The sequence below is a fragment of the Aureisphaera sp. genome (assembly GCF_059726885.1).
Genome location: NZ_AP041051.1, coordinates 2,112,334 through 2,170,004, shown reverse-complemented (window position 1 = coordinate 2,170,004; position 57,671 = coordinate 2,112,334). Strand labels below are relative to the sequence as shown.

General features: G+C 42.7%; 50 protein-coding genes, 2 tRNA genes and 1 pseudogene (2 of these 53 only partly in view). 23 read left to right on the top strand and 30 right to left on the bottom strand.

All coding sequences use genetic code 11. The features are described 5' to 3' along the window. Both AC6JAD_RS09365 and AC6JAD_RS09360 read right to left on the bottom strand, forming a co-directional pair. Window positions 1-8, bottom strand: partial view of a tetratricopeptide repeat-containing sensor histidine kinase gene (locus AC6JAD_RS09365; protein ID WP_461305266.1) — the 5' end (the start) only. Its footprint begins 2,092 nt before the window's first position; only the first 8 of its 2,100 coding nucleotides appear in the window; its start codon is at window positions 6-8; the stop codon falls past the left edge of the window. An 83-nt stretch (window positions 9-91) separates the two neighbouring features. Continuing rightward, window positions 92-445 carry a hypothetical protein gene (locus AC6JAD_RS09360; RefSeq protein WP_461305267.1) on the bottom strand — a complete coding sequence of 118 codons (354 nt, stop codon included), beginning with the start codon at window positions 443-445 and terminating at the stop codon, window positions 92-94. On the opposite strand from AC6JAD_RS09360, the gene AC6JAD_RS09355 reads away from it, so the two are divergent. Then, the gene (locus AC6JAD_RS09355; protein ID WP_461305268.1) at window positions 444-764 is read left to right on the top strand and encodes a hypothetical protein; all 321 of its coding nucleotides are present in this window, start codon (window positions 444-446) and stop codon (window positions 762-764) included. The two genes, AC6JAD_RS09360 and AC6JAD_RS09355, sit on opposite strands and share 2 nt — an antisense overlap. Here AC6JAD_RS09355 and AC6JAD_RS09350 read toward each other — a convergent pair. Further along, window positions 761-1,498 carry a LytR/AlgR family response regulator transcription factor gene (locus AC6JAD_RS09350; RefSeq protein ID WP_461305269.1) on the bottom strand — a complete coding sequence of 246 codons (738 nt, stop codon included), beginning with the start codon at window positions 1,496-1,498 and terminating at the stop codon, window positions 761-763. The two genes, AC6JAD_RS09355 and AC6JAD_RS09350, sit on opposite strands and share 4 nt — an antisense overlap. Window positions 1,499-1,985: 487 nt before the next feature. On the opposite strand from AC6JAD_RS09350, the gene AC6JAD_RS09345 reads away from it, so the two are divergent. Further along, a complete protein-coding gene (locus tag AC6JAD_RS09345; protein WP_461305270.1) occupies window positions 1,986-2,114 on the top strand; it encodes a hypothetical protein in 129 nt (42 codons plus the stop codon). Between the two features lie 67 nt (window positions 2,115-2,181). Then, a complete protein-coding gene (locus tag AC6JAD_RS09340) occupies window positions 2,182-2,583 on the top strand; it encodes a hypothetical protein (protein WP_461305271.1) in 402 nt (133 codons plus the stop codon). A gap of 229 nt (window positions 2,584-2,812) precedes the next feature. On the opposite strand, the gene AC6JAD_RS09335 is transcribed toward AC6JAD_RS09340, so the two are convergent. The 3 genes from AC6JAD_RS09335 to mutS all read right to left on the bottom strand — a co-directional run bounded on the left by AC6JAD_RS09335 (window position 2,813) and on the right by mutS (window position 5,681). Beyond that, window positions 2,813-2,896, bottom strand: a tRNA-Leu gene (locus AC6JAD_RS09335). An 11-nt stretch (window positions 2,897-2,907) separates the two neighbouring features. Continuing rightward, a tRNA-Gly gene (locus tag AC6JAD_RS09330) sits at window positions 2,908-2,980 on the bottom strand. Window positions 2,981-3,065: 85 nt separating this feature from the next. After that, window positions 3,066-5,681: a DNA mismatch repair protein MutS gene (gene mutS / locus AC6JAD_RS09325; protein WP_461305272.1), complete on the bottom strand. Its 2,616-nt coding sequence runs from the start codon at window positions 5,679-5,681 to the stop codon at window positions 3,066-3,068. Between the two features lie 163 nt (window positions 5,682-5,844). Between mutS and AC6JAD_RS09320 the strand changes: the two genes are divergently transcribed. Continuing rightward, window positions 5,845-6,399 carry an RNA methyltransferase gene (locus AC6JAD_RS09320; protein ID WP_461305273.1) on the top strand — a complete coding sequence of 185 codons (555 nt, stop codon included), beginning with the start codon at window positions 5,845-5,847 and terminating at the stop codon, window positions 6,397-6,399. Here the strand turns inward: AC6JAD_RS09320 and folK are convergent. Then, entirely contained in the window at window positions 6,379-7,464 is a 1,086-nt protein-coding gene (folK, locus tag AC6JAD_RS09315) for a 2-amino-4-hydroxy-6-hydroxymethyldihydropteridine diphosphokinase (protein WP_461305274.1), read from the bottom strand. The genes AC6JAD_RS09320 and folK overlap by 21 nt on opposite strands. 123 nt (window positions 7,465-7,587) lie before the next feature. Between folK and AC6JAD_RS09310 the strand changes: the two genes are divergently transcribed. Genes AC6JAD_RS09310 through AC6JAD_RS09300 form a run of 3 tightly spaced genes read left to right on the top strand, consistent with a single transcriptional unit; the run spans window position 7,588 to window position 11,647 of the window. Continuing rightward, window positions 7,588-8,310, top strand: coding sequence for a queuosine precursor transporter (locus tag AC6JAD_RS09310; protein ID WP_461305275.1), 723 nt, complete (start codon window positions 7,588-7,590; stop codon window positions 8,308-8,310). Between the two features lie 11 nt (window positions 8,311-8,321). Next, on the top strand, window positions 8,322-10,976 hold the full coding sequence (locus AC6JAD_RS09305; RefSeq protein ID WP_461305276.1) for an AsmA family protein: 2,655 nt from the start codon (window positions 8,322-8,324) through the stop codon (window positions 10,974-10,976). 38 nt (window positions 10,977-11,014) lie between these two features. After that, the gene (locus tag AC6JAD_RS09300; RefSeq protein WP_461305277.1) at window positions 11,015-11,647 is read left to right on the top strand and encodes a LysE family transporter; all 633 of its coding nucleotides are present in this window, start codon (window positions 11,015-11,017) and stop codon (window positions 11,645-11,647) included. Here AC6JAD_RS09300 and AC6JAD_RS09295 read toward each other — a convergent pair. Together AC6JAD_RS09295 and AC6JAD_RS09290 are read right to left on the bottom strand one after the other, a co-directional pair. Continuing rightward, window positions 11,637-12,548 carry an AraC family transcriptional regulator gene (locus tag AC6JAD_RS09295; protein WP_461305278.1) on the bottom strand — a complete coding sequence of 304 codons (912 nt, stop codon included), beginning with the start codon at window positions 12,546-12,548 and terminating at the stop codon, window positions 11,637-11,639. The genes AC6JAD_RS09300 and AC6JAD_RS09295 overlap by 11 nt on opposite strands. Continuing rightward, window positions 12,549-13,343 carry a DUF2797 domain-containing protein gene (locus AC6JAD_RS09290; RefSeq protein ID WP_461305279.1) on the bottom strand — a complete coding sequence of 265 codons (795 nt, stop codon included), beginning with the start codon at window positions 13,341-13,343 and terminating at the stop codon, window positions 12,549-12,551. It abuts the gene before it with no gap. A 45-nt stretch (window positions 13,344-13,388) separates the two neighbouring features. Between AC6JAD_RS09290 and AC6JAD_RS09285 the strand changes: the two genes are divergently transcribed. Further along, a complete protein-coding gene (locus AC6JAD_RS09285) occupies window positions 13,389-14,903 on the top strand; it encodes a GH3 auxin-responsive promoter family protein (RefSeq protein WP_461305280.1) in 1,515 nt (504 codons plus the stop codon). A 199-nt stretch (window positions 14,904-15,102) separates the two neighbouring features. Beyond that, window positions 15,103-15,297, top strand: a complete 195-nt coding sequence (locus AC6JAD_RS09280; protein WP_461305281.1) for a hypothetical protein — start codon at window positions 15,103-15,105, stop codon at window positions 15,295-15,297. Between the two features lie 95 nt (window positions 15,298-15,392). On the opposite strand, the gene clpX is transcribed toward AC6JAD_RS09280, so the two are convergent. From clpX to AC6JAD_RS09220, 12 genes are all read right to left on the bottom strand, one after another. Next, window positions 15,393-16,625: an ATP-dependent Clp protease ATP-binding subunit ClpX gene (gene clpX, locus AC6JAD_RS09275; protein ID WP_461305282.1), complete on the bottom strand. Its 1,233-nt coding sequence runs from the start codon at window positions 16,623-16,625 to the stop codon at window positions 15,393-15,395. Between the two features lie 19 nt (window positions 16,626-16,644). Then, the gene (clpP, locus tag AC6JAD_RS09270; protein ID WP_461305283.1) at window positions 16,645-17,319 is read right to left on the bottom strand and encodes an ATP-dependent Clp endopeptidase proteolytic subunit ClpP; all 675 of its coding nucleotides are present in this window, start codon (window positions 17,317-17,319) and stop codon (window positions 16,645-16,647) included. 83 nt (window positions 17,320-17,402) lie between these two features. Beyond that, the gene (gene tig, locus AC6JAD_RS09265) at window positions 17,403-18,722 is read right to left on the bottom strand and encodes a trigger factor (protein WP_461305284.1); all 1,320 of its coding nucleotides are present in this window, start codon (window positions 18,720-18,722) and stop codon (window positions 17,403-17,405) included. 96 nt (window positions 18,723-18,818) lie between these two features. Continuing rightward, window positions 18,819-19,163: a phage holin family protein gene (locus AC6JAD_RS09260; RefSeq protein WP_461305285.1), complete on the bottom strand. Its 345-nt coding sequence runs from the start codon at window positions 19,161-19,163 to the stop codon at window positions 18,819-18,821. Window positions 19,164-19,192: 29 nt separating this feature from the next. Beyond that, a complete protein-coding gene (locus AC6JAD_RS09255; RefSeq protein ID WP_497865331.1) occupies window positions 19,193-20,563 on the bottom strand; it encodes a T9SS type A sorting domain-containing protein in 1,371 nt (456 codons plus the stop codon). Window positions 20,564-20,575: 12 nt separating this feature from the next. Continuing rightward, window positions 20,576-21,955 carry a T9SS type A sorting domain-containing protein gene (locus AC6JAD_RS09250; RefSeq protein ID WP_497865330.1) on the bottom strand — a complete coding sequence of 460 codons (1,380 nt, stop codon included), beginning with the start codon at window positions 21,953-21,955 and terminating at the stop codon, window positions 20,576-20,578. Between the two features lie 6 nt (window positions 21,956-21,961). Next, window positions 21,962-23,332, bottom strand: a complete 1,371-nt coding sequence (locus AC6JAD_RS09245) for a T9SS type A sorting domain-containing protein (RefSeq protein WP_497865328.1) — start codon at window positions 23,330-23,332, stop codon at window positions 21,962-21,964. Between the two features lie 30 nt (window positions 23,333-23,362). Beyond that, a complete protein-coding gene (locus tag AC6JAD_RS09240) occupies window positions 23,363-24,925 on the bottom strand; it encodes a zinc metalloprotease (protein ID WP_461305451.1) in 1,563 nt (520 codons plus the stop codon). A gap of 114 nt (window positions 24,926-25,039) precedes the next feature. Continuing rightward, window positions 25,040-26,629 carry an SGNH/GDSL hydrolase family protein gene (locus AC6JAD_RS09235; protein WP_461305450.1) on the bottom strand — a complete coding sequence of 530 codons (1,590 nt, stop codon included), beginning with the start codon at window positions 26,627-26,629 and terminating at the stop codon, window positions 25,040-25,042. A gap of 15 nt (window positions 26,630-26,644) precedes the next feature. Then, the gene (locus tag AC6JAD_RS09230) at window positions 26,645-27,895 is read right to left on the bottom strand and encodes an OmpP1/FadL family transporter (RefSeq protein WP_461305449.1); all 1,251 of its coding nucleotides are present in this window, start codon (window positions 27,893-27,895) and stop codon (window positions 26,645-26,647) included. 112 nt (window positions 27,896-28,007) lie between these two features. Continuing rightward, the gene (locus AC6JAD_RS09225) at window positions 28,008-28,781 is read right to left on the bottom strand and encodes an alpha/beta fold hydrolase (RefSeq protein ID WP_461305448.1); all 774 of its coding nucleotides are present in this window, start codon (window positions 28,779-28,781) and stop codon (window positions 28,008-28,010) included. After that, window positions 28,782-29,495, bottom strand: a complete 714-nt coding sequence (locus AC6JAD_RS09220; RefSeq protein WP_461305447.1) for a pyridoxine 5'-phosphate synthase — start codon at window positions 29,493-29,495, stop codon at window positions 28,782-28,784. It lies immediately after the preceding gene. Window positions 29,496-29,579: 84 nt separating this feature from the next. Between AC6JAD_RS09220 and AC6JAD_RS09215 the strand changes: the two genes are divergently transcribed. The 8 genes from AC6JAD_RS09215 to murI all read left to right on the top strand — a co-directional run bounded on the left by AC6JAD_RS09215 (window position 29,580) and on the right by murI (window position 37,542). Continuing rightward, entirely contained in the window at window positions 29,580-30,233 is a 654-nt protein-coding gene (locus AC6JAD_RS09215; RefSeq protein WP_461305446.1) for a CBS domain-containing protein, read from the top strand. Window positions 30,234-30,235: 2 nt separating this feature from the next. After that, window positions 30,236-31,120, top strand: coding sequence for an NAD kinase (locus AC6JAD_RS09210; RefSeq protein ID WP_461305445.1), 885 nt, complete (start codon window positions 30,236-30,238; stop codon window positions 31,118-31,120). Between the two features lie 99 nt (window positions 31,121-31,219). Then, on the top strand, window positions 31,220-31,909 hold the full coding sequence (gene porG, locus AC6JAD_RS09205) for a type IX secretion system protein PorG (RefSeq protein ID WP_461305444.1): 690 nt from the start codon (window positions 31,220-31,222) through the stop codon (window positions 31,907-31,909). A gap of 2 nt (window positions 31,910-31,911) precedes the next feature. After that, window positions 31,912-32,655, top strand: a complete 744-nt coding sequence (uppS, locus tag AC6JAD_RS09200) for an undecaprenyl pyrophosphate synthase (RefSeq protein WP_461305443.1) — start codon at window positions 31,912-31,914, stop codon at window positions 32,653-32,655. After that, the gene (gene bamA / locus AC6JAD_RS09195; protein ID WP_461305442.1) at window positions 32,624-35,242 is read left to right on the top strand and encodes an outer membrane protein assembly factor BamA; all 2,619 of its coding nucleotides are present in this window, start codon (window positions 32,624-32,626) and stop codon (window positions 35,240-35,242) included. Before uppS ends, bamA begins: the two co-directional genes overlap by 32 nt. 38 nt (window positions 35,243-35,280) lie before the next feature. Continuing rightward, entirely contained in the window at window positions 35,281-36,120 is an 840-nt protein-coding gene (locus AC6JAD_RS09190; protein WP_461305441.1) for an OmpH family outer membrane protein, read from the top strand. 49 nt (window positions 36,121-36,169) lie between these two features. Then, the gene (locus AC6JAD_RS09185) at window positions 36,170-36,679 is read left to right on the top strand and encodes an OmpH/Skp family outer membrane protein (RefSeq protein ID WP_461305440.1); all 510 of its coding nucleotides are present in this window, start codon (window positions 36,170-36,172) and stop codon (window positions 36,677-36,679) included. A 71-nt stretch (window positions 36,680-36,750) separates the two neighbouring features. Further along, window positions 36,751-37,542, top strand: a complete 792-nt coding sequence (gene murI / locus AC6JAD_RS09180; RefSeq protein ID WP_461305439.1) for a glutamate racemase — start codon at window positions 36,751-36,753, stop codon at window positions 37,540-37,542. On the opposite strand, the gene AC6JAD_RS09175 is transcribed toward murI, so the two are convergent. Genes AC6JAD_RS09175 through AC6JAD_RS09165 form a run of 3 tightly spaced genes read right to left on the bottom strand, consistent with a single transcriptional unit; the run spans window position 37,539 to window position 41,015 of the window. Then, window positions 37,539-38,051: a gamma carbonic anhydrase family protein gene (locus tag AC6JAD_RS09175; protein ID WP_461305438.1), complete on the bottom strand. Its 513-nt coding sequence runs from the start codon at window positions 38,049-38,051 to the stop codon at window positions 37,539-37,541. The two genes, murI and AC6JAD_RS09175, sit on opposite strands and share 4 nt — an antisense overlap. 3 nt (window positions 38,052-38,054) lie before the next feature. Beyond that, window positions 38,055-38,786 carry a LytR/AlgR family response regulator transcription factor gene (locus AC6JAD_RS09170; RefSeq protein ID WP_461305437.1) on the bottom strand — a complete coding sequence of 244 codons (732 nt, stop codon included), beginning with the start codon at window positions 38,784-38,786 and terminating at the stop codon, window positions 38,055-38,057. Continuing rightward, entirely contained in the window at window positions 38,787-41,015 is a 2,229-nt protein-coding gene (locus AC6JAD_RS09165) for a tetratricopeptide repeat-containing sensor histidine kinase (RefSeq protein ID WP_461305436.1), read from the bottom strand. A 205-nt stretch (window positions 41,016-41,220) separates the two neighbouring features. Here AC6JAD_RS09165 and AC6JAD_RS09160 point away from each other — a divergent pair, with 205 nt between their 5' ends. Then, window positions 41,221-42,372: a vWA domain-containing protein gene (locus tag AC6JAD_RS09160; protein WP_461305435.1), complete on the top strand. Its 1,152-nt coding sequence runs from the start codon at window positions 41,221-41,223 to the stop codon at window positions 42,370-42,372. A 45-nt stretch (window positions 42,373-42,417) separates the two neighbouring features. Here AC6JAD_RS09160 and AC6JAD_RS09155 read toward each other — a convergent pair whose 3' ends face one another. The 3 genes and pseudogenes from AC6JAD_RS09155 to AC6JAD_RS09145 all read right to left on the bottom strand — a co-directional run. After that, window positions 42,418-43,443: a PorP/SprF family type IX secretion system membrane protein gene (locus tag AC6JAD_RS09155; RefSeq protein ID WP_461305434.1), complete on the bottom strand. Its 1,026-nt coding sequence runs from the start codon at window positions 43,441-43,443 to the stop codon at window positions 42,418-42,420. 10 nt (window positions 43,444-43,453) lie between these two features. Beyond that, the gene (locus AC6JAD_RS09150; RefSeq protein WP_497866296.1) at window positions 43,454-47,686 is read right to left on the bottom strand and encodes a T9SS type B sorting domain-containing protein; all 4,233 of its coding nucleotides are present in this window, start codon (window positions 47,684-47,686) and stop codon (window positions 43,454-43,456) included. Window positions 47,687-47,728: 42 nt separating this feature from the next. Then, window positions 47,729-49,147: pseudogene (locus tag AC6JAD_RS09145) on the bottom strand (choice-of-anchor L domain-containing protein); the annotation flags it as partial. Window positions 49,148-49,222: 75 nt separating this feature from the next. Between AC6JAD_RS09145 and AC6JAD_RS09140 the strand changes: the two are divergent. From AC6JAD_RS09140 to AC6JAD_RS09120, 5 genes are all read left to right on the top strand, one after another. Beyond that, window positions 49,223-50,143, top strand: coding sequence for a NifU family protein (locus tag AC6JAD_RS09140; RefSeq protein ID WP_461305389.1), 921 nt, complete (start codon window positions 49,223-49,225; stop codon window positions 50,141-50,143). 71 nt (window positions 50,144-50,214) lie between these two features. Next, window positions 50,215-50,415, top strand: a complete 201-nt coding sequence (locus tag AC6JAD_RS09135) for a dodecin family protein (protein ID WP_461305390.1) — start codon at window positions 50,215-50,217, stop codon at window positions 50,413-50,415. 75 nt (window positions 50,416-50,490) lie between these two features. After that, a complete protein-coding gene (locus tag AC6JAD_RS09130) occupies window positions 50,491-52,599 on the top strand; it encodes a thioredoxin domain-containing protein (RefSeq protein ID WP_461305391.1) in 2,109 nt (702 codons plus the stop codon). 224 nt (window positions 52,600-52,823) lie between these two features. Further along, window positions 52,824-53,522, top strand: a complete 699-nt coding sequence (locus tag AC6JAD_RS09125) for a hypothetical protein (protein WP_461305392.1) — start codon at window positions 52,824-52,826, stop codon at window positions 53,520-53,522. 86 nt (window positions 53,523-53,608) lie between these two features. Continuing rightward, complete coding sequence (locus tag AC6JAD_RS09120) at window positions 53,609-54,307, top strand: hypothetical protein (RefSeq protein ID WP_461305393.1); 699 nt, start codon at window positions 53,609-53,611, stop codon at window positions 54,305-54,307. Window positions 54,308-54,310: 3 nt separating this feature from the next. On the opposite strand, the gene tsaB is transcribed toward AC6JAD_RS09120, so the two are convergent. The 3 genes in view from tsaB to AC6JAD_RS09105 are tightly spaced (at most 2 nt apart) and all read right to left on the bottom strand, a layout consistent with a single transcriptional unit that may run on beyond the window. Beyond that, window positions 54,311-54,973 (bottom strand): tRNA (adenosine(37)-N6)-threonylcarbamoyltransferase complex dimerization subunit type 1 TsaB, encoded by a 663-nt coding sequence (gene tsaB / locus AC6JAD_RS09115; protein WP_461305394.1) that lies wholly within the window; start codon window positions 54,971-54,973, stop codon window positions 54,311-54,313. Next, window positions 54,973-56,256, bottom strand: coding sequence for an efflux RND transporter periplasmic adaptor subunit (locus tag AC6JAD_RS09110; protein ID WP_461305395.1), 1,284 nt, complete (start codon window positions 56,254-56,256; stop codon window positions 54,973-54,975). Before AC6JAD_RS09110 ends, tsaB begins: the two co-directional genes overlap by 1 nt. Window positions 56,257-56,258: 2 nt before the next feature. Then, window positions 56,259-57,671, bottom strand: partial view of a TolC family protein gene (locus tag AC6JAD_RS09105; protein ID WP_461305396.1) — the 3' portion only. 45 nt of this gene lie beyond the right edge of the window; only the last 1,413 of its 1,458 coding nucleotides appear in the window; the start codon falls outside the window, past its right edge; its stop codon occupies window positions 56,259-56,261.

Genomic DNA, 57,671 nt, shown 5'->3' with positions numbered 1-57,671 from the left:
TTCACCATAAAGCTATTCATATTTAAGTTGTAAACAAAAACCCCCACACGGAAATTCCATGCAGGGGTTCTTTATAGGCCTAAATTTACAATTAGCCTTGTCCGGGCATATCGTCTTCACCATCGGTGAAATTACCTCCTTGACCAGGCATATCGTCCTCACCATCGGTAAAGTCGCCATCTTGACCGGGCATATCATCTTCACCGTCTGTTTCGTCCTCTTGATCCGAAGTTTGGTCATCCAGTATTAAATTACCGTCTTGACCGGGCATATCATCTTCACCATCTGTTGGGGTTGGGATGGGATCAGGGTTGGGGTTTTCGGGATTTTCTTGGTAGGTTACGTTTTGTGGGGTATCATCAGCGAGGTTTAGTTCTTCTGCTTCACAAGCTACCAATAAAAGAGTTGCGGCAATTATTGTAGATAGGAATTTGAAATTTTTCATGAGTTGTTATTTTTGGATTGAAAATAGTTTTCTACACCCCTTTAAGGGTGATTTAAGTTTGTCAATAGATTATTGGGATTCAGTTCAATATCCTCATGCGGCGCGTGCAGACTTATCCCTAGAAAGTCCTAATAATGCGCAAGGACATTGTTATTCAAAAAAGCTTTTTTTGATTTTAATTGGGCCTAATTTCGGTGCTAAAGTAACAGGGATAGGGGAACTTTTCGTACATAATTTGCACGATATTGTGAATGTCATTCAGACAAGGGCAATTGTACAACGTACAATAGTAAATGGATATATGAAGAAAATGGGCTAAACGATCATAAGACTCCTATTAGATAAAGAGTCTCGAATAATTTCAACGTTTCCTCGATACGATTTCGAAAATGGTACCCAGTCGGAAGTGTTTTTCACAGTACACTTTGACTTGCCAAAATGTATCCTGGAGATATGATCTATATTCACAATATAACTGTTGTGAATCCTCATGAAATTAGATGGAAGGGCATCCTGAAAACACTTAAGCGTTTTAAAAGCCCGCACTACCTTACCACCTGCAAGTACAATATCTGTAGTATTGTTGTCAGCCTTTAGATAAAGCACATCCTCAGCCTGTATAAACTTATAGTCCCCATAGGATTTGAAACACAGGGTACTTACTAAATGATCTGATGCTTTCTTTTGAAAACGCAACAAACACCTTCTTAGCGTTCTTAGATCCAATGGCTTCAAAATGTAGTCCAACACATTGTTCCGTATCCCGTCGATTGCATATTCCGAAGATTTGGCAAGTGCCACAAATTCGGGTATGGTTTCCAAGAAGTTTTTGGACTCATTCATTAAATTGAACAACATCTTACCAGATCTTTTGCCTTGCAATTCAATATTCAGGAAAACGATACTAGGTCTTCGTTCTAAAATTAAATCAAGCCCTGTTTCCTCATCGCTAGTAACACCAACACAGGCAAAGTTGTGCTGTTGTTCCATAGACAGTTGGATGGCTTCGATAGCTTGGGGATCATTGTCGATGATGATGTAGGGATATTCCATATCGGCAGGTTTTCAACCATTGGGCTAAATCCCAATAATTGGTTAGATGTGTTTAATAGTGAGCAAAATACGATTTCTTTGAAGGTTTTTCTTACGGTTTTACCGTATTTGAAATACGGAATGAAAACCCTTTTTAAAGAGAAGAAAGAATGTACCTTCACGCAGAATTTAAAAGAACGACCCATTGCATGTGAAATCCATCCAGTTTGCGGCATTGCTACCTTAAGACTATGAATAGACAAATCCATAAGGCTATTTAGACCGGTAACTGAAGGAATAGCCTGTAAAACATGCTTTTGTGCTGGGGATGTCTCTTTTAATTTCATTATAATTTTCTGTAGGAAATTGGGTTGTTTATCGAATTTAATTTACATTTGGACGAAAATAACCTACAAAATTAACGCTAAAATATAATAATCTAACTATTAGAAATTTACAAAGTTCACTATAGCTTTGCGGGGTGTTTAACAATTAAATCTTCATCCCCATGAAAAAATTATTATTTATTTTAGCTATTGCAGGATTAGTACTAACAGTTAGCTGTACCCCTGAATCCATTACAAGTGACGAACAACAAATCGACAAAGCCGAATACGACCTCGGAGCGGACGGATAGAAAAAAAGCCTTTACATCAGGGGTGTTGATATCAATTATATTGGTTGCAACACCCTTTTTGTTTTATTTGTATAAGTTCGCCCCATCGGATTCAAAGGAATGGGACACTATTTTTGGAACGATTCAATCTGGCAAATATCGTAGTGTTGCCATTTTTTTTCATGCCCTTTTTACCAAGGTGATTTTTGTGCTATTAACCGCCATGTGGTTTCTTACGTCTAGGAATTGGTGGAAATATGCCATACTGGTTCCCTTAACCATGTTCTTATTTCAACTATCTGCCGCTGTTAATCACAATATCGATTATATAGATGAATTTGACTTTTGGTATTCCTTACCAATAGTGTTGCCGATTTTGTTCTTCCTAATTTATATTTCTGTGCGCATACAGAAGCGTTCGGCAAAGGTAGATCCTCTTAAAAAAGATGTTGACGATGAAATTACCAAGATTTTTAGTGATAAGTTGTAACTAGAAATTAGTCTTCCCAGTCCTTTTTTCGAAAAATTCGCCGGGCCGAAACCCCAAAGATCTTTACCCCATCGGGAAATAAGTATCCCCATAGAACGAATGCAGCAAAAACCAGAATCAACAAAAGGATTTTCATACATAGTAGGTATGGAAGAAGAATTGAATGTTACATTCAATACCCTATAAACCAAAAAAAGCCGAATCGTGCGATTCGGCTTTTACCAATTTGTACTGAAGACGGGACTTGAACCCGTACGGGCTAATGCCCATTGGATTTTAAGTCCAACGTGTCTACCAATTCCACCACTTCAGCAAAGGACTTAGAGCGAAAAACGGGATTCGAACCCGCGACCTCCACCTTGGCAAGGTGGCGCTCTACCAACTGAGCTATTTTCGCGTATGTTTTAAGAACATGCTTCATCTAAGAAGCGGGAGGCAAATTTAAAACTTTTGCTACAATTGCAAAGTATTTTTAGGCAAAATTATTTCTTGAATTTAACCGAAGCATTCCGCTGTAACATTCGCTTTATTTCGTTCAATTTCATTAAAGCTTCTACGGGTGTTAGGGTATCTATATCGGTATCCAGAATTTCATCGCGGATTTCTTCCAACAATGGATCATCTAAATTAAAGAAACTCAACTGCATTTCATCCTTGGCAATGCCTTTCATCTTATCGCTTAACTCTTCCGAAGAATGACTCTTCTCTAAGCGTTTCAACACTTTATTGGCCCGTTGCAATACGGTCTTGGGCATTCCAGCCATTTTTGCCACGTGGATTCCAAAGCTATGGTGCGAACCTCCGGGCACCAACTTGCGCAGGAACAAAACATTGTCCTTCATTTCCTTTACCGATACATTGTAGTTTTTAATTCTGTCGAAGGTTTCGGTCATTTCATTTAATTCATGGTAATGGGTAGCAAAAAGGGTCTTTGCCCGAGACGGATGCTCGTGAAGGTATTCACTTATAGCCCAAGCAATGGAAATACCATCATACGTGCTTGTTCCCCTTCCAATTTCGTCTAATAACACCAAGCTCCTTTCGGATACATTATTAAGAATACTAGCTGTTTCGTTCATTTCTACCATAAATGTAGACTCACCCATGGAGATATTATCGCTAGCTCCTACCCTTGTAAATATCTTATCTACACAACCCATTCGCACAGCACCAGCAGGCACGAAACTTCCCATTTGCGCTAGCAAAACGATCAATGCAGTCTGCCTTAGTATGGCACTTTTACCACTCATGTTGGGACCTGTGATCATAATAATCTGCTGATTATCCCGATCCAAAAACACATCGTTGGCAATGAAGGGAGCGTCTGGGGGCAATTGCTGTTCTATCACCGGATGCCTTCCTTCTTTTATATCCAAATCGAAACTATCATCTAATAGCGGACGTGTATATGCGCGTGTTTTTGCCTGTGAGGCGAAAGACGCCAAACAGTCAACTTGAGCAATTAGTGTTGCCGTTTGCTGTATTCTCCCAATGAATTGAAGCAAGTATTCCAATAAATCCTGGAACAACTGCTGTTCTAGAATCAATATTTTCTCTTCCGCGCCCAGTATTTTAGCCTCATACTCCTTAAGTTCCTCCGTAATATAACGTTCTGCACTTACCAAGGTCTGCTTCCGTATCCATTCTTCGGGGACTTTGTCCTTATGGGTATTTCGAACCTCGATATAATAACCGAATACATTATTGGAAGCAATTTTCAAGGAAGTAATGCCGGTCCGTTCGCTTTCGCGTTGCAACATGGCATCCAAATAGTCCTTTCCTCCAGTTGCGATGGCCCGAAGCTCATCTAACTCCTCCGAAACCCCATTGGCTATGGCGTTTCCTTTTCCAATGGCCACAGGAGCCTCTTCATTTAGGGTTTCCTTGATCTTGCTTCGTAATTCTTCACAATCGTCCAATCTCCTGCCTATCTCCTGTAACGAACCATTATCGCTTTGTTGAGCCAACGATTTTATAGGCACTACTGCCTCTAGGGAGTTCTTTAAATGAACGACCTCCCTTGGGTTTATTTTGCCCGTTGCGGTTTTAGAAACCAACCGCTCCAAATCCCCCATTCGTTTTATATACTGCTGGGCCTTTTCCAGTACTTCCGGATGATCTAGAAGAAAACTAACCACCTCATGACGCTGGATAATCCTTTCGGAATTCTTTAACGGAAGAGCCATCCATCGTTTCAACATGCGACCACCCATGGGAGAGATGGTCTTATCGATGACATCTAACAGGGTTACTGCCCCCGGCTGATTGGAATGATATAACTCTAAATTCCGAATGGTAAACCTGTCCATCCACACATAGTCATTTTCTGCAATAGGGGCAATTTTGGTAATATGCTGAATCTTATTGTGCTGTGTTTCTGAAAGATAGTGCAATGCTGCACCCGCAGAAATAATCCCCTCTTCCAAATGAGCTACCCCAAACCCTTTTAAGCCACTGGTGTCAAAATGCTTCTGTAGTGTTTCCAGTGTATAATCCGATTGAAAAACCCAATCTTCCAAGTAGAATTTATGGTAGCGATCACCAAAGGTTTCATCTACCCATTTGCGCTTTTGTTTGTTGAACAACACTTCACTTGGGCTGAAGTTTTGAAGTAATTTTTCAATGTACTCCAAAGAACCTTCTGCAGTAAGGAATTCTCCAGTGGAAATATCTAAAAACGAAACTCCATATAACCTCTTGCCCACATGAACGGCCGCCAAGAAATTATTGGATTTACTCTGTAAAATATCATCATTAATTGCTACTCCAGGCGTGACTAGTTCGGTCACCCCTCGTTTGACAATTTTTTTGGTCTGCTTAGGATCTTCCAATTGATCACAAATAGCTACCCGGCAACCGGCTATGACCAATTTGGGCAGATATGTGTTCAGTGAATGATGGGGGAATCCTGCCAGCTCTGTTTGATCTCCTCCATTATTCCGAGCAGTTAAAGTAATATTGAGGATTTTAGCGGCCTTTACGGCATCTTGACCAAAGGTTTCATAGAAATCGCCCACGCGAAATAACAACAGGGCATCAGGATATTTTGCCTTGATGGTATTGTATTGCTGCATTAAAGGTGTGGTCTTCTTGGCCATATTCAATATTGAGCGTATAAAAATAAATAATGCCTCCTTTTTTTCCTTTGCTTAACCCTTCAAGTTATTGAATATTATTAACAAAACAAGAAAGTATTTCCGGCAATAATCAGTTCCGTTTACACAAGAATCATAATTTCAATATAAGCGTTATTTTTGCCGTATGAAGCATCGGAAAATTAAGAATAGCGAACTGGAGCGAATTTCTGTGGAAGAATTTCAAAGTCAAGAGAAAACCCCACTGATACTCATCTTAGATAATATTCGCAGCCTTAACAATATTGGATCGGTATTTCGTACCGCAGATGCCTTTCTGGTTCAAAAAATATATCTCTGTGGCATCACAGCCCAACCCCCACATAAGGACATTCAAAAAACAGCCTTAGGGGCCACGGAAAGCGTACTGTGGGAGTATCGAAAATCTACCTTGGACCTAGTTCTGGAGCTCCAGCAACAAGGGGTTTTCGTAACTTCTATTGAGCAAGCCGAAGATGCCGTTTCCCTTGAACAATTTGAACTAAATAGCGATACTACCTATGCCATTATTTTTGGCAATGAGGTGAAGGGTGTGCAGCAGGAAGTGGTTTCAAAAAGCGATGCGGTTATCGAGATTCCCCAATATGGGACAAAACATTCGCTTAATATAAGCGTAAGTTGTGGTGTCGTGGTTTGGGATCTATTTAAAAAGATGCGCTTTTCAGGAAACGATCTGCCTTAAAATAGAGAGGTAATCCTTTCTGTTTTTTACAAAATCCAATTCCGAAATATCAATTACCCGTACCCTTTCCTGAGGTAGTCCTTTGATGAATTCAAAATAACCCTCATTGATTTCCTGAAGGTAGGTTGCCGGAATGTCCTTTTCGTAACTCCGCCCCCTTTTTTTAATGTTTTCCAATAGGCGATCGGTGTTCTGGTATAAATAGACATACAGATCGGGATTGGGTAATTCTTTGTGCATGAGATGAAACAACTTCTTATAAAGTGCATATTCCTCCTCCGCCAAGGTGACTTTGGCAAAAATCAACGACTTATACGCATCGTAATCGGCCACCACCGAATCCTTGAAAAGATCGAATTGCTTAATATCTTCCAGTAATTGCTGGTATCGATCGGCCAAAAATGACATTTCCAGCGGAAAAGCGTACCGACTTTGATCCTTATAAAATTTGGGTAAAAAGGCATTGTCCTTAAACCGTTCCAAAATGAGCTTGGCATTGAAATCTTCGGCAATCATACCCGCCAAACTGGTTTTTCCCGCTCCAATATTCCCCTCAATCGCCAAGTAATTGAACTGAGAGACGGGAAAGTCCTTTTTAGGATTGCGCAGCCATTTAGACTGCTTGGACAATACACTTTCATCTTTGGTGTTGGCCAGCAACTTAATCACCTTGGTTTTGGTGACGGGATGCTCCCATTGACCATTTACTTCCGCCAATGGCTGTAATACAAATTTCCTATCTTGTATATGTGGATGCGGCAAAGTAAGTTTTTTCGTTTCTTTCACTTCATCTTCAATAGAAATAATGTCTATATCTATTGGTCGCGATGCATATCCTTCCTCAGTTTTTCGTTCCCTTCCTATCTTTTTCTCAATATCCAGGATCGTATCAAGAAGTTTTTTAGGACGCATTGAAGTTCGCACCCAAACCACACAGTTCAAGAAATCACTACCATCGAACCCCAGAGCTGGGGTTTCATATACCGAAGAAATCTTTACAATATGGCCTACCTCTTCAAAAATACCATCAACAGCTGCCTGCAGATGTTCGAAGCGGTTTCCCATATTGCTCCCAAGGGATAAATATGTATTTTGTGTTGGCTTGATAAAGTGCTAGTTTTAACATTTGTGACGAAATTAACGCAATCCGGGGAACGCCACATTAACTTTGTAATAATACCAAAAATTTTGACAACAGGGACACTTAAAAATAGGTTATTAGCGCAACGCATTTATCTAATTCTAGCAGCATTGTTTATTTGCTCCTTGGTGGTCTCGAACCTAATTTTCCAAAAGTTCTTTTACTGGGACTTTTTTGGTTTGTACACATTCGAGATATCCGTTGGCATACTTCCTTACCCAATTACCTTTCTTATAACGGACATTATTAGTGAAGTCTACGGTAAAAAGAAAGCCAACCAAGTGGTAACTGCTGGAATATTTGCCTCGTTCTTTTCGCTTATCATTGTGTACGTAGCCAATGCGGTACCTGCAACCGACTGGAGCCCAATTGGCGACACCCTTTTTACCAAAGTATTCGGTGCCACTGTTATTGCGGTTTTTGCTTCCATGATGGCCTATCTTTTAGCACAATATATTGATATCCAAATATTTCATTTTTGGAAGCGTTTAACCAAAGGAAAGCATTTATGGCTTCGCAACAATTTCTCAACGTTCACCTCACAGTTTGTAGATACGTTTACGGTATTGTTTTTGCTCTGCAGCTTTGGTGAAATTGATTGGGCCCTTTTTGGAAGTTTGTTGCTAAGTGGTTTCCTTTTTAAAGTATTGGTTGCCGCTTTTGACACGCCGTTTTTGTACGCATCTGTATTCGCCCTGCGCACCAAATTGGGATTGAAAGATGCGGAAGAATTCCAATTCGAAGAAATTGAGACAACAACACATACCTAACGAAATAAAAAATGAAAAAAATTGTAAAAATCATCGGTATTGTCCTCGGACTACTACTGATATTCCTCTTAACCGCCCCATTTCTTTTTAAAGGTTCCATTGAAAAATTACTGAAAAAGAACCTGAACGAAAACCTAACCGCACAAGTGGAATGGAAATCCTTGGACCTTAGCTTGTTCAGCAATTTCCCAAACGCCGCGGTAGTTATTGAAGACTTTAGTGTGGTGAACGCAGCACCTTTTGAAGGCGACACCTTAGCAAGTGGGAAACGATTGGCACTGGACATGGGTCTTACACAACTATTTAAAAGTTCTGATAAACCCATTCAGGTTAATGGCCTGGAATTGGAAGAGGCCCTCATAAACATTCAGGTAGACTCTTTGGGCAATGCCAATTACGATATTGGAAAGAAATCGGATACTACCCCGTCCGAAGGTTCCGAAGAAAGCTCCAATAGTGGGTTTTCATTCAACTTGGAACATTATGAAATAAACAACTCACGTATTAACTACCACGATGCCAAAGCAGGGACTTTCTTGACACTGGAAGAATTCACCCATGAAGGCAACGGAGACCTTTCGGCAGCCACCTCCACTTTGGTCACCAACACCAATACCTTGGCAAGTTTCGCACAAGGGGACACCCAATACTTAAGTAACCACACCCTTGCCTTGGATGCCACTTTTCAGTTGGATCTTGAGAATCAGAAATACAGTTTCTTGGAAAATGAGGCCAGGATCAATGAATTACCACTCACCTTCGAAGGATATGTTCAGATACTGGAGGATGGCAGCGATATAGATCTCTCCTTTAAGACGCCCTCTTCAGATTTTAAAAACTTTTTGGCGGTGATTCCGAAAAAATATGTGCAGAATCTCGATGGGGTTTCGACTACTGGAAATTTTAGTGTAAATGGTATGGTGAAGGGTATTGCAAATGACCAATATATTCCCAAAATGGATATTTTGGTCTCCAGCGATAATGCTTCTTTTAAATATCCAGATTTACCCAAAGCGGTCCGTAATATTTCGATTAATGCACAATTGAAAAATGAAACAGGTTTGGTGCCGGACACCTATCTTACCATAGGTAACCTAACTTTTAAAATAGATGATGAACTCTTTAGAGCCAGTGGCAGCATAAAAAACCTTACCGAAAATGCCCTCGTACAGTTGGCACTGAAAGGCACCTTGAATTTGGCAAACATAGAACAGGTGCTTCCCATGGAATTGGAACAAGATCTTACTGGTGTCTTTAAGGCAGATGTAAACACCCGATTTGATATGCGCTCCTTAGAAACGGAACAATACCAAAATATTAACACCACCGGAACAGCTTCGCTCACAGATTTCACCTATCAAGATCCCTATTTCACACACGATATTGAGATTAACGAAGCTAATGTAAAAATGACCCCAGGGAATATTACATTGAATAAGCTCAGTGCAAAAAGTGGGGAAACAGATATTGCGGCTACAGGAAACATACAAAACCTAATCCCTTGGATCATGGCCAAGCAGGATTTAAAAGGAGATTTCAATGTACAATCGAACACATTTAATGTAAGCGATTTCATGGGAACAGATTCTGAGGAAAACGAAACAGCTCAAAATGAGTCTGCGGGAGACGATACTGCGGCAAAAGCAAATATTGAATCCATTAAAATTCCAGACTTCTTGGATGCCACTCTCAATTTCAACGCAAAAAAAGTGAAGTACGATAATTTGGAGCTTCAGAATACCAGTGGTTCGGTAACCATTAGTGATGAAACGGCATCCCTAAAAAATGTAAGCTCCAATGCATTTGGTGGTGATGTAGCCTTATCAGGAGATGTAAATACCAAAGGTGAGGTACCATCCTTCAGTATGAATTTAGACCTTCAGAAAATAGACATTGACGAGTCTTTCGGCAAACTTGCTCTCTTAAAATATATTGCCCCTATTGCCCAAGCCCTAGATGGCAATATGAACACGACCATAAATTTAAAAGGACAGTTAAACAACGACCTAACACCCAATCTAAAGACTATAGCGGGTAGTGCCTTAGCTCAGGTGATTACCGCACAGGTGGATGCCCAAAAAACACCTTTGCTTTCAAAATTGGGAGAACAGGTTTCCTTCCTTAACCTAGATAAGTTGAGTTTGCAAAATATAAGCACAGCCCTAGACTTCAGTGAAGGAAGGATTATTGTAAAGCCCTTCGATTTTCAAGTCGAGGATGTCCAAATTACCGCAGGGGGCAATCATGGTCTGGACAAAAGCATGAACTATGATTTGACCATGGAGGTCCCGGCTAAATACCTTGGCGGTGAAGTAAACAATCTTTTGGCCAAATTAGACCCTTCTGAAGCACAGAACACCAAAGTTTCCCTTCCCATTGGTATTGGTGGATCCTTTACAAACCCTTCGGTGTCTGTTGATACAAAAGGTGCCGTAAGTACCTTAACCCAACGCTTAATTGAAAAGCAAAAGGAGGAACTCACGAACAAAGGAACCGACATTCTAAAGGACATTTTAGGTGGTGGTACGAAAGATGACGAGGATGCAAGTGGAAGCTCCAACGAAAACACTACACAAGAACAGACCACAGAGGTAGTTAAAGATATTCTTGGGGGTATCTTCGGAAAAAAGAAAAAAAAGAAAGATTCTACCAAACAGGGCAATTGACTTTGTAAGTTTCCATCATACATTCCCACTAAGCTTGCATGATTATTGGGTATAGCATCATTGGATTGATTATGGCAGCTCTTGGTGGAGCAGCACCGGGCGCCTCCAATCTCGCGGTTATAAAAACCACTACAAAGGACTCCTTCGAAAAAGGAATGCAGATAGCAATTGGAGCTGGACTCGGTGAAATGATGTTGGCCTTCATGGCATTGTGCTATAGTTCCTTCTTGTCTAATTTCTTTCAAATGAACACTTGGATTCAAGTGAGCTTTATGGTATTGTTCCTTATCGCCGGGATGGTGTTTTTAATGAATGGCAAAATTGCTTGGCCAAAGAAGCCGAAAAAACCCATTCAGGTATCCAATTCTAAACTTGCCACAGGTTTTGCCTTAAGTGTACTTAACCCTCCCGTATTACTGTTTTGGATATTGGGCATTTCGATCACCCAAAAGCACCTTATCCCCTTGAGCGATATGAGTCCCATTAGTGTACTCACCTTATTCTTTTTAGGAGTTTTCCTGGGTAAGATTGCCATTCTATACCTCTATGCAAAACTGGGAAAGGAATGGGGACGAAAAGAGAAATCCGATCCCACAAAACTCAATAGAATGATTGGCATTGTGCTTATTGTTTTAGCCTCCGTTCAAGGAATTCGTTTTCTTATTCAATAGGAATACAAATGTCCACAATACATTTGTTTTCGGGATGCTCTCGATAATCATTGTAATACAACTCGAAAGGCGGCATGTTCTTTACCTTATATCCCTGTTCATTTACCCAAACAAACATAGACACCCAAGCTTGCTCAAATTCATGCAATTGCAATTGAAAAGATCCAACGGCACATTTTTCAGGTTGGTGATGCAAGTAATGAATTCCCTGCTCTTCTTTCATGGGCTCAGGAACAAGGATTCCTATGTTTACCCTTATTTTTTGAGGTGCAGTAACCTTAGCGCTATCTAGGTACATACTTGTCATTACCAGATCTGGAGTATTCATGAGCCCTTTGGGGCCAGCCCACTTCATGATTTTTTGATATCCTTCACTTTGCGTCATTAGACCCACATGGGCAATATACATGATGTGTTTTGGGGGCATTCCTTTAATTTCAATCGTAGCATTCATTTTCAAGAATTTTAAAATGGTTTCAATGTTACGAAAGTAGGGTTCGAATGCTGTGAGGGGTGTACCATTCTTGCTTTCAAGTATACGGATCTTGCTATATTTTGAAGGCGCCTCTTTTCTGAATTCTGAAGGGGAAAGCCCGAAATGCTTCTTGAATGCCCTTGCAAATGCACTGGGCTGCGAATATCCAAACCTTTCAGACACCTCAACAATTGGAGTATTGGGCTCGTTCAACAAACGTGCAGCACAATGCTCTAAGCGTCTTCTGGAAATATAGGCGTTTAGGGGCTCCCCTGTCACCGCTCGAAAAACCCGGTGAAAGTGAAAAGGGGTATAATAAGCCGCTTTGGCCACCTGATTAAGGTGTAACGGTTCCCCTATGTGATCTTCAATAAATAAGAAGGCTTTGGAGATGCGATGCCACTGTTCTTCTCCTATAGAATTCATTTAATTTACGCTTACCTGCACTTTATACCCTTCGTTGGCTCGGACATTGAAAACCGTATCGTCTTCAAAAATGAGGTATTGGCCTTTTATGCCTTTTAGCGTTCCTGTATAATCGGGTGTTTTATCGAGGTTTAAACTTTTGGGCTTTTCCGGATACCCTTTTACAGGGAACTCTAAATGGGTTTCCCCATTACGATCCAGAAAGTAGTCTGAAGTTTCCTCAGGAATAAACCCTTTAAGCTTGGATCGCCATTCGATTAGATCTACATCTTCAATTTCATTTTTAAGCATTTTGCGCCAATTCGTCTTGTCGCTTACATGTTCCTTCAGGGCAACCTCTGTAATACCTGCCAAGTACCTATTGGGCACTTCCACTATTTCGATGGCCTCATGTGCTCCCTGATCTATCCATCTTGTGGGAACCTGACTCTTACGTGTAACACCTACCTTTACATTGCTGCTGTTGGCCAAATACACAATGTGGGGTTGTAATTGCACCTTCTTTTCATATTCCAGATCACGGTCTTCCTGCCCTAAATGTGCCTTGCTCAATTCTGGGCGCATGATCCAATCTGCAGCCTGCGGAATTTCATAAAAACAATCATAACAGAAGCCTTGCCTAAAAATCTTTTTATCCAATCTACAGTTTAGACACTCAAACCCGGTAAGGCGTATGGTCACCTTTTTATTGAGCAATTGATTCATATTTAGAAAATCATTCTCAAACACTAGATAATACTGAATAGGACTCCCAATCTCAGTCCGCATTTTAGTAAGGACACCTTCGTAGCTCATTCTTTTAAAATTGTTATTTTTACCTTGTAAAGATAGGTCAAAAACATGCCAATTCCGCTAGTAAATTCTATTGCCTCTTGGTTTCTGAAAAAGCGCTTTCATCAGATCGAACTTTTCTTAAAGTACCCTATCGAGGTACAGGAGGAATTGCTACAATCCTTATTGCAACAGGCGAAGACTACAGAATACGGCAAGAAATATGATTTCTCTTCGATACATTCCTACAGGGAATTTTCGGAACGCGTTCCTGTGAGTCAATACGAGGATATTGAGGCCGATATTGAGCGTTCCCGTCGCGGGGAAACCAATATCTTCTGGCCCAAAGCCATAAAATGGTTCGCCAAATCCAGCGGAACGACCAATGCCAAAAGTAAATTTATCCCCGTTAGCGAGGAATCCTTGGAAAATTGTCACTATGCTGCAAGTAAAGACCTTTTGTGCATGTACCTTAATAATAACCCAGACGCACAACTTTTCGTTGGAAAAGGACTGAGGTTGGGAGGAAGTAAAGAACTCTACAAGGAAAACGGAACTGCTTTTGGTGACCTTTCGGCCATACTAATCGACAATATGCCCTTTTGGGCAGAATTTAGCAGTACTCCCAGTAGCGAGATTTCCTTAATGGCAGATTGGGAAACCAAAATGCAAGCGATAGTCGATGAAACCATTCGGGAAAATGTAACCAGTTTGGCGGGGGTGCCTTCTTGGATGCTGGTATTATTAAACAATGTATTAGAAACTACGGGCAAGGATCACATTTTTGAGATTTGGCCCAATCTGGAAGTATATTTCCATGGAGGTGTGAGTTTCGACCCCTATATAGATCAATACAATAAGCTGTTCCCAAGGGAAGATTTTCGGTACTATGAAATCTACAATGCTTCCGAGGGTTTCTTTGCCATTCAGGATAGAAATGCCAACAAGGAATTACTGCTTATGCTTGATTATGGAATATTCTACGAATTCATTCCTATGGATTCCTACGGAACACCCAAGGAAAAGATCATTCCTTTATCCGAGGTGGAAGTTGGGAAGAACTATGCCATCGTTATTACGACCAATGCGGGATTGTGGCGTTATAAGATTGGGGATACCGTTCGTTTTACCTCGGTACATCCATATCGCATTAAGGTGACTGGAAGAACCAAACATCACATCAACGCATTTGGAGAGGAACTCATTATTGAAAATGCAGAATCCGCTTTAAAGAAAACCATGCAACTTACCCATTCCGAGATCGTGGATTATACGGCAGCACCCATTTTTATGCATGGCAAGGAAAAAGGTGCCCATGAATGGATTATAGAGTTTAAAACACCGCCTAAGGATGTTTCTGAATTCACGAGTTTATTGGATCGTTCCCTACAGGAGGTAAATAGTGATTACGAAGCGAAACGCTTTAATAATACAACACTTAATGCTCCTACCATTCATTGTGCCCGTGAACGCCTTTTTTATGATTGGCTTAAAGAGAAAGACAAATTGGGAGGGCAGCACAAAGTCCCACGACTCTCCAACACCCGTGACTATTTAGAAGAGCTTCTCCACCTAAATAAATAACGGCTCTCCATATTGCAATCGATTAAACGCAAATAATTTCGATCAAAATCCAGCTTTAAATCGATGATAATAAACACTTTATCGAGTTGCTGTTTTTTTTATGCACTTTAACGAATTTTCCTACGACTTCAACTAAAAGATTTGGTAGTATTTTTCTTACTCAATACGTTTGACATATCAAATTACAATTGGGGCTGTAATGAAAACAATAAGAAGTATCGTAATAATCTGTGTATTGATGGTAGTAGCTTCGAGCTCACTTACCTCTTGTGCCACTCAGATGAAAGTAAATAACGAAGAATCTGTAGCGGGTTATACGTTAAAAAATAAGAAGGAGTTAATGCAACAAAAGATTACCAACAGGAAATCGAAAACAGTATTGACTACTCCTTAATCACAATAATTATTTAGGTTAAGTTTAAGTGAAAAAAGCCTCTAGATCTTAAGATCGAAGAGGCTTTTTTTTATGCTTTAAATTCTTGAAAGCTTTTAGGAAACCGCTTTCAATTTCTTTATCGTGGATTTATTCAGTTTCTCTTCAGCATATTCTTGAGTCACGTGTAATTTCTTATCGGCTGTACTTGGCAATTCGTACATGGCATCGGTAAGGACTGCTTCACACAAAGATCGCAATCCTCTTGCTCCCAATTTATACTCAATGGCCTGAGTAACGATAAAGTCTAATGCTTCTTCGGTAATCACGAAATCTATCTCGTCCATCTCAAACAGTTTTTTATACTGTTTAATTATGGCATTCTTCGGCTCCGTAAGGATGGCTCGTAGTGTGCCTTTATCCAAAGGATTCATATAGGTAAGTACGGGAAGCCTTCCGATGATCTCAGGGATAAGTCCAAAATCCTTTAGGTCTTTCGGAATGATGTATTTCAATAAATTATCACGCTCACGGGTATCATCACTTTTGGAAGCACTAAAACCAACCGCCTGCATATTGAGACGCTTAGAAATATGTCGTTCTATTCCGTCGAAAGCACCACCTGCTATGAAGAGGATATTTTCGGTATTCACTTCAATAAACTTCTGGTCGGGATGTTTTCTACCCCCTTTTGGCGGAACATTAACCACGGTTCCTTCCAGTAATTTCAACAAGGCTTGTTGTACGCCCTCTCCACTTACATCACGTGTAATTGAAGGATTGTCGCTCTTACGTGCAATTTTATCGATCTCGTCAATAAACACTATCCCGTTCTGTGCCTTTTCTACATTGTAATCGGCAGCCTGTAGCAGCCTTGTAAGGATACTTTCTACATCTTCCCCTACATAACCCGCTTCTGTTAGTACAGTGGCATCTACAATGGCCAATGGCACGTTAAGCATACGCGCTACGGTTTTAGCCATTAACGTCTTTCCTGTACCTGTTTGCCCAACGATAATGATATTACTTTTTTGAATTTCGATATCGTCATCACTTTTCGGCTGCAACAATCGCTTATAGTGATTATAAACGGCAACAGACATCACTTTTTTCGTGTATTCCTGCCCAATGATGTAGTCATCCAAAAACTCCTTAATGGCTTTTGGTTTTTTCAGCATCATTTCCTTGGTAAGCTCGGTATTGGTAGAGTGCAATGCTTCTTCTACCACTATACCATGGGCTTGCTCTATACAACGATCGCAAATATGGGCGTCTAGCCCAGCTATCAATAAATTGGTTTCGGCTTTTTTACGACCACAAAACGAACATTCTAAATCTTCTTTTGCCATAACCTTACTTTTAGGGAGTCTATCCTCTAGTCAGTATTTCGTCTATCATTCCATATTCCAAGGCCTTGTCTGCCTTCATCCAATAATCACGGTCACTATCTTCGTATACTTTATCGAAGGTCTGACCACTGTGCTTCGCAATAATTTGGTACAATTCATCCTTGAGCGTCAGGATTTCGCGGGCTGTAATCTCTATATCACTGGCCTGACCTTGCGCCCCGCCCAATGGCTGGTGGATCATTACCCTAGAATGTGGCAAGCCACTACGCTTTCCTTTCTGTCCAGCACACAATAAAACAGCGCCCATAGATGCTGCCATTCCAGTACAAATGGTGGCTACATCGGGTTTTATAAATTGCATGGTATCATAAATTCCCAATCCCGCATAGACGCTTCCTCCTGGTGAATTGATATATATCTGAATGTCTTTGGAAGCATCTACACTCTCCAAAAACAACAATTGTGCTTGTACGATATTGGCGACCTGATCATTGATCCCCGTTCCCAAGAAGATGATCCTGTCCATCATTAACCTCGAGAATACATCGAAGATCGCAATATTCATCTGGCGTTCTTCAATAATATTTGGTGTTAAACCTACAGGATACATACTGCTTACGATCTGCTCGTAATAGGTACTGCTTATTCCTTGGTCCTTTATTGCAAAGTCTTTAAACTCTTTTTCGTAGTTCATATAATTCGTATCGATTTTTCTAAAACAAAAAGCGTTGAATGCACCCCATTCAACGCCCTAAAGATAACTATTTTATCGCTCATTTAAGCGTAGGCTTCTTTTATGAATTTGTCGTAGGTAACTTCCTTAGTCTTCAATTTTGCATTTTCCTTAAAAAATTGAAGCATTTTATTTGTATTCAATTGTTCGGACAAACGGCTAACCTCTTCCTGATTACCCATAATGCGCGCTACCACTCCGTCTACTTCTTCTTCCGTCGGATTCATCTGTCCATATTGCGCCATTTGTACCTTGATCATATTAGAAGTATACTCCTTCAACTCTTCGAAAGTAACCTGCAGATTATTCTCCGAACGCAGCTTCCCTTCAATTAATTGGTAACGAAGTCCTTTTTCACTTCTTTCGAATTCTGCCTTGGCTTCTTCTTCGCTCAATTCCTTTTCCCCTGAAACCTTGATCCATCGTGTCAGAAAATCGGCAGGTAGATCGAACTTTGTGTTCTCAATCAACGAGTCTACCACATCATTCAATAATTTCTGATCGCTTTGCTGAACGAATTGACGCTCTGCATCTTCCTTGATCTTTTCCTTAAGTTCCTCTTCGGAAGAGACCACGCCTTCACCAAATAATTTGTCGAACAACTCTTGGTTAAGCTCGGCCAATTCGCGCGTGTTCACCTCTTCGATCTTTAAGGTTACTTCAATATCCAAACCATGGGCATCATCGTGGGAAACCCCAAGGTATCTCTGGTTGTCGTGATCATCCTTAAACAATCCCTTTGTCTTCAATACGACTTCATCTCCTACTTTAGCACCCACCAAGGCATTCAGTTGTTTCTTTCCTTTGATGGCATCTGTATCTAAGGTTGTCTTTTGCTCGATTTCTTTCTCGGAAGAGGTAAACGTCCCGGTGATTTCGTCGTCCTTGGCAACTTCGGTTTTAGCGATTAACTTTCCGTATTGCTTGCGGATGGTTTTCACCTGATTTTCTATCATCTCGTCATCGGCTACCACCTTGTACTGTGTTACCGCCTTTTTCTTTACGTCCACATCGAACTGTGGGGCCAACCCCAATTCGAATTCGAACGAGAAGTCTCCCGCATCCCAATTGATATCGGCTTCATTTTTGGGAAGTGGATTCCCCAAAACATCCAATTTTTCTTCGGTCAAATACTTGTGAAGGTTTTCCTGAAGCAATTTATTCACTTCTTCTACCAATACTGCCTTTCCGTATTGTTTACGAACCATTCCCATGGGCACGTGCCCTTTTCTGAAACCTGGAATGTTGGCACTTTTCCGGTAGTTATTAAGAACGTCATCTACCTTTTTAGCGTAGTCGTCTTTCGAAATTTCCACGGTAACCACCGCGTTTAAGTTATCGATGTCTGTTTTTGTAATATTCATACGTCTTGAAAAATTTTGACCTCTTCTTTTTAGAGGGTGCAAAAGTACAATTTTTCCAAGAAGTCAACAAGCTTTTAAAAACTGAAATTCAAGGGTTTATTTTTCCTTTTCCAGCATGGAGTGAAGAATGGATTGTAGAAAGGAGAGCAATAAACTAAAGATCAGAGCCCAAAGGATACCATCTACAGAGAACCCAGAGATGAAATAATCGGCGAGCAGCACCACGATGGCATTAATTACCAATAAAAACAAGCCCAGGGTAACGATGGTGATGGGAAGGGTAAGTACTACCAATATGGGACGCACGATGGCGCGCAGTATTCCCAATACTACAGCCACAATCAAGGCAGATACATAACTGGCAACGCCCACACCGGGAAGAATATAGGCGAGGATCATCACGGCAACAGCCGTAAGCAATATTTTGAGCAGGGTTTTCATATTATTGAAATTCCCCTCAATATAAGCATTTATTCCTTTATTATTTTAAAAACACCGGAACCCCCTGCCGTAAAAATCTCCACGAACAGGATTCCAGAGGGTAAGGCCGCCATATTTATTCTATACACGGCATCGGCTATCGCTAGTAGCAGACGCCCGGACACATCGTACACCATTATACGCTCTATAGCATTCCCCTTGGTATCGAAATGCAAAAGGTCCCCCACGGGGTTTGGATAGACCGAGAATTCGTTAAAGGCCAGGTCGTCAAGGCCCGCTATGGTACTGTTCCGGTACCATACCACCTTATCCTCCCGCAGCAATGCTCCCAGCACATCGTTATCACTATCCCCATCCAGGTCCGCCGCAAATACCGAACGTATGCCGCCAGCCTCCTTGCCCTCAATCTGCTGTGGTGGGCCAAAGGAACCATTGCCATCCAGGTTTTCGTACCACGAAATATTTCCCTCAAAATCCGAACTACCGGAAACCACGTCCATGTCATTGTCGTTATCCAGGTCCGCTGCGTATAAGGTGCGAACAAAACCGGCACTATTGCTAATAATTTGCTCTGGACCAAAGTTACCCTGTCCATCCAAGTTTTCGTGCCAAGCTACCAAGTCTTGAGCAGGCGTCACAAATAATGCATCCAAGTCATCGTCCCCATCCAGATCTGCCAAAAACACCTCTTCCACACCCGAATCATTATTTGCGATGATGATTTCGCCACTAAATGTTCCCTGTCCGTCCACATTCTCAAACCAAGAAAGTGTCTTCCCAATCCCATTAGCAGAGGTCAAAATATCCATATCGTCATCCCCGTCTATATCACCTACAAATGAATCCCTCCCGGATACGCCTGTGGTTATGATGATTTTGGGCCCAAAGGTGCCCATGCCATCAGTATTCTCAAACCATGCAATGGTGTCATCCTCATCCGAGGTGCAGACAATATCGGCATCCAGATCACCATCGATATCCACGGCCATGGCGGTTTGGACGCCCAAAACCGAATTGGAAACAATAATGGCACTTCCATAGGTTCCTAAACCATCCTGGTTTTCAAGCCATATAAGCTGGTCATTACTGAAAGATGCTATTAGCACATCCATATCAATATCTCCATCCAAATCGATTAGTACCGCTGAAAAAGAACTGCCCAACCCTGTGATAATACTATTTTGAGGCCCAAAACTTCCTGCCCCATCCAAATTTTCGTACCAAACCACTTCATCAAATAAGGGCACCAAAACATCTAAATCAGTATCCCCATCAATATCCCCAGTTCTCACCATTTTTGGAGACTGGGCAAAATCGGCAACGGGCCATGGTCCACTAAATTGCGCCCAAGCCGCGTAGGGTAAAAGCAAAAAAGCCCAAAGGAACACTCGTTTATTCATCTTTATGGGATCTTACTGTTTTAGTACCTTAAAAACACCGGAACCCCCTATCGTAAAAATCTCCACGAACAGGATTCCAGAGGGCAAGGCCGTCATATCTATTCGATCCACGTCATCGGCTATCGCTAGGAGCAGACGGCCGGACACATCGTACACCAATATACGCTCTATAGCATTCCCCTTGGTATCGAAATGCAAAAGGTCCCTCACGGGGTTTGGATAGACCGAGAATTCGTTAAGGGCCAGATCGTCGAGGCCCGCTATGGTACCGTTCCGGTACCACACCACCCTGTCGTCAACCAAAAGCCCGGCCAGGACGTCCATGTCCGAATCCCCATCTATATCTGCCGCATATACCGAACGGGAACCATCGGTTTCGGTTTCGATGGCCTGTGGGGGACCAAAAGTTCCCGCACCATCCAAGTTCTCGTACCAGGCCAGTACCCCGTCATCGAAGTCGCTGCCAATGGACAGGACATCCATATCGTCGTCGTTGTCCAGGTCTGCCGCATAAACCGATCTTGGAAAACCCGCGCTGGTGGAAATGACCTGTTGAGGACCAAAATTCCCCAAACCATCTATGTTTTCAAACCACGAAACCCAACCGTTCACAGGAGTAGCTATTAAAATATCCTTGTCACTATCTCCATCCAAATCAGCACAGTATATCTCCTCAACCCCTGCATTTCCTGTAGTAGTTATCGCATGTTCAACACTAAAGTCACCCATACCATCTATATTTTCAAACCAATAAACAGTAGCATCTGGATTATTAGATGAAAATATAATGTCCATGTCATCGTCTCCATCCAAATCAGTCACAAAAATAGAGCGCCCCAGCGTATTTCCTAGAACCTCCTGTTCTGGTCCAAAATTTCCCAGTCCGTCCAAGTTCTCAAACCAGGCAACTATACTCTCAGTATCCCCAGTGACTACAACATCTAAATCCAAATCCCCATCAATATCCGCCGGGAATGCATCTTGAGCACCAATTAATGTGTTAGTTATAATGTTAGAGTTTCCAAATGTGCCTAAACCATCTTGATTTTCCAACCAGATCACAAGACTATTATCAAAGGAGGTCCCCAGAATATCTAGATCGGTATCACCATCTAAATCAACTAAACGCGCGCTAAGTGTTTGGATCAATCCTGTTGCAACTGAAATAGGAGAACCAAAATCACCGTTTCCATCTAGATTTTCATACCACACAATTTCATCAAACAAGGGTACCAAAACATCCAAATCATCATCCCCATCGATATCACCAGTTCGTACCATTTTTGGCGACTGGGCGAAATCGGCAACGGGCCATGGTCCACTAAATTGCGCCCAAGCCGCGTAGGGTAAAAGCAAAAAGGTTGGAAGGAACCACCGCTTATTCATCTTCATGGAATCTTACTGTTTTAGTACCTTAAAAACACCGGAACCCCCTGCCGTAAAAATCTCCACGAACAGGATTCCAGAGGGCAAGGCCGCCATGTCCACTCTATCCACGGCATCGGCTACCGTAAGGAGCAGACGCCCGGACACATCGTACACCATTATGCGCTCTAGGGTATTCCCTTTGGTATCGAAATGCAAAAGGTCCCTCACGGGGTTTGGATAGACCGAGAATTCGTTAAGGGCCAGGTCGTCGAGGCCGGCTATGGTACTGTTTCGGTACCACACCACCTTATCCTCCCGCAGCAATGCTCCCAGCACATCGTTATCACTATCCCCATCCAGGTCCGCCGCATATACCGAGCGTATGCCGCCAGCCTCAATGCCCTCAATCTGTTGTGCTGGGCCAAAGGAACCATTGCCATCCAGGTTTTCGTACCACGAAATATTCTCTCCAAAATCCGAACTACCGGAAACCACGTCCATGTCATTGTCATTATCCAGATCTGCTGCGTATAAGGTGCGAACAAAACCGGCACTATTGCTAATAATTTGCTCTGGACCAAAGTTACCCTGTCCATCCAAGTTTTCGTGCCAAGCTACCAAGTCTTGAGCAGGCGTCACAAATAATGCATCCAAGTCATCGTCACCATCCAGATCAGCCAAAAACACCTCCTCCACACCCGAATCATTATTTGCGATGATGATTTCGCCACTAAATGTTCCCTGTCCGTCCACATTCTCAAACCAAGAAAGTGTCTTCCCAATCCCATTCGCAGAAGTCAAAATATCCATATCGTCATCCCCGTCTATATCACCTACAAATGAATCCCTCCCGGATACGCCAGTCGTTATGATGGTTTTGGGCCCAAAGGTGCCCATGCCATCAGTATTCTCAAACCATGCAATGGTGTCATCCTCATCCGAGGTGCAGACAATATCGGCATCCAGATCACCATCGATATCCACGGCCATGGCGGTTTGGACGCCCAAAACCGAATTGGAAACAATAATGGCACTTCCATAGGTTCCTAAACCATCCAGATTTTCGAGCCATATAAGCTGGTCATTGTCAAATGAAGTTATAACTATATCAAGGTCGTCATCACCATCCAAATCTACAATCTCTAAAGAAAGGGCTTGTGCTAAACCTTCGACGATTGAGTTTTGAGACCCAAAACTTCCTGCCCCATCCAAATTTTCGTACCAAACCACTTCATCAAATAAGGATGCCAAAACATCCAGATCAGTATCCCCATCAATATCCCCAACACGAACCATGAATGCATTAATAGCCAAATCATCAATTAAGTTTTGTGTACCAAATTGGGCCCAACTTGAATAGGTGATTAGACATAGAAATATTATTGGGATTTGTTTTATCATATTCTTATTTTATAATAGCTCTGCATCACATTAAAAGTCATTCTGCTTTAAAATGACCGTTTCCTCCACGGCCCCACCCGAATGGTTTTTTTCAATTTTATACAGGCCGGGATTCAGGTCGTTTACCAGATTGGGATCGTTGATCTGGGTAGAGTCTTTGGGGATTATGGTCACATTGGTATTGAACACCCCATCCTCGAACTTTAAAACCGTCCCATCAGAAGCTGGCCCCGTGGTGGAAAAACAATTGCGGGGGCCGTTGTAATCCAATTGTTGGATACGGATGGCAAAATTATTCCGGTGAATAATATCATCGTACTGACCAGGCAAAGCATCTTTTGGAAAGGAATAATTGAACATTCCCCCATTGATATACCAAAAGGAGGTATCGTTATAATCTGGCGGGGGTGGATAATCCCCATAGGGACCACAGCTTACGAATTCGTAATCGAAACCCGGCTGAAAGGTGGGGGGCACCTGCGGGCCCAGATAGGCCCCATTGGCTGCATAATCCCCTTTATACGGCTCATACAAGGCCTGTACCGTGGTTTGAGCTCCTGCCAATTGGCCCAAGGGGTCATAAGCTATGGACTCGTGCATCCTAATTTTTTGCCCAGCCGTGAAGTTCCTGAAAAACAAATCGGTTCCTGCCGGTACGGCTGGTGAATAACTGACATAGTTTTTGACATCCTCTGCGTCAATGTTGTATTGAAACTCTAAGCAATCGGTACCTGGACCTGAATAAACAAATGTTTCCGAGTCAACATATTCATAGTAATGGGGATCTGGAAGATTTCTGCATTCATTTGGGGTATACCCATTGTAACGGCACCATTCAATACGAAAATTGGGCACCGCAGGGGTGTCCGTTACACGATCTCCAGCAAAAGTTGCGTTGTAGTTAGGATCCAATGGGTTGCGCGTTACGGTTTCCTCACAGTAATCTTCGTTCTCACAACTGCCACAATACTGGGGCACCACACGACCCGCCCAAAAGTCCTGAAAGGTATGATACAATCCCAGGCAGTGCGCAATTTCGTGCACCATAAGCCCTTCCCGGAAGTAGAATTCATGATGTACGTATAAATTGGGCACATAAAAATCCTCTGCGGCACCACCTGGCGCACCACCACTGGCTACATATATATTGAAAGCATCGGTCCTTTGATTGTCCAGGGTTTTTGCGTCATCGAAAAAATCATTGTCCCCGTTAGCTTCGAACATATCGTAATACTCGGTATTAAAGGTATCCATGCCCTTGTATTTAAAATAAATACCAAACTCATTGAACACCCGATTGAGGTGAGATACCGAAGTTAAACAATGTTCCTCCGAAAGTGCGATCCAACCTGGATCCCCATTTAAATCGTTCATCCCCCAGAAAAAGATATTAAAAACAATGGGGTCAAAATCTGTTAAGGAATTTTCGTCTACGTCATAAGAATACACGTCATTGGGATCGGGCCCAGTAGGAGCCACAAAAAAACATTCATCGGGTGTTTGTGCCGCAATGGGCACAATACACAATAAAAGTGAGAGCCAAAAGAAGAGAGGTTTACCTATTTCCCTCCCCAAGGAAATTAATGGTTTCATATTACTGGTTTTAGTTGTTTGCAGGATGAAGTTACGTATTTATTTCGAAACAAAAACGGCACAAAAAAAGCGCCCTCACTGAGGGCGCCTTGTATACTATATGGTAAGAACTATCTAGTTTCCTCCATTGTTATGTACCTGTACCGTAGGATAGTTTCCTATGTCTACCGTTGGGATACTTGCATTGTATTTTCTATTAATGGCATCGATCGCAAGATTGGCCACGTAGGCATATCCCCTAGCGGTTGGATGCACCCCATCTAATGAGAAGGCTCCTCCTGTTACAAAAGTATCGGTTAGGACACCTCCGTTATAAGGAATTCCGGAATTCGCTACCTGTGCCAATTCACCTTTGGCGTCAATTAGAATAAGGTTTCTAGATGCTGCTAAGGCTTCTATGGTAGCATTATATGCTGCCGCAGCATTAGCCACGCTAGTTTGCTCGCTGGCTGTTAACACATATTGGTCTTCCATAGGAAAGGTAATACCATTAACCGACAACTGTGCCGCATCGGCTTCGGGTAGCCCCAAGGCCATTAATTCGGCCATACGGTCGGTATTCAACTGTCCTATTTGGGAAGCACTTACCAATACCATGAGATCACCCTCATTTGCTTGCCTTGCCTGTCCGTACTGCAATCCGAAAATCGTCGCTGTGGGCAAATCCAATCCTCCTGCAGCCAATACCTGTGTTAATTCTGCACTTATGTTGGCCAACGACTCATCCATTACTACAACTTCACTTGCGGCAGTGGTAGAAAACTGAATGGACCTTTCCGGTACTCCCAAAAATGCAAATGCTTGGTTCAACAAAGCATAGGTGGCATTTAACGTTGGAATCTGTGATCCGAAATCAGGATTGGTAGGATCCAAAGCTGCTGTCGGAACCGTCGTAAAGTAAGGAATAGATGTTACGTCTGGAAGGTTGATTACGATACCTTCGGCTCCTCCTGCCATTAGGGCATCCAATACCGCGGTATACGAAGCTCCAAATACAAGCGGATCTGTAATATCGTTAGGACCATAGGTAGTAGGGTCTAGGTTTCCGGTCTGGTCTACACCAGCACCTCCAGCAGTAGCATAACCTAAAATATCATTGTTTCCAATCCACAAACTAAAGAAAGAAGGACTCAATGTCGCTGCATCCGCAGCTACTGTTGTACTGGCACTTGTAGCCATACGTGCAAAGTAAGGGTTTGCCGTTCCGGCAAGCACCCCTGAGGCATCTCCATAACCCGGAGCTACCAAATGGTAACTCTTGGCCCCTGGCACACCCATATTATTGTAGGGTCCAGCTGCGCTGGTAGTTACATCTGTAGTTGCGTTTCCTTCCAGCACTGCTGGGAATGGATTTCCATTGGCATCTGTAGACAACACAAACCTATTGGCTGCCACAGGCGTTCCTCCCAAGGACAAACCTCCTAAATCATCATCCATTAAAGGCTGGGTGAAAGACTCACCTGCACCTGCCTTTGCAAATTGGGAAGCCATAATATTTGGGTACGAATTATTTTGCCCTGAAATGTAAAGGGCACCATCTGCATACCCAGCTGTAAGTGAATTACCAACGGCTACATAATTAGTAAGGTTGGCACTTCCTGTATCATAGAAACCTTCGTCGGTTACCGTATTTTCAAATTCCGGCTCACAGCTTGCCAATGCCACAACTGCTGCCAGTGCTATATATTTAAATGTGTTTTTCATCGTCTTGGTAGTTTATTACATTTTATAGGTTAGCCCAAAACCAGGAATAAAGGCATTACTCTTGTACTTTCCTCCAAACGGAGCCGCTATACCATTTTCGGTGTAAGCATCGTAAGAAGCGTCTACTTCCTTAAAGTGTAGGTAAAGGAAAGAAGCATCGATCTGGAAACGATCGCTTAGGTTTACGGTAAGTCCGGCAGTATATCCGTTACTATCGTTACGTGGTGTTTCCGGTGCGAAGAAACCATCTTGCACAGGGGACTCATCGAAATAGTACCCAGCTCTTAGGGTAAACATTTTGGTTGCGTCGTATTGCAAACCGAAACGCACGGTAGATGCATTTTTATAGTTTCTGGCATTAAAGGAATCTGGAATGCCTTCATCGGCAAAATCGATATCCAAAGACTCATATACATCCCAGAAGGCACGGTTAAAGTCGAAAGCCGCGGTCCACTTGTCGCAGAATTTATAGGAAATCCCAACGGTCATTTCTGCTGGTAACGGTAAGCTTGCGCTAGCCGCAGTATCTGCAAAAGGGGTTAATGGGGAATTCGGAATATTTTCGAAATCGGCATCGGCTTCATCGGCTTCCAAAATGATCTCGGATCGGTAATTCGCCCCAATGGTAATATTTTCACTGGCACGAACCATGACACCAGCAGTCCAACCCCAACTATTTACACCGGAGGCATCGATAGTGACTTCACTACGATTTCCCTCTAAGTCGGTAAGGGTTCGGGAAAGGTTTCTATTGAAGTTTACAGATCCCGTTACATAAATGGGTCCACCACCCACACTCAACACATCGTTGATTTTAAAGGAAACTGTGGGTTGCACAAAAATCGCAGCCAGTTCAATATTATTTACAAGGTGAGAACCTGCCCAATCGTCTTCATATTCTACCCTACTTCCGTATGGTGTGTATACCCCTAGACCAAAAGCCAACCAATCGTTCACTTGATAGGAACCATATAAGTAAAATGGTGTCCCTACTGGGCTATCCGTTTCGGCGAATGCACCCGTCGTTTCATTTTGGTACACTACATTAGAGAACACTCCAAACCCTCCAGCGGATATATTCAATCGATTCTCCAAATGCACCAACCCAGCTGGGTTGAAAAATACCAATTCGCTACTGTCAATTAATGCCACTCCGGTATGCCCCATCGACAAGGACTTATTTCCTTGAAGACTCACGCGGTACCCTCCAGCATACACCATAGCGGATGCAAGCATACATACGGCAAGAAAGACTAATTTCTTCATAATAGTTAAGTTAAGATTTAAATTTTGTTAAGTGTTCGGTGGTAGAATGCAGTGCAACAATTCAAAATTTATTATGCATACATAATACTCTTGTTTTGCAATTTTATAAAAATTATATCTCTTTTTGTAAGAATTTCGTAATAATTTCAAGAAATACTGTAGGATTATCAGCATGTAGCCAATGCCCTGCTCCCTCAACGGTAGCGAACGTCGCCTTGGGAAAGTGTTTTTTGATGAGTATTTCGTCATAGGTTTCTATGTACCCAGAACGCTCACCTCCCAAAAACAAAGCTGCGCCATTAAATTGGGTTCCTTCGGCCAGGGCCTTTCCAATTTCTATATTCTTTTCGGTGAGTACTTCAAGATTCATTCGCAAACCCAATTGACCTTTTTCCTTCCAGTATACATTCTTCAATAAAAACTGACGAATACCCATTTCCGGAATGTAATGGGCAAGCTTCTCATCTGCCTTTCCCCTCGTGGATATTTCAGAAAAATCCAAAGTGGCCAGTGCTTTCAGAATCTCATTATGGTGCTGGGGATAACTTTTGGGAGCGATATCGGCCACTATGAGATGGGACACCCTATCTTCATAACCCGTGGCAAACTCCATCGCCGTTTTTCCACCCATGGAATGTCCCAAAAGTACAATTTCGCTAAGTTGATGGTGCTCGCAGTACTGAAGAAGGTCTTCGGACATGAATCGATATGAAAAATCATTGGAATGAAAACTGCGTCCATGATTGCGCTGATCTACCAAATGAACTTGATAGCCCATCTCAGCAAATTTGCGGCCTAGTGTTTTCCAATTGTCTCCCATGCCCAGGAAGCCATGCAAAATAACAAATGGGGTTCCTTCCCCTATAATTTGTGAATGCAATATCATTTAAGCGAGTTTTTGAAGGTATTGTTTCACAACAGATTCCAAACCTTGGTATAGTGCCTCACAAATTAAGGCATGGCCAATGGAAACTTCCAACAAATGTGGGACGTTTTGTTTAAAGAATTGAATGTTCTGCAAGGACAGATCGTGCCCAGCATTTATTCCCAAACCTAACTCATGGGCACGCTGAGCGCATTCCGCATAGGGCTGCACAGCGCCCTCATTGCCATTTGCAAACTCATGTGCAAACGCTTCGGTATACAACTCTATCCTATCGGTTCCGGTGGCAACTGCTCCTTCTATCATGGCAATTTCAGGATCGACAAAAATGGAAGTCCGTATGCCATTCCTTTTAAATTCTGAAATTATATCGGAAAGGTACTCCTTATGGGTAACGGTATCCCAACCGGCATTTGAGGTAATCGCATCTACTGCATCTGGGACCAATGTTACTTGGGTTGGTTTTATCTCCAACACCATGTTCATGAATTTCTCTATAGGATTCCCTTCAATATTGTACTCGGTAGATACTACGGGTTTAAGATCATAGGCATCTTGGTAACGGATGTGCCGCTCATCGGGTCTTGGATGCACGGTAATGCCCTGCCCTCCAAAACTTTCAATATCCTTAGCAGCCTGAATAACATTGGGAAGTGAACCGCCACGAGCATTTCGTAACGTGGCTATTTTGTTGATGTTTACACTTAGTTTTGTCATGGTATTGTGGAAAAAGGCAAAAATACGAAGATGCCCTTCCTATTTCCATCTTTATTTTAAGTAATTTGCATAAAATTTACAGTAGTGAATACCCAAGACTTCATCATTAACGATCTTAAGGCTTTCGATATAACAACGCACATATCTGAAGTGCAGACTGCATTTAACCAACTTACGTATTCTCACGTTCCAGTGGCAAAAGAGGGTGTCTTCGAAGGATGCTTGAGCGAAACCGACGCACATTGTTTCGAAAGTTCAAAAACCATAGAAGAATATCAATATGCCCTAGAACCCTTTCATGTGCTGAAAAAGACTCATTTCTTGGATATTCTAGAGGCCTTTGCCATTCACGGCAGTAATATCATGCCGGTTCTGGAAGATACCAAGTACTTGGGGTACTACGAACTTAGCGATATCATGGCGTTGTTTAATGACACTCCTTTTTTAAGTGAAACGGGAGGCATCATTGTGGTTGAAAAGGGACTTCAAGATTATTCTTTCAGCGAGATTTGTCAAATAGTGGAAAGTAACGACGGAAGACTCCTAGGGGTTTTTGTGTCCAAATTGGAAAACGACATCATACAGGCTACCATTAAAATAGGCCATTCGGGTATGAATGCCATTGTACAGACCTTTAGACGATACGGATACAATGTAGTGTCGGAGCATGAGGAAGACAAGATGCTAAAGGACCTGCAGGAGCGATCCGACTATCTTAATAAATACCTTAATATGTAATCATGAAAATTGGCATTTACGGACAATTTTATCACGAACATTCTGAGGCCTACATCCAGCTCATTTTGGATGCCCTTCAGAATTATGATGCTGAAGTTCTTATTAAGGCTAATTTCCTAAAAATCCTGAAAGCCCACAAAGGTATTTCAGACCATGTACTCTCCATGGGAACCTTTGAAGAACTTGACAGTTCGTACGATCTTTTTTTTAGTATCGGCGGAGATGGGACCATTTTACGTTCGGTTACTTATGTAAGGGACTTGGGTATTCCTATAGTTGGAATAAATAGTGGCAGGCTGGGTTTTTTGGCTACGATTCAGAAAGAAAATGTAACCGAAAGCATACAGCGAATCCTAAAGGGTGATTATACTATCTCGGAGAGAACACTATTAACGGTTAGCACCCAACCTGAACATCCAGAATTAGAGACATTGGATTTCGCATTGAATGAAATTGCGGTTAATAGAAAGAACACCACCTCCATGATTAAGGTAGAAACTCACTTAAACGATGAGTACCTTACGTCGTATTGGAGTGATGGCTTAATTGTAGCTACCCCAACTGGGTCTACTGGGTATTCCCTAAGTTGTGGTGGACCCGTAATTGATCCTAGCACAAATAGTATAGTCCTGACGCCCATTGCGCCTCACAATTTAAATGCGAGACCGTTTGTAATACCAGACGATTGCACGGTTACATTAAAGGTTTCGGGAAGGGAAGAAAGCTACCTCATGTCCTTGGACTCTAGGGTAGTCACCTTAAAAAACGACACAGTGGTAACGATACGAAAATCCCCATTTTCAATAAAGCTAGTACAGTTGCCAAATGAAAGCTTTGTGAAAACGCTTAGGAAAAAGTTGTTATGGGGCGAAGACAAAAGGAATTAAACAATAAAACACCTTAAAATTTGTTAATCAACTGAGACAAATTTGCTCAAAACATGTAGAAGCAAAGTTAATTAGTATATTTGCAAACTTTTAAGGAATATGAGGTATTTCGTAACGGCCGTTTTATTAATTCTTCTTGTTTTTCAAGGACATTCACAAACCTATGAAGTTGGTGGCTTTATTGGAGGCTCGAATTACATAGGGGATATAGGAAGCACCAGTTATATTGCCCCCAACAATTTTGCGTTTGGTGGTATTTTTAAATGGAACCGAAGCGCAAGGCACTCTTTTAGGGGTTCGTTGATAGTTTCAGGAATAAGTGGAGACGATGCAGATTCTGGTGAAAGCAGGAGAAAACAGAGAGGGTATGATTTTGAGAACACCGTTACCGAAATTTCCGTAGGTATAGAATATACCTTTTGGGAGTTCAACCTTTACAGTGGAAGACCGCAATCGACACCTTATTTGTATACAGGACTTACCTATTTCTTCTATGACGACTTATATAAGAGAAGGGGGACAAGCCAAATAGTAAAATATGAAGGTGCCGGAGCACCTGCAATCCCTATGGTTGTTGGATTTAAAACTTCAGTTCTCGGGAAGTTTATTTTAGGCATAGAAATTGGTGCAAGATATACGTTCACGGACAACCTGGACGGAAGCAATCCGGATCTGGAAGGCAGTGAGCTCTTAAGGTTTGGAAATATAAATAGTGACGATTGGTATGTGTTTACAGGAGTTACACTTACCTATACCTTTGGCAGGAAACCCTGTTACTGCAATTTTTAATAATGACACTTGAAGATAAAATAGATAAAAACAGACTTCCCCAGCACTTAGCAGTGATCATGGATGGCAACGGTAGGTGGGCTAAGAAAAAAGGACTGTTTAGATCTAAGGGTCATGAAAACGGATCTAAGGCCGTGAAGGAAATTGTAGAGGCCTGTGCAAAATTCCCCATTCCCTACCTAACTTTATACGCTTTCTCTACAGAGAACTGGAACCGCCCTAAACTGGAAGTAGAAACCCTTATGAGACTGTTGGTGTCTTCCTTAAAAAAGGAAATATCGACACTTATGGACAATGACATTAGACTCAATGCCATTGGTAGTTTGGATTCCCTTCCCAAAAAAGCACACAATGAGTTATTGGATGTGATGGATCGCACAAAATCCAACTCCCGAATGACACTGACACTAGCGTTGAGCTATGGTTCGCGTGAGGAAATCACAAAAACTATTAAAGAGATTAGCCTTAAAGTTAAAAATAACCTAATTTCGCCGTCGGATATTGACGAAAAGATGATAAATAATCATCTTTACACGCGTGACTTACCAGATGTAGATCTTTTAATAAGAACCAGTGGTGAGCAGCGAATCAGTAACTTTTTATTATGGCAAATCGCATATGCAGAGTTGTATTTTACAGAAACTCTTTGGCCCGATTATAGAAAGGATCACCTTTTTGAAGCCATTTTAAATTATCAAAACAGAGAACGAAGATTTGGAAAGACGAGTGAACAACTTTACCCATAACACCTCCACCCTATTTTACCGCACCCTTTATTGTACTTTATTAGTCACAATATTATCGGTATGGAGTACCTCCGCACAGCAGAAAGAACTCGACTCAGGTATTAGGTATACCATAAATAGTATTAAGGTAACGGGAGCACAAAGTTTTAATGAAAACACGGTAATCGCGTTTACCGGAATCAAGGTGGGCGACCGTATGTACATTCCCGGGGAAAAACTGAGTAATGTAACAAAGAAGCTTTGGGAACAAAACCTGTTTAGCGACATCGCTTTCTACGTGACCAATATAGATGGCAACAATGTAGATCTGGAGCTCTATATCGTGGAGCTTCCAAAACTGAATGAAATTAAGGTCGAAGGTGTTCGCAAGGGTAAAGCAAAGGAAATAATTGACGACAACGATCTTACCAAGGGTACTAAGATTACCAAGAACCTTATTACCACTACCAAAAATTACATTAAAAATAAATATAAGGACCAAGGGTTCTTAAATACGAACGTAATCTTCAGCACAACTCCGGCCCTGGATTCTACGGGAACGGAAATTGGTAAAGATGTTAGGATCTTAATTGACCGCGGTAATCGTGTTAAGATTTCTTCTATTGAGTTTGAAGGCAATGAAGACGTAAAGGACAAAAAGCTTCGTAGGTTCCTTAAAAACACGAAGAAAAAGAACCCGATACGTTTCTACAAAAAGTCGAAATATACCGAAGAAGGATTCCAAGAAGACAAAGAAAACTTAGTAAAAAAATATGCCGAAATAGGCTACAGGGATGCGCGTGTTATTAGCGACACCTTGATTGTGGAAGATGACAAAACAATTTCCCTTAAGCTTAATTTGGAAGAAGGTAGAAGGTATTATTTTGGGGATATTCGTTTCATTGGTAATAGTAGATATACCGATAACTTCCTTAGACAGTATGTAGGTATTCAGAAAGGGGAGGTGTACAACGGAACCTTGCTTAAGGAACGTATCCAGGACAATAGCGATCCCGATGCGGCAGACCTGACCAATCTTTATCAGAACAACGGATATCTTGCCGTGAACATTAATCCTGTAGAGGTTGCGGTTCGAAATGACACTATTGATTTTGAAATTCGAATCCTCGAAAACAAGGAGTTCTATTTCAATCATGTTACCGTTGTTGGAAATGACAAAACAAATGACCATGTTATCTATCGTGAACTTAGAACACGTCCTGGTCAGAAATACAGTAAAAGAAATGTAGTAAGAACCATTCGTGAATTAGGACAGCTCGGCTTCTTCGACGCTGAGCAGCTTACTCCTAATTTTAAGGATGTGGATCAAAACAATGGTTTGGTCGATCTAGAATATGCTGTGGTCGAAAAAGGATCGAGCCAGATTGAGCTTCAAGGAGGTTATGGTGGTGGTGGATTTGTAGGAACCTTAGGGCTTTCCTTCAACAACTTCTCCTTGCGTAATATGTTTAACAAGGACGCTTGGCGACCGGTGCCCATGGGAGATGGACAACGACTTTCCCTTAGGGCCCAAGCCAGTAGCTTCTATCAAACCTATAGTATTTCCCTAACCGAACCTTGGTTGGGCGGGAAAAAACCAGTTCAGTTAAGTACCTCTTTCTCTCATACCATTCAATATTTATTCGATTTTGTAGAGCGTGAAAGGGACCGTGACCGAAGATTCCTTATCACGGGTGGATCTATCGGAATTGCAAAAAGACTAAAGTGGCCTGATGACTATTTTCAATTATCACAGGCACTCAGTTTTCAGCATTACAACTTAAAAAACTACAATACAGGGCTCTTTACATTTGGAAATGGATTTTCGAACAACCTTGCCTATACCATTGGCCTGAGCAGGAACAGTACCTCTGCCAACCCAATTTACCCAAGAGGCGGATCCCAGTTTAATGTAAGTGCTAAATTAACCTTACCATATTCTGCCTTTGGAAGCACAGACTTCTCTGCATTGGCAGATGAAAGACAGACGAATCAGGATATCATAAATGACAATAATAGTGACGCAGGATCTATTGTAGATGCGCGTGAGCGTGTTTCAGAAATTGATCAGGAGCGCTTTAAATGGTTAGAATACTACAAGGTGAAATTTGACGCCACTTGGTATACAGCCATAGTTGGCGATTTGGTATTGCGTCCCAAAGCAGAATTCGGTTTCCTAGGCGCCTATAATAATGATAGAGGAGTCCCTCCATTTGAACGTTTCTTTGTAGGTGGTGACGGATTAGGTGCATTCAGTTTAGATGGAAGAGAAGTTATTCAACTTCGTGGATATCCAAATCAATCATTATCTACCAATGATGGAAATACCATTTACAATAAATTTTCGTTAGAATTAAGATATCCAGTTACATTGAAGCAATTGGCTTCGATTTACGTACTGGCTTTTGCAGAAGGAGGGGGCGCTTTCGACGGATTTAGGAACTATAATCCGTTCGATATTAATAGGTCGGCCGGAGCAGGAATTCGTATATTTATGCCTGCCTTTGGTTTACTGGGTATTGATTTTGGATATGGTTTCGACCCTATTTTAGGGGGAACACAGCGTAATGGATGGGAAACTCATTTCATTATTGGACAACAGTTTTAATTTTTGGCACGATATTTTCAAAGTAACAACCAGCAATCATGAAAACAACTAAATTCTTTTTAATCGCATTGGCACTACTGGGGAGTGTGTCACTTGTACAAGCCCAAAGAGGGGCGCGAATAGGATATATAGATATGGAATATATTCTGGAAAGCGTACCTGAATACCAAGAGGCCTCAACACAATTGGAGGGTAAAGTACAGCGATGGAAAAAAGATATTGAAAAACTTAATGCAGAAATTGAGCAAATGAAACTCAATCTAAGCAATGAGCGTGTTTTATTAACCATTGAATTGATCGAGGAACGTGAAGAGGAAATAAAGATATTGGAAGAAGAAATGCTTACCTACCAACAAGCTCGTTTCGGACCCAATGGAGACCTTGATATTCAAAGAAGGCAATTGGTACAGCCGGTTCAGGACCAAGTCTTCAACATTGTTCAGGAAATTGCCGAAGCTAAGAAATATGATTTTATCTTCGATAAATCTGCAGATATTGTGATGTTGTTTGCATCTAAACGTAATGACATTAGTGACCAAGTTCTAAGAAGAATTAATAGAGCAAACAAAAGGGAAGAAGCTCAAAGCCGCAAGGAGAAAAAGGAAATTGAAGCTCGTGATGGCCTTTCAGACGAACAAGATGTTGAGGTAACGGCAAGGGAACAGGCGGCTGAGGAAAAGAAGGATGAAAGATCCCGATTACTGGAGGAAAGAAAAAGACAAAGAGACTCTGTAAGAGCTGCTAAGAAAGCAGAATTCGATGCCAGAAGACAACGTCTACTAGACGAAAGACAAAGAAGAAAAGATTCAATTTTGGAAGCCCGTAAAAACCGGTCTGGAGACAATACCCCAGAAGGTGAAGGCGATGGCGGACAATAAGGAATAAAAATAATCTAATCTATTTACACTTAAATTTAATACAATTACAATGAAACAATTTAAATTACTATTTGTAGCTGCTGCGCTTTTTGTAGGATTTACAACTTCTGTAAATGCTCAGGACAAAATTGCACATATTGACACCCAGGCTTTGGTTGAGGCTATGCCGCAGATGAAGGCAGCTCAAAGTCAGTTAGAAAAACTTCAAAAAACATATGACACTGAAATCAAGTCTATGTTAAAGGAGTTAGACGCGAAAATGAAGCAATATGATAGCGAAGCTTCTACCAAGACAGATGCCGAAAACGAAAAGCGTGTGATCGAAGTACAGGGAATGCAAAAGAACATTAACGATTACAGACAGCAAGCGTTAAATGACCTTCAGACTAAGGAAGTAGATCTTTTGAAACCCGTTTTGGAAACAGCACGTACAGCTATTCAGAAAGTAGCTAGAGCACAAGGATTCCTATATGTATTGGACTCGTCCAATGGTAATGGGGTTATTTTGGCCGATGGAACGGATCTTCTAAGCTCTGTAAAGCAGGAACTAGGAATTTAATTGAAATTCATTGCCGATAAAACAAAGACCCTATAGAGTTTTCTATGGGGTCTTTTTATATTTAATCTCTTTTGACAGCTAATGCACCCATAGGAATTTTCGATTCGGGCGTTGGCGGAACTTCCATCTGGAAAGAAATCCACCAACTCTTGCCCTACGAGCACACCCTATATTTGGCCGATAGCAAAAATGCTCCATACGGTGTCCTTCCTCAAGAAGAGATACTTGCTCTTAGCAAGAAAAATACAGAGTATTTGATCGAACAAGGATGTAAGATCATTGTAGTCGCCTGCAATACGGCGACCACCAATGCCATATCGGAATTGCGATCCCAATACAGCATCCCCTTTATAGGAATAGAGCCAGCCATAAAGCCGGCTGCCTTAAAAACCAAAACGAAAAGCATTGGTATTCTAGCAACAAAAGGGACTTTGAGCAGCAAGCTTTTCCACGAGACCGCAGATTTGTTTACCAATGGAATTGAACTCATCGAAGTAGTTGGAGAAGGATTGGTTCCCCTGATAGAAAAAGGGGATTTGGACCATCCTGAGTTACGGTCCTTATTAAAAAAGCATCTTCAGCCCATGCTAGAGGCCCATATAGACCATTTAGTGCTAGGTTGCAGTCATTACCCCTATCTTGTTCCTTTGTTAAGGGAAATGCTCCCAGAGGACGTTAAAATCATAGATTCTGGGGAAGCAGTAGCGAGACAAGTAGAGGCCATTCTTCAGAAACATGATTTGCTCAACACAACAAATGAACTGCCCCGTTTAGATTTCTATACGAATGCTGAAGTAGAAACACTGCATATTTTATTGAAAGAGTACAATAAAAGCACCGTGATTGCGAAAAAGGAATTTTAATTTTTAAACCACCCCGAATACTTTACATAGTTTCCTGCGATACGGTGAATCTCGCCATGCAATAGTTCTTCACTCACGTCTTTTACCTTTTTGGCGGGAACCCCAGCATAAATACTGCCACTTTCCACGCGAGTGTTTTTTGTTACCACCGCACCAGCTGCAATAATACTATTGCTCTCTACGATACAATCATCCATTACAATGCTTCCCATTCCTATAAGTACATTATCCTTTATGGTACATCCGTGTACAATGGCATTGTGCCCAATGGAAACATTATTGCCGATGTTAGTGGGCGATTTCTGATAAGTAGCATGAATCACGGCACCATCCTGGACATTTACGCGATCACCCATTTTAATGTAATGCACATCGCCCCGTATCACTGCATTGAACCATACACTACATTCCTTACCCATAACAACATCCCCTACGATGGTGGCATTCTCCGCAACAAAACAATCTTCTGGAATGACAGGGTATTTTCCGTTTACTGGTTTAATGATCATAGCTTATCCGAAATAACTCAATAAATCTTTTTTCTTGGCTGGGCTTACCATTATCTCCTTACCATTTTTTAGAACAACACTTCCTCCTTTGCCTTTTCTGTATTCGGTAATGGCATTCACATTTACCAAATAGGATTTATGAACCCTGGCAAATCCATTATCCGTCAAAGTTTCTTCAAAATACTTCAGGGTTTTGCTTACTAGCTTTTTCTTCTCCCCAATATAAATCAAGGTATAATTATCATCAGCTTGGCAATACAAAATATCCTCAATTTGAAGGACCTCAAACCCGTGTTGCAACGGAATGGTAATTTTACCATTAACGGCAGCCTGTTTGGGCTTAAGTACCGTATTTTGTAAATCCTCTTCCTTCTCTTTTATCTCCACCACATAATCTACCGCCTCTATAAGTTTATCGATATTGATAGGTTTCAGCAAATAGTAGGAAGCATGTGCATTCAAGGCATCAATGGCATAATGATCATAGGCCGTAACAAATACGGTCTCGAAGGTTCGGTCACCAACTTTATCCAATAAATCGAACGCATTTCCATAGGGCATTTCTACATCCAAAAATACGAGATCCAAATCGTGATTTCGAATAAGCACTAGGGCTTCATCCACGTTAGCGGCCTCACCCATTAACTCAACCCTAGGGCAATACTTCGCCAAGTAATTCTTTAGGATATCCCTACTCGTTTGTTCATCTTCTACAATAATAGCCTTTAAATCCATTTAGTCTTTCTTTAAAATTAATTGCACCCGCGTACCCAATTCATCTTCAAAAGCATCTTCCACCAGCACATCCACCTTATCTTGGTACATTTCGTTTAGAATGGCAATCCGTTTCTTGATATTGCCCATTCCTTTCGATTTCTGTTTCTTCTGATTTTCAGTTTTCAAATCCTTTGAACGCCTCCTCCCAATACCATCGTCCGTAATTGTAATGATTACGGTGTCCTTATCCTTCTGACTAAAATCGATAACCAAATTGCCCTTTTCTTCCTTGTAACGCAGCCCATGCCAAACAGCATTTTCTACATACGGTTGCAATAACATGGGTGGAATTACGAAGTCATCCAGCACCAATTTCTCGTCAACATTTACTTCATAATCGAACTTATCCTTAAACCTAAAATGTTCAAGCTTTACATATAAGCGCAATAATTCTACTTCTTTAGACAACGGAATGAAGTCTTCATCGCTGTTTTCCAACACCGATCGCATGAGCTGTGAGAATTCGCTTAGGTATCGATTGGCAGCACGCTCATCATTACTAGCGATAAAGCTATTTACCGAATTAAGGGCATTGAAAATGAAGTGTGGGTTCATTTGGGTTCTTAGGGACTTTAAGGCCAAAAGACTATTCGCGTATTTCTGCTGCGTTACATTGCGTCGTTGGTTATATGCTGTAAACAAAAGCAACAATGCAATAGCAATAAGGGATCCTATAATCCATTTCTGAACCCTATTATTCTTTTCTATCAACTCCTGATTTTCAAAGGCCAGTTGGTATCTGCTTTCATTCAAAACGCGCTCACTTTCCAAACTGGTAATCCTATTTTGTTTCAAGGCTATTTCCTTACTGAATCGCGTTGCTTGCGATAATTCCTGTTCCTTTTGTATATAGAGTTCATCTACTACGGCAACATAGCGTTCATAACTCTCGGCAGCCTTATCGAAATCCCCAATATCCCTGTAAATTTCTGAAAGCTTACGGGTAGCGTCCTTTTGTACCACTAGATCCTCTTTGGCATCGGCCTCCGTAATACTGCGTTCCAAAAAGGGAATGGCCTCATCGTATCGATCCTGTGCCACATAGGCATTTGCGATTTTATAGTTTTGTCGTTGCGGTGTTAGTGCGCTGCTTAAACTGGTCACAGTATCCCCCAGACTTTCAAGACTATTTATTTCGGTCAATGCCTCTTGCCTTAACTCTATTTCCTTGTCAAAATCCTGTTTTTGGTTATAGAAATCGGCCACGGTATTCTTTTCTTCTACCGCCCTTCGTCTGTTTTCTTTTTTTGAAAGGTTTAATGAATTGTCAAAGTAAGCCTCTGCTTCTTCGATGGCACCTCCCAAAGCGTAGGCTTCTCCAATACTGGAATTGAGATCGGTAATTTTGGGGGCGATTTTATGCTCATTGGCAATATCTAGCGCCTTTTGATAATTGAATACACTTTTAACAGCGTCATTGGTAGCCTTATAATTATCCCCTAACCCTTCATACACTTCCACTTGTTGATAGTTGGAAAGTTTCAGGTTCAGTAATTTTCTATACTCCTCTATACTTTCTTGATAGTTCCCATTCTGCATAAATGCTTTGGCCAACTTAATACGTGTTTCCGGATTGGGTCGGGAACGGATACTTTCCTTGTAATTGGCTACGGCCAAGTCTGGTAATTGCCAATGCAAATTAATGTCACCCAGCATTTCGAAAGCAATAGCATTTTGCGATGAAGACGCCTTCCTTCCGGTCACAGACTGCAACGCCTGGGTAACATATTCAATACTTTTTTTAGCATCAATCCTCAGGGTGGCTTTTGCTGAATCTATATAAACTGAAAATAAATCCAACCTTTTCTTGGACTTAGACCTTGTAGGCAAGCTTGCCTCCATGGCCTTTTTAACTTCAAGGGTAATTCTTTGTTGATCCGCAATTCTGTAACGAACCGTCTCAAATTCATCACTCCGTATAACCAACTCATCCCCTACTTGGGCATTAATTTTAAAAAGGCCTTCATTGTTGGTAGTAGTATACCCTTTACCCGTAATCTCAACATTCACCTTACCGATAGGGCGATAAGTGTCCGACTCCAATACCTGTCCTTCCAGATCGAAACTGGCAGCTGCTTCGTCATCAAAAACATTCCCTTTCCTATCCAGCTCATTTTTTTCCTGGGCATACCCCAGACTGAAAACAAGCGAGAAAAAGCAAATTAGATATATGAGTGTTCTATTCATTATTTATTTAAAACGTAAACATACACACTTTAAGGCATTCCGAAAAACGGCTTCTGTCCAATATCGCCATAAAACCAGTTAAAATCTAAGGTTTAACTAAAGCAACAGACCCTTTCACTCAATCAAATCACCACTTTACTAAACGCTCTTTTTTTATGAATGAAGACCTCTTTAGGTTTACCCCAAATTTAAAATGTATTGAAAAATGAAAACACTACAAACGATAGCTTTACTCTTCTCATTCATTTCGGTGTATGCATGCAAGACCGAAACGGATAAAGAACTTGCTTTTCACAATGATGCAACCATTTCGGAAAATGTGTCGGAGCATTACATCCGCGTGGCCTTGCTTTTGGACACATCCAATAGTATGGATGGGCTTATAGACCAAGCCAAAGCACAATTGTGGGAAATAGTAAATGAATTATCATATGCCAAATGCCGTAGTAAGCAACCCAATCTAGAGATCGCCCTTTACGAATATGGGAATGATCGATTGAGTTCCAAAGAGGGATATCTCAGAAAGATTTTACCCTTCACCAACGATTTAGATGACGTATCTAAAGAACTGTTTTCCCTTACAACCGATGGTGGAAGCGAATATTGCGGAACCGTAATCAAAGCTTCTCTGGAAGAATTGGATTGGGGGAATGATGCCGATGATCTAAAAATGATATTTATTGCAGGAAATGAACCTTTTACCCAAGGCAATGTAGACTATAGGGATGCCGGTAGCAAAGCAAAAGAAAAAGACGTGGTAGTTAATACGATTTTTTGTGGGGACTTCGATCATGGCGTTGCTACTAAATGGCAGGATGGGGCTAAAGTAGCCTATGGTGATTATATGGCCATAAATCATGACCAGAAGACGGTTCATGTTGCCTCTCCATACGATGACCTCATTCTACAATTAAACATTCAATTAAATGGCACCTACGTACCCTATGGAAAAAGAGGCCGGTACAAAGTAGCCGAACAGACCGCACAGGACAGTAACGCAATGGGATATAGTAAGGAAAACGCAGTTAGTAGAACCGTTTCTAAAAGTTCCAAATTTTACAATAGCAGTTCATGGGATTTGGTCGATGCCGAAACTGAAGAAGACTTCAGCTATGACGATCTCAAAAAAGAAGAACTTCCTGATAACCTTAAGGACAAATCAAAATCCGAAATTAAGGCATACGTCAAAAACAAGAAGGAAGAACGTGAGCGCATAAATGGTGAAATTGCCAAACTCAATGAAAAGCGCAGAAAATATATTGCAGAAGAGAAAAAGAATTCTTCCAATGGTTTGGAAAGTGCCATGATAGAGGCCCTAAAAAAACAAGCCAAAAAGAAAAATTATACTTGGAATTAAAAAAAGCCCCTTTCGAGGGGCTTTTTAATATCTTTAATGTTACTACTAGTACCCTCTCGGACGTAGCATACCATTATACCTCATGTCCTGGGACCATCTCGAAATTTTACCCTCCAAGAAGTTATATCCCAATGTAATTTGATGGAATCCTCCAGAATCGAATCGTACACTCCCAGATTGGTGGGTATATGTGTAAGCAAACACAAATTTATTATAGTTCACACCTATAACCGGTGTTATAAACTGTAGTTTTTGATCCTTGATCTCAGTTCCATCCAAAAACTCGGAACCATCAAAACTTCTTCTATAAGATATTCCACCCCATAGTCTTCCGAACTCCATTTCCCTAAAAGCTTTGAAGTTTACATCGATAGATTGTTCACCCGTTCTTTCCTTCCATTGAAATAAGAAAGAAGGCTCATACGCCCATCTTCCATAAGATGTTGGAATAAAATAAGCAGAAGAAATCATATATGTTCTCTGATTATTGGGTTCTAATTCTTCAGTAAATAAATTTCTATTCTGGAAAATTACATTCTTAGCCGTAACATGTCCTGAAAAATTCAAGAAATAATAGGAAACCCCAACATCTGCGTTGAAATAAGAACTACTCTGAATAATTCCGGCTACAATCGGGTCGAAATCGTTAGGGTCGAATTGTGTTTCATCCAATCGAGATTGAATTAATCCTGCACTTATACCAAACGAAAGTTGATTTAGATCGGCATTCCCCCTACCAAACATAATGTGGTGGGCATATGTTAAATATCCCCCTACCTGTGAATGATATCCGTTTTTATCGTTAAAAAGAATGGCTCCAATACCCGATCTATCACTTAAACGAGCATTAAAGCTCAATGTTTGTAGATTAGGGGCTTCATCCTGATCGAACCATTGTTGCCTAGCACTTAAACGAAGCTTATAATAATTTGCAGCTCCAGCAGTTGCAGGATGCAACAAATAAATGTTGTCCGCAAAATAATCCGAATATGTAGGAATTCCATCCTGTGCAAATCCGATAGAAACGGAACAAAATAATAATAAGCTTAAGTAGGTTTTTCTAAAATTCATAGTCGTTATCTTATCGTTTTAGGGTAAAGTGCCCTGTGAACTCTTTCCTTGCCTCGTCCTCTGTGTACTCCACCCTGAACCAGTAATCGCTCGAGGGCAGCGGGTTCCCGTTGTAGGTACCGTCCCAGCCTGGCCCCAACGGGCTGATCTGCTTGAGAAGCTTACCGAAGCGGTCAAATATATAAATTTTTGCCGTAGGGTCGCCACTGGCGATCCCTATGATGTTCCATGTGTCGTGGAAGCCGTCCTGGTTCGGGGTCACGAACCTGGGGTAGTCTATCACCCCCACCTCGACCGTCACGCTACCGCAGCCGTTGGTGTCCCGTATGGTCACCGTGTGCGGCCCCGGCTCCACGCCGGTGAAGGTATGGGCCACCTCGCCCGCCCCCTCGAAGGGGCCGTCGTCGAGCTGGTACTCGTAGCTGCCCTCGCCCGTGGCGGTGGCCTCGATCATGTGCTCGCCGTCGAAGGCGTTGCTGGTCACGTCCACCGTGTACTCCTGTGGGGGGGAGGACAGTACCACCGTGGTGGCGGCCGTCGTGCTGCAGCCCGACTCCACCTCGGTGATGGTCACCTCGTAGCTGCCGCCCTCGGTGGCCAGCAGGAAGGGCTCAACGGCATTGGGGAGCACCTCCCCGTTGACCGTCCATGAGAATATGTAAAGTGCCGGGTCGAGGCCCGTGTCTATCAGCGGGGGGGACGGGTCGCCCGATTCCTCCGGGATGGCCACCCCGTTGTCAACGCAGAGCCTGTACTCCTCCTCGAGCTCCACGGTGGGGAGCCGCTCCACAGAGAGCAGTACCTCCACCACGGCGAAACAGGCGTCGGGGTCCTCAGGGTCCGCCTGGTTGGTCACCCGGGCGTAGATCACCTGGGGGTTGACCACGTTGGCGTACACGTCGGGAAGGGGATCGGTCCCCGCCTCGGCGTTCTCGAGCGTCTCGTGGTAGGTCAGTACGTAGACCGCCGGGTCCTGGCCCGCAAGTATCTCCGCCGCCAGCGCGTCGGCCTCGCCGTCGAGCTCCGTCGGGCTGGCGGGGTCGCTGTGCAGGGTAAAGGCGCCCACACCGTCGTTATCGCCGGTGTTGTCGCATATCTCGTAGGGCAGCGCGGGCTCCATGGCCGTGGCCGCCTCCTTGACCTCAAGGTCGAAGCTCAGGGACACCTCCCCGCTGTCGGGGTCCTCCTGGCTCGCGGCGAAACAGCCCGTGGCCGTGTCGGTCACCCTGATGTAGATCGTCTGTGGGTTGGACTCGTTGGCAAAGGCCGAGGGGTCCAGTATCGGCGAGGCGCCCGACTGGGCGTCCGCCAGGGAACGGTAGTAGGCCACCCCGAAAAGCAGCGGGTCCTGGCCGTTGAGCGCCTCCGCGTCCCGCTGGGTCAGGTCGAACACCGCAACGCCGTCGGCCGCGAACTCGCAGGCCACAAGGTCGCTGACATCACCGCTGCCGTCGGGCAGCGGGTTGACCACCAGCTCCAGTACCACCACCGTGTAGCAGGGGAGCTCCCCGGGGGGGACGTCCCTGGTCACGCGGGCGTAGACCGCCTGGCCGCCCGGCACCGTGTTCTGGTAGGCCGTGGGGTCCGCTATGGCATCCAATGGGTCGCCCACCTCGGCAAGGTCCGCGCCCTCGTAGTACAGTATGCCCACGTCGGGCTCACCGTTGATGATCTCGTCGTCCTTGGACGTCAGGTCGAACACCGAGAGGCCGTCGAAGGGCGATACGTCGATGTCCGGGTCCCCGTCGCCGTCGCACACCTCAAGGGGCTCGGGCTCGCTGGGGGTAGGGTTCGGGAGGACCCTAAGGGTCAGGTCCGTGCGGGCCTCGCAGCCGGGGCCCGTGAAGACGCTCACGAATATGTCCTGTGGGTTCACCGGCTGCCCGTCGGGGTCCACGTTGCGGTGGGACGTCGGGTCCGCGATGGCGATCCCCGCATCCTGGTCCGAGGCGCTCAGGTAGTACGATACGGAGTAGCTGCCGTTGCCCCCGGTGATCGCGTCGTTGTTCAGGGTAAGGTCGAAGGTCGATATGCCGTCGTCCAGCGTGCTGCCCCCCTGGTCGTCATCGCACTCGGCCATCTCGAAGGGGCCGGTGCCCAGCACGGGCAGCGGGTTCACAACCAGGTCGAAGGGCGTCGCAAGGTAGCAGCCCGTAAGGCCGTTCTCGGCACGGGCCCAGACCGTCTGTGGGCTAGAAAGGTTCGTGTAGGCGCCCGGGAGGGGGATCGCGTTGGTCCCAAGGTCCGCATCGAGGGCGCTCTCGTAATAGGTCACCTCCAGAAAGTCGGCAGGGCTGTCCTGGGTGGCCAGCACCGGGGCGCTGTTGAGCGTCAGGTCGAACACCGCAAAACCGTCCCCGTCGTCATCGCACACCTCCATCGGGGAGAGGAACGACCCGGGGTCCGGAGGGTTGGGCAACAGCTCCACGCGCAGCTCCATGGCCACGATCGTGAAACAGGGGTTCACCCCAGGGGGGGTGTCCCGCACCACCCGTGCGTACACCACCTGGCTGAAGGGCACTATGTTGGAGTAAGGGCTCACCAGCACATCCGCGGGGTCCGCCACCTGGGCGTCCACCAGTGTCTCGTAGTAGCTCACCGTGACGTCCGCCTCGCCGTTGGCGATCTCGGCGTCCTTGGAGGCAAGGTCGAAGGCGTTGAAGAACCCGTCGTTGTCGTCGTCGCAGGCGATCAGGGGCTCCGGCTCGATGGCGCCCGGGTTGGGCTCCACGTTGATGAAAAAGCTGCTGCTGGCAGTGCAGCCCTCGGTGCTGCGCACCGTGGCGAAGACCTCCTGCTGGGGGGAGGCCGTGTTCTGGTAGGCCGTGGGGTCCGCTATGGGGATGCCCGCGGCAAGGTCGGCAGCACTGGCGTAGTACTCCACCACAAGGGTGTCGTCGCCAAGGTCGATCAGAGGGCCGTTGGGCGTGAGGTCGAAGGTCGAAAGGCCGTCGTCAAGGGTACTGCCGCCCACCTCGTCGTCGCACTCGAAAAGGTCGGCCCCCGTGCCGATGGCAGGGAACCCACCAACGACCAGCTCGAAGGCCGTCACACGGACGCAGCCCGTGACAAGGCTCTCAAGGCGAACCCAGACCGTCTGGCCCGTGCTCGGGAAGGCGTCCGCAGGGTCGATCGCGTTCACCCCGGCCTGCGCGTCGCCCTCAAGGGTGTGATAGGTGATCGGGGCAAAGCCGGAGGCGTCCTGAACACCAAGGACCGAAGCGTCCTGGAGCGTAAGGTCGAAGACCGCCTGGCCGCTGCCGTCAGTGTCGCACGAAAGGAAAGGGTCCCGGAAATCCCCGTCAGGCACGTCCGGAAGGGCGATCACGTTAAGCGTAAGCTCAACGATATCAAAACAAGGTAATATACCGGGTGGAACATTTCGCGTTACACGGGCATATACTATTTGGCTTCCCGGGGTCGTATTTGTATAAGGACTTATTAGTTCGGTGCCAACAACTGCATCTATTGCCTCTTGTTCGGTGGCATAGTATAATACATTTACATCTGGTTCACCATTAATTATTTCTACATCCCTATCGGTAAGGATAAAACCATCAACGATGCCGTCATCGTCGTCATCACAAAGTTCTATTGGCGTTGGTGCTGGGTTAGGAGTCGGTACTGGAAGCACCGTAAGGGTCAATGTAACGGTGATGCTACAGTCCTGTTCCGTGGTCACACGGCCGATTACCGTCTGGGGAGTAGCAATATTTTGATACACATTCGGGCCCATGATCGGGTTGTCCGCTGCCTCATCTGCCAATGATTCAAACCACTGTACCGTTAGTGTCGCATCGCCACCGGTAACGAACGGGTCTTGGCTCGTTAGGTCGAACGTGGATATTTCATCGTCAATGGTACTGCCATTCACCTCATCGTCGCAGAGCATCATCTCGAAAGGGCCCAGGTCCTCAGGGAGCGGGTCAACGATAAGTTCCAGCTCAACGATATCGTAACATCCGGTCGCTCCATTATTGGGAGAGGTACTATTCGCATTCCCTACCACTAGAATATAGACTGTTTGTGGAGTGGATGTATTTATATAGTTGGCTGGGGTGGCTATTGCAGCCGAGAAATCAGGTGCTATAAGTGCTAGGTCTCCAGCGAGTATAGCATCTGCTTCATCTTCATACCAATATAGGTCGAATTCTGTTGGGCTCATACCTCCGAGCACTTCGGCGGACACCACGGTAAGATCGAAAAACGTGAACCCGTCCTGGGTACCGTCATCATCACACATGCGCAATGGTTCTGCGGGTGTAATTGCCACAGGACTGTCCCTTACTTCTAAAATAACCTCTACAATTTCGTAACAACTACTAGTCAAACTAAATACCCTCGCCCATACGTTATCATTGTATGGGTTATCATTTGTATATGGGCTTAGCAATGGCAATTGATCTAGATCTGCATCGGTAAAAGTACCATGATAACTCACGGCCAAGTCTGGATCTCCAATAGTTAACTCGGGATCTGCAGCTTCAAGATTAAATTCTGTTATACCATCATTATCCGAATCACATCGTATTAAAGGTGCCGGATTGGTATTTACTGTAATTGGCGGTGCAAATTCTATAAAGACGGTCCCTTCGGCCGAACAGACTCCTCCTAAATTAGCTACTAGCTGATAGGTTCCCGTAGTAGAAACTGTTAACGTAGGGCCTGTTTCAGCTGGCACAAATGGAACGAAGGTTCCTGATCCCGGTGGATCTTCAAAAAACCATTCAAAAGTAGTTCCTCCTGGAGCATCCAGATCGGGAACTATCGTATAAGGCTGACCTTCACATCTTGCATTTCCATCTGGAACTGTAAGATCTACACCCAAATCTACACTACCAATATCAAAACTTCCTGCTTCAATAAAAACGGCTGTATCGAAAGCACTATCAAGAAAATCAGCTACTACTAATTTAATCGTATAGGTTTGCCCCGGAATTACATCTTGTTCTGCTGTAAGTACCACAGTTCTTCCTCCAAAGGCCGTATCTCCCATTCCACTACCTGCACTATCATAAAACTCTGGAAAAGCAAATTCTCCCAAGGAACCTGGAGCACAGGGTCCTTCATCATGTATGTTGGTAATTGCTGCTGGAATATTGGTTCCCGGTAAAAGGGCAATATTTTTTCCACCTAAATCCAATGACAAATCTGGTGTTGCCGGATTGGCATCATGATCATAATCGTTCACATTAGGGATTCCAGGTCCCGTTAAAATAAATGCGAAAACATCGGCGAATGTGCATGGGAATTGGGATCCTGTTTCATATTCCTCAGACGCCAACATATAATTGAATGTTAGCGTTGGTACTATCGGTACAAAATCGAAGACAATCTCCGTAGCATTGTTGGTATTCCCTCCAGAGATGAGATTCAACTGGGGATCTCCATTCCAAGGTGGGTTAGATCCAGCAGAAATAAAAGGCCCATTTGGGACTTGCTGTACATCGCCACTCATCATTATCACACCTTCCTCGAATGGAAAGTTTGAGGTTCCTCTGTTAAAAAAGCCGAAGCTATTGAATCCTTCCCCAGAATCTTGACTATTATTTGGGGTGGTAATATCGGTCGCCTGGGTACAACTACCCGAAATAAGGACGTCATTTACTAATTGCTCCACATTAAAGGTGGTATCGTCTACGGTGATTTGGGAAAAGACAATACCATTGAAGAGCAAAACTAGCGGGAGTAATAGTTTCTTCATAAATAGGTCATTAAGTTGCCAAATATATTGAATACATTGGTTTTCTTTCCTAATTTTGCAAAAATTATATACCCAATGCCTCAATTTAACATTTCCATCCAGCCCACTAACAACGAAAATATTGTTAAATTTATTGTAAATTCTTTCTTAACTCAAGCAAATAGTTACGAATTTGGCAATATTGAGGAGGCTGCTCCCAGTCCGATCGCCCAACAGCTGTTCCACCTACCCTTTGTAAAAACGGTTTATATTTCCCAGAATTTTATTGCTATTGAAAAATACAATATCGTAAGTTGGGATGAGGTTCAAGATGCCGTATCCGAGAGTATTTTAGAGTACTTAAACTCTGGACAACCTGTGGTGCACGAAGCGGAAACACCTAAAAAAATACCTGTTACCGTATACGCCGAAAGCACACCTAACCCTTCGGCTATGAAATTTGTGGCTAATAAGCCATTGGCAGATGGCGTGTTCGAATTCAAAAGTATTGATGATACCAAGGAAGCACCCATCGCACAAGCATTGTTTGGCTTTCCTTTTGTAAAAGAAGTGTTCATAAGCACCAACTACATTTCTGTATTGAAATACGATATCGCTGAATGGCAGGAGATTTCGAATGAAATTAGGGAGTTCATACGCTCCTATATCGAGAGCGGAAAACCCATATTTACCGATGCTATTCTAAATGGATCGAAAGAAACAACCACTTCTTCTTCGGAATCGTCTTCAGAATCGAAGGAAAGGGGTCCTATCACCGATATAGAGAAGGAAATCGTATCTATATTGGATGAGTATGTAAGACCTGCCGTGGCTAGTGATGGAGGCCATATTGCTTTCGATTCTTTCAATGAGGAAACCAAAACAGTACGTGTCATTTTGCAAGGTGCTTGCAGTGGTTGTCCATCGTCTACAGTAACCTTAAAAAATGGTATAGAAACCATGCTGCGCGAAATGCTTCAAGGTAAGGTTACCACGGTGGAGGCTGTTAACGGATAATAATAGTCATTGAGTACGTATTTTCGATAATAATGCGTAACTTACTTTTATTAACCTAAAACCAGATTGACATGGCAGTACTAAAAGTGATAGAAGTTTTGGCTAATTCTGATGAAAGTTGGGAAGATGCCACTAGAAAGGCTGTTAAGCAGGCCGCCAAAAGCATTAAAAATATACGTTCCGTATATGTAAATGAGCAAAACGCTGTAGTAAATGGCGATGATATTGTCGAATTCAGGGTAAATGTTAAAATCACCTTTGAGGTGAAATAACCCTCCTTCATTATTTTTATTTGATACGTTTTTGAGGGTTCAAAAACGTATTTTTGTTTTTTAAGACTTTTTTCAATGGTAAAATACATTGCTATTTCACTTATTCTAGTACTCACTTCTTGTCAATCCTCAAAAAAAGAACACTTGGAAGAACATGCATATACCAACGCCCTGGTCAATGAAACCAGCCCTTATTTGTTGCAACATGCCCATAATCCCGTAAACTGGATGCCCTGGAATGATGCTACCCTTGCAAAGGCTAAGGCTGAAAATAAGCTAATGATTGTAAGTGTAGGTTATGCTGCATGCCATTGGTGTCATGTTATGGAGAGGGAAAGTTTTGAAGATTCGACGGTTGCGGCCGTAATGAATAAAAGTTTTATCTCGGTAAAGGTTGACAGGGAAGAACGACCCGATGTAGATCAGGTTTATATAAACGCCGTTCAGTTAATGACAGGTAGCGCAGGATGGCCCCTCAACGTAATTACACTTCCTGACGGCCGACCGGTATGGGGTGGTACCTATTTTCCTAAAGAGGATTGGGTACAAGCGATCGATCAAATTCAAACCATTTATGCAGATGATCCCGATAAATTACTCGCCTATGCTTCCAGATTGGAGGAAGGCATAAAAAGTATGGATCTCATTACCCTGAATACAGATGACCTCGATTTCTCCGAATATGACACCCAAGCTATCCTTGATTCTTGGAGTGTTCGTTTCGATACCATTAACGGAGGATTTAGGGGAGCCCCAAAATTTATGACACCCAGCAATTGGCAATACCTACTGAGGCAGGCTTCCCAGCAGCGAGATGGCCAACTAATGAGACAAGTTGAGTTGTCGTTATACAAAATGGCCTATGGAGGCATATACGACCATATAGGTGGAGGGTTTGCACGATACAGTGTCGACGAAAGATGGCATGTCCCGCACTTTGAAAAAATGCTCTATGACAATGCCCAATTGGTTAGTCTATACAGTCAGGCTTATTCCATTACCAAAAACCCGTTGTACAAGGAAGTCGTAGAGGAAACCTTGGATTTTGTAGAAAGGGAAATGACACAGAAAGAAGGTGCTTTTTACTCTTCATTGGATGCCGACAGCGAAACTGAATCCGGAGAATTGGAAGAGGGTGCATTTTATTATTACACAGAAGCTGAGCTGCGAACGATTTTGGCGGAAGACTTCTCACTTTTCGCCTCGTATTATAATATTAATGATTTTGGCAAATGGGAAGAGGAAGGGGTTTTCGTATTAATTCGCAATCAAAATGATTCGGACTTTACGGCCCAGCACTCCATTACTTTGGACTTGTTAAAGCAAAAAAAGAAGGAATGGAAAATCAAACTTTTTGAATACAGAAGCAACAGAATTAGACCCAGGCTGGACGACAAAACCCTTACTTCTTGGAATGGACTTATGATAAAAGGATATGTGGACGCCTATAAAGCTTTTCAGCATCCCTCCTACCTCGAGGCCGCACTTAGGAGTGGTTCATTCATAACAGAAAAGCAATTGCAAAAAAATGGAGCTCTTTTTCACAGTTATAAGGATGGCAAAAGCACGATTAATGGGTACCTTGAGGACTACGCTGCCGTTATCGACGCCTTTCTTGCCCTGTACGAAGTTACCATGGATGACCAATGGCTTCACACCTCTAAAAAACTAGTCGATTATACTTTTGAAAAGTTTTTTGACGACGCAAGTGGCATGTTCTATTTCACCTCAAGCGATGACCCTGAAATAGTAACACGCAATTTTGAATATAGGGATAATGTGATACCAGCCTCCAATTCAATTATGGCCAAAAATTTATTCGTTCTCTCTCATCATTTTGACGAGAAGTCATATGCAGAAACTGCGCAACAAATGCTAAAGAACGTGGCACATGAAATGACAAAATACCCAAGTGGTTTTTCTAACTGGCTGGATTTAATGGCACACCACCAAACCAAGTATTTTGAAATTGTAGTAGTTGGGCCAGAAGCGGAAAACAGGTTGATGGAAATCAATAAAAACTATCTACCTAATGCACTAGTTGCCGGAAGCACAACACAGGGTGATCTTCCCTTATTGAAAGGACGTTATCTAAGCGATAGAACCCTAATATATGTTTGTGTGAACAATACCTGCAAACTACCTGTAACTAAAACGGAAGATGCACTAAAACTGTTAAAATAGTAAACTCATTTCGGGAAAAGACATTTTAACTTCTCAAGTTCTCATTTTTTACTCATTTTTAACACCTTAGTATTGCAGATTTTATATATTCGCAGCTGCCTATGCGAAGGGTACGCGTTCCGGTGATTTTTATAAGTTTTCCCCCGCGTTTATAAACCATAGGTTTTAAAAGTTCGTAATACAACTTTACAAACCTATTTTTATCATCCTAAAAAATAAATTTTATGAAAAAAGTTTTAGCTGTTTTTGCTTTCGCCGTCGTTCTTGTCCCGAATATTGCTTTAGGGCAAATGGCTTCAGAAGAAACATCTTCCACTCAGTATGTATCGAATACTCCAATTAAGGCGTATCCAGTAATGGAGCGTATTTCAGGTTCTCCCTATGAAGTAAAGGAATTTGCCTTAGGAAATATTCTTAAGGACGGAAAGGTATTAGCTAGCAATGTAGCTATCCGCTACAATGCATTGCGTGATGAAATTGAAATTAAAAGAAAAATAGATGACCATAATCGTACAGCAAGGGTTATGGTGAAGTCTCCAGATATTTATGCTAAAATCCTGAATAAGGTTTTTGTATATGTACCGAACAAAGAAGGGCTTACCACTTCTGGGTACTTTATGGTATTGCATGAAGGTGAAAAATATGACCTGTACAAGAAGATTACCAAAGAATATTTAGAGGGTTCTGAATCCATGTCCGGTCTTACGAGGGATATTCCTGCCATGTATAAGGAAAAAGAATTCCATTACCTAGCAGATAAAGAAAGTGGAAAGGTAAAAGCTTTTCCAAAATCCAGAAATGGGAAATTCAATTTGCTAAGCGATAAAAAGAAAGAGCTTAAAAAATATGCCAATGACAATAATTTAAATGTAAACAAGGAATACGCATTGGTAAAATTACTTAGGTACTACGAAACACTTTAACAGCACCTTATTTACAAACTAAGACCGCTATTTTTATAGAAATAGCGGTTTTTTTTTACCTTAGGGGTCTTATAAAAAAAACTGCAATGAGATTACTCTTTTCTTTTTCCCTATTCTTAATGGCCGCTCAAATGGTTTGTGCTCAAAATATAAGCACAGCCGAGGTAACTTCTAACTCCAATTATACCAGGATGAACTCTGTGTATGTGGTTGGCGCACATGACGAAGATCCTTCGGAACTAGCCGATGTTAAAGGCTCTCCGTATCTATATGACAATTATAGGATTGGTGCTATTTTACAGGGGGATGAGGTTGTGGCACCCAATGTAGCTTTGCGATACAACGTGCACAAAGATGTATTTACCGGAAAGGTAAATCTGAATGCGGATGACAAAAAAGTACATAACGTTATAAAATCTACGGACTACAACATTAGGATTGGATCCGAATTATTTACGCTTGGTAATGGCAATACCTACTATCAGGTTGTTCATTCGGGGGAGAAGAGCAAATTGCTTAAAAAATACTCCAAGTCATTTCACGAGCGTATCCAAGCAACCACTTCTTTAACTCGTGCAGTACCCGCTATGTACAAAGACAAATTGGCTTACTATTTTGTGAATGCCCAAGGGGTATATATTGAAGCTCCTACTTCGAAAAAGAAGTTTTTAAAACTTTTTGGAGAACAACAGGACATGATGAAAAAATTCATGAAAGAGAATAAAACGGATCTTTCGAAAGATGCCGACTTAAAGGAGTTATTCGAGTACTACGAGAGCTTATAGTAGTTACTTTGTAATCATAAAATCTTTTAAATAATAAGGCTCGAAATAAGCCACATCTTCAAAATCGTTTTCATTGTATTTATGTTGCGCCATTTTCGCCATTTCTGCGGCCGAAGGTAAAGCATTACCATTGAAGTGCGCATTTGTATGTTCACAAATTGCTTGGAACTTATCGACTCCGCTACCCAAAAAGGCAACTGTTCCCTTTTCTAGGTACTGTTGAAATGAAGCGCTATCGAGTATTTGGGCTTCGGTATCGCGAATCTGATTTCTTTCACTATCAAATACTGCACTGTATACTTCCATTCTACGTGCATCTAACATTGGAACATAGAATTGAGCATTCTGATCCGACTGCATCATAAGCGACTCCATGGTCGCAATAGAAAGAAGTGGAATATCTAGGGCAAAACACAAGCCTTTTGCAGCTGAAACACCTATACGAAGGCCGGTATAAGAACCGGGTCCTTTGCTCACCGCAACAGCATTTAGATTTTTATGCTCCAAATCACTTTCATTTAGGACTTGCTCAATAAAGACATGAAGTTTTTCGGCATGAGAAAAGCCCTTACTGTTATCTTCCCTTAAAGAAAGAACGCTTCCGTTTGCCGAAAGCGCCACACTGCAATTTGTTGTTGCAGTTTCTATACAAAGTATGTTCGCCATTAGTCTTCTGTTTCTTCCTTGGATTCATTGTCGCCCATCTCCTCCACCTTATCGCCTGGTTTCAATCTTTTGGTCACCACATTATAGGGGCCAGTGATTACCACTTGGTCCTGGGCAAGCCCTGAGATGATTTCAATATTATTATCATCCTGGATACCCGTTTCAACCACCATGAGTTTAGCTTTTCCATTATCGTTAATGAAGACACCCTCGAACTTCTCTTCATCATTGGAAGTTACGCTTTTCGGTTCTTGGGTTTTAGAGGAAATAGTATCTGAAGGTAATTTTACCACGATGGAACTAATTGGAACACCAATTACATTCTCCTTTGTTTCTGTAATTATATCGACGGTAGCCGTCATTCCAGGGCGAAACGGAGAATAGTATTCTGGTTTATCTTTGGCAAGGTCCTTATAGGATTCTGCCAGAATTCTAACCTTGACCTTAAAATTCGTTACTTGATCTGCACTGAGTGCCGTTTCCGCGGAATTGGCAATTTCTGTTACAAGCCCTTTAAATTCCCTTTTTAAATAGGCATCTACTTCCACAATTGTAGAATCGCCAATAGCCACCTTTACAATATCGTTCTCGTTCACATCTACCTCTACCTCCATATCGCTTAGATTAGCTACCCGTACGATTTCTGTTCCCGCCATTTGAGCGGTTCCTACCACACGTTCCCCTAACTCTACAGAGAGTTTAGAGATAGTGCCATCCATTGGAGCAAAAATACTGGTTCTCGAAAGGTTGTCCCTTGATTGTTTCACGTTAGCGGCAGAGCTCTGCACACTATAATAAGCCGACTGTCTATTGGCCTGAGCCATTTCATAATCCGTAACAGATTGATCCCATTCAGCTTTTGAAATCACCCCTTTTTCAAAAAGGGATTTATTTCTATTGAAATTTAGCTCAGCATTCTTTAAGCTTGCCTCAGATTGCGCCAATTGCGCCCTTACATTCTGCAAGGTAGCCTGGGCTTGTGAAAGGGCACTTTGAATAAGGTCTGGGTTTATTTTAACCAATAAATCCCCCTTTTTTACTTGCTGACCTTCCTTAACAGGTAATTCTATAATCTCCCCTGAAACTTCTGAAGAAAGAGCCACTTCTACTTCTGGTTGAATTTTTCCTGTAGCAGCTACAGTTTCCACTATGGTTAAAGGCTCTATTTTGGAGATTTCCACTTCCCTTACATCCCTTTTTTTGTTTTTTCCAGTATATATGAGAGCTACACAGGCAACAAGGCCCAAAACTATACCAAGGATTATAAGGTTTCTTCTTTTCATGATTAGAACTTTAGGTCCGTAGCGGAGATTCCAAAGTACAATTCTAACACTTTTAATTTAAAAATATAGTCATATTTCGATCTATTCAATTCAATTTGAGCATTGTCATATCTCAATTTGGACTGACTAAAATCGAAAGCATTCGTAAGGCCCACATCATATCGATCCTTTGCATATTGATATGCCAACTCCTGGGACTCCACCGCTTTCTGAGCGGCCTCAAAAGCTTTTAAAGACCCCCTGGCATCAACATACGCTTGATAAACCGTAGACTCAAGATCCAATTTGGCTTGTTCCAACAGGAACTCTTGACGTCTCACATTTACTTGATTTCTCTTCACGTTGTTGCGTGTAGAAAAACCATTAAAAATGGGCACGTTGAGTTGGAAACCATAGGAAATACCATCATTTAGATATAGCTGTTCGGTAAATGGCAAAGGATCTAATTCTCTTGCGCCAATAATGTTTGGCTCTAATCCAAAAACGGATTCGCCAGAACCACCCACTACACCAATTGGACTTTCAGAAATCACAAATGGGTTGTCCCCATCCAAGATTGTTTCAATACCGCTAGGCAAATCAGACTCACGGGTATTGTAATTGAAGAATGCACTTAGCGTTGGGTAATAAGCCGAACGCGCAATTTGCAAATCCTTTTGAGCAATATCAAAATTAGCTTGAGCAATTTTTACCTCACTTCGATTTTCTTCAGCAGAAGCGATAATTTCTGCTATTCCCTTAGCAGATATCCCTTCATCAATAATATCGTATCCCTCATCTTCAATATCGAAATTCTCATAATCCTTCACTAAAAGTAATTGCGCCAAACTAACAAGCGAAATCTCAACCGAGTTTTCTGCTACTGCAATACTTTGCTTTTCAGTCGCATCGGCAGCTTGTATTTCGAGCAAATCTCCTTTTGGCAACACCCCAGCATCCACTAACTCTTTCGTTCGGGTAATCTGCTCTTGAGTTACATTATTTTGGGCAATGGCAACATCGAGATTGGCTTTATTGGTAAGCACTTGCAAATACGCATTAGCAACCAAAAGGGAGATGTCATCTTCCATCTTAGACAATCCATACTCCGAAGCAAGTTGCGAAATTCTAGCTCTTTGCATGGTTCTAAGGTTACTTAACCCATTAAATACATTTACTCCGGCAGTTATACTATAAGATGAGTTTCTGGAGGTTTGATTTTCCAAAACACCTGTAGTAATATTCTGTGTAAGACCCGTATTCCATGAATTCGAGGCAGAACCATTAATAGAAGGAAGGTAATTCCCCAGTGCATCGCTCTTAGCTATTTCTGCCAACTCCACATCCAATTCGCTTTGCTTTATGGATATATTATTTTCTAGGGCATGCTGCACGCACTCCCTAAGCGTCCACTTTTTCGTTTGGGACTGTACCGT

What these genes read in the sequence shown, in the direction of transcription:
- AC6JAD_RS09255 (WP_497865331.1), bottom strand. Translation starts at nt 20,563, where the DNA reads ATGAATAAACGAGTGTTCCTTTGGGCTTTTTTGCTTTTACCCTACGCG.
- AC6JAD_RS09300 (WP_461305277.1), top strand. Translation starts at nt 11,015, where the DNA reads ATGATTATTGGGTATAGCATCATTGGATTGATTATGGCAGCTCTTGGT.
- tig (WP_461305284.1), bottom strand. Translation starts at nt 18,722, where the DNA reads ATGAATATTACAAAAACAGACATCGATAACTTAAACGCGGTGGTTACC.
- AC6JAD_RS09290 (WP_461305279.1), bottom strand. Translation starts at nt 13,343, where the DNA reads ATGAGCTACGAAGGTGTCCTTACTAAAATGCGGACTGAGATTGGGAGT.
- AC6JAD_RS09175 (WP_461305438.1), bottom strand. Translation starts at nt 38,051, where the DNA reads ATGATCATTAAACCAGTAAACGGAAAATACCCTGTCATTCCAGAAGAT.
- AC6JAD_RS09285 (WP_461305280.1), top strand. Translation starts at nt 13,389, where the DNA reads ATGCCAATTCCGCTAGTAAATTCTATTGCCTCTTGGTTTCTGAAAAAG.
- folK (WP_461305274.1), bottom strand. Translation starts at nt 7,464, where the DNA reads ATGGGAAACCGCTTCGAACATCTGCAGGCAGCTGTTGATGGTATTTTT.
- AC6JAD_RS09345 (WP_461305270.1), top strand. Translation starts at nt 1,986, where the DNA reads ATGAAAAAATTATTATTTATTTTAGCTATTGCAGGATTAGTACTAACA.
- AC6JAD_RS09150 (WP_497866296.1), bottom strand. Translation starts at nt 47,686, where the DNA reads ATGTGTGATGATGACGGTACCCAGGACGGGTTCACGTTTTTCGATCTT.
- AC6JAD_RS09185 (WP_461305440.1), top strand. Translation starts at nt 36,170, where the DNA reads ATGAAACAATTTAAATTACTATTTGTAGCTGCTGCGCTTTTTGTAGGA.
- AC6JAD_RS09355 (WP_461305268.1), top strand. Translation starts at nt 444, where the DNA reads ATGAGTTGTTATTTTTGGATTGAAAATAGTTTTCTACACCCCTTTAAG.
- AC6JAD_RS09165 (WP_461305436.1), bottom strand. Translation starts at nt 41,015, where the DNA reads ATGAATAGAACACTCATATATCTAATTTGCTTTTTCTCGCTTGTTTTC.
- AC6JAD_RS09295 (WP_461305278.1), bottom strand. Translation starts at nt 12,548, where the DNA reads ATGAATTCTATAGGAGAAGAACAGTGGCATCGCATCTCCAAAGCCTTC.
- porG (WP_461305444.1), top strand. Translation starts at nt 31,220, where the DNA reads ATGAGGTATTTCGTAACGGCCGTTTTATTAATTCTTCTTGTTTTTCAA.
- AC6JAD_RS09130 (WP_461305391.1), top strand. Translation starts at nt 50,491, where the DNA reads ATGGTAAAATACATTGCTATTTCACTTATTCTAGTACTCACTTCTTGT.
- AC6JAD_RS09120 (WP_461305393.1), top strand. Translation starts at nt 53,609, where the DNA reads ATGAGATTACTCTTTTCTTTTTCCCTATTCTTAATGGCCGCTCAAATG.
- AC6JAD_RS09305 (WP_461305276.1), top strand. Translation starts at nt 8,322, where the DNA reads ATGAAAAAAATTGTAAAAATCATCGGTATTGTCCTCGGACTACTACTG.
- AC6JAD_RS09250 (WP_497865330.1), bottom strand. Translation starts at nt 21,955, where the DNA reads ATGAAGATGAATAAGCGGTGGTTCCTTCCAACCTTTTTGCTTTTACCC.
- AC6JAD_RS09240 (WP_461305451.1), bottom strand. Translation starts at nt 24,925, where the DNA reads ATGAAACCATTAATTTCCTTGGGGAGGGAAATAGGTAAACCTCTCTTC.
- AC6JAD_RS09320 (WP_461305273.1), top strand. Translation starts at nt 5,845, where the DNA reads ATGAAGCATCGGAAAATTAAGAATAGCGAACTGGAGCGAATTTCTGTG.
- AC6JAD_RS09260 (WP_461305285.1), bottom strand. Translation starts at nt 19,163, where the DNA reads ATGAAAACCCTGCTCAAAATATTGCTTACGGCTGTTGCCGTGATGATC.
- AC6JAD_RS09225 (WP_461305448.1), bottom strand. Translation starts at nt 28,781, where the DNA reads ATGATATTGCATTCACAAATTATAGGGGAAGGAACCCCATTTGTTATT.
- AC6JAD_RS09160 (WP_461305435.1), top strand. Translation starts at nt 41,221, where the DNA reads ATGAAAACACTACAAACGATAGCTTTACTCTTCTCATTCATTTCGGTG.
- AC6JAD_RS09110 (WP_461305395.1), bottom strand. Translation starts at nt 56,256, where the DNA reads ATGAAAAGAAGAAACCTTATAATCCTTGGTATAGTTTTGGGCCTTGTT.
- mutS (WP_461305272.1), bottom strand. Translation starts at nt 5,681, where the DNA reads ATGGCCAAGAAGACCACACCTTTAATGCAGCAATACAATACCATCAAG.
- AC6JAD_RS09155 (WP_461305434.1), bottom strand. Translation starts at nt 43,443, where the DNA reads ATGAATTTTAGAAAAACCTACTTAAGCTTATTATTATTTTGTTCCGTT.
- AC6JAD_RS09135 (WP_461305390.1), top strand. Translation starts at nt 50,215, where the DNA reads ATGGCAGTACTAAAAGTGATAGAAGTTTTGGCTAATTCTGATGAAAGT.
- AC6JAD_RS09140 (WP_461305389.1), top strand. Translation starts at nt 49,223, where the DNA reads ATGCCTCAATTTAACATTTCCATCCAGCCCACTAACAACGAAAATATT.
- AC6JAD_RS09235 (WP_461305450.1), bottom strand. Translation starts at nt 26,629, where the DNA reads ATGAAAAACACATTTAAATATATAGCACTGGCAGCAGTTGTGGCATTG.
- AC6JAD_RS09220 (WP_461305447.1), bottom strand. Translation starts at nt 29,495, where the DNA reads ATGACAAAACTAAGTGTAAACATCAACAAAATAGCCACGTTACGAAAT.
- AC6JAD_RS09125 (WP_461305392.1), top strand. Translation starts at nt 52,824, where the DNA reads ATGAAAAAAGTTTTAGCTGTTTTTGCTTTCGCCGTCGTTCTTGTCCCG.
- AC6JAD_RS09170 (WP_461305437.1), bottom strand. Translation starts at nt 38,786, where the DNA reads ATGGATTTAAAGGCTATTATTGTAGAAGATGAACAAACGAGTAGGGAT.
- AC6JAD_RS09245 (WP_497865328.1), bottom strand. Translation starts at nt 23,332, where the DNA reads ATGATAAAACAAATCCCAATAATATTTCTATGTCTAATCACCTATTCA.
- AC6JAD_RS09210 (WP_461305445.1), top strand. Translation starts at nt 30,236, where the DNA reads ATGAAAATTGGCATTTACGGACAATTTTATCACGAACATTCTGAGGCC.
- clpX (WP_461305282.1), bottom strand. Translation starts at nt 16,625, where the DNA reads ATGGCAAAAGAAGATTTAGAATGTTCGTTTTGTGGTCGTAAAAAAGCC.
- AC6JAD_RS09360 (WP_461305267.1), bottom strand. Translation starts at nt 445, where the DNA reads ATGAAAAATTTCAAATTCCTATCTACAATAATTGCCGCAACTCTTTTA.
- tsaB (WP_461305394.1), bottom strand. Translation starts at nt 54,973, where the DNA reads ATGGCGAACATACTTTGTATAGAAACTGCAACAACAAATTGCAGTGTG.
- AC6JAD_RS09190 (WP_461305441.1), top strand. Translation starts at nt 35,281, where the DNA reads ATGAAAACAACTAAATTCTTTTTAATCGCATTGGCACTACTGGGGAGT.
- AC6JAD_RS09230 (WP_461305449.1), bottom strand. Translation starts at nt 27,895, where the DNA reads ATGAAGAAATTAGTCTTTCTTGCCGTATGTATGCTTGCATCCGCTATG.
- uppS (WP_461305443.1), top strand. Translation starts at nt 31,912, where the DNA reads ATGACACTTGAAGATAAAATAGATAAAAACAGACTTCCCCAGCACTTA.
- clpP (WP_461305283.1), bottom strand. Translation starts at nt 17,319, where the DNA reads ATGAACTACGAAAAAGAGTTTAAAGACTTTGCAATAAAGGACCAAGGA.
- AC6JAD_RS09350 (WP_461305269.1), bottom strand. Translation starts at nt 1,498, where the DNA reads ATGGAATATCCCTACATCATCATCGACAATGATCCCCAAGCTATCGAA.
- AC6JAD_RS09280 (WP_461305281.1), top strand. Translation starts at nt 15,103, where the DNA reads ATGAAAACAATAAGAAGTATCGTAATAATCTGTGTATTGATGGTAGTA.